The sequence below is a fragment of the Paludibacillus litoralis genome (assembly GCF_037646705.1).
Classification (GTDB): Bacteria; Pseudomonadota; Alphaproteobacteria; order Rhodobacterales; family Rhodobacteraceae; genus Pikeienuella; species Pikeienuella litoralis.
Genome location: NZ_JBBHER010000012.1, coordinates 1 through 57,207, shown reverse-complemented (window position 1 = coordinate 57,207; position 57,207 = coordinate 1). Strand labels below are relative to the sequence as shown.

Below are 57,207 nucleotides of genomic sequence, written 5' to 3'. Positions count from 1 at the left end.
TCGGGGTTATGCGCGTCCTCCGCTTGCGGGATGACGTTGAAATCACCGGCGATGACCGCAGTCTCCTCGTCCGCGACGAGTTCCGCGGCCCGGGCCCGAAGGCGTTCCATCCAGGCGAGCTTGTAGTCGTATTTCGGCCCCGGCGCCGGATTGCCGTTCGGCAGGTAGAGACAGCAGGCGCGGACCGCGCCGCTCTCGCCCGATATCGTCGCCTCGATCCAGCGCGCCTGCTCGTCGCTCTCGTCGCCGGGCAGGCCGCGCGCGACATCCTCGATCGGCCGCTTGGAGAGGATGGCGACGCCGTTGAAACCCTTCTGTCCGTGGGTCTCGACATTGTAGCCGAGATCCTCGATCGGCTCGCGCGGGAAGGCGTCGTCGACGCTCTTGATCTCCTGCAGCAGGGCGACATCGGGCGCGGCGTCCGCCAGCCACTCGAGAAGCGCCGGAAGCCGCGCCTTGACGCCGTTTATGTTGAATGTCGCGATCCGCATGGGGGGACACTAGGTCGCCGCGCGAGGGGCGGCAAGCGGGGTGTGAAGGCCGTCGGCGGAATTTCCCGAGGAGATGGGAAGATGGGCCGCCGCCGGCGCCGACCGGGAGGGGAGGGGCTTCACGCGCTGGACCCGAGCCGCGCACCCGCCGCGATCTCGCGGCCTGGTGGAGGACGTGTCCGGGCGTCCCGCTTCGGGCCGGCGCGGCGGATCAGTCTTCCGCGCCGCCGATGAGCGAGAGAAAGACGGCGCCGAACCGCTCCGCCTTCTGCGGGCCGACGCCCTTGATCCGTGCGAGCGCGTCAAGCGATTTGGGGCGCGCCTCGATGATCCGCGCCAGAACCGGCCGCGCGCAGCTCAGCGGCTTGTCCCGCCCCTCCGGCCCGCGCGCCAGCGCGACCTGCGCCTCGTGCAGCGCCTCGAAGAGCGCGCCGTCGCCATTCAGCGCGGCCCGGAGGCGCGCGGGGTGGGCCGGCGCCTCCTCCTCCTCCTGATTGATCGCGGCGAGAAACATCGCGCCGTAGCGCGCCAGCTTCTGCGCGCCGACGCCGTGGCAGGCGGCGAATTCATCGAGGTTGCGGGGCTTTCGGGTGGCCATGTCGATCAGCGACCTGTCGGAGAAGACGATATAGGCGGGGCCGCCCTGCTCATGCGCCAGTTTCGCGCGGAGCGTCCGAAGGCGCGAGAAAAGCGGCTCGTCCGAAGGCGCGACCAATGTCGCCGGGGCGGGCCGGTCGGAGCGCTTGCCTCGCGGGCGAAGGCCGTCCTCGCGAATCTCGATCCGTTGCTCGCCGCGAAGAACCGGGCGCGCCGCCTCCGTCAGCCGCCAGGCGCCATGGCGTTCGGGGTCGATCCTGACGAGGCCGAGCGCGTAGATCTGCCGCATCGTCCCGCGCCACCAGTTCTTCGACCATGCCGCGCCCTTGCCGAAGACCGCGAGTTGATCATGGCCGGCGCGGGCCGCTTTCTCGGTGACGTCGCCTCTAAGCACATCGATGATGTGATCCTGCCCATAGCGCTCATCAGTCCGGTAGATGGCCGAAAGCGCCATTTGCGCGGCTTCGGTGCCGTCGAAAAGCGCGGGCGGCTTGGCGCAGAGGTCGCAATTGCCGCAGGGCCCCGACTCCTCGCCGAAATAGGAGAGCAGGATCTGCCGGCGGCAGCGCGGCGCCTCCGCCAGCGCGAGAAGCGCGCCGAGGCGGGCGTGATCGGCGCGCTTGCGCTCGTCGGGGGCCGGGCTCTCGTCGATTCGCTGGCGCTGAAGGCGGATATCGTCGAGCCCGTAAAGGGTCAGCGTCTCCGCCGGCGCGCCGTCGCGGCCGGCGCGGCCGATCTCCTGATAATAGCTTTCCATGGATTTCGGCAGATCGGCGTGAACGACGAAGCGGATATCGGGTTTGTCGACGCCCATGCCGAAGGCGATGGTTGCGCACATGACGACGCCGTCTTCGCGCTGAAATCGATCCTGATGGTCCATCCGGACCTCGGGGGCGAGCCCGGCGTGATAGGGCAGGGCGGGCACCCCCGCCGCGCGGAGGGCCTCGGCCAGCACCTCCGTCTTGTTGCGCGAGGCGGCGTAGACGATGCCGGAGCGGCCCTTCCGCGCGGTCACGAACTCCATCATCTGCCGGCGCGGCCCATCCTTCGCCGCGAAGGCGAGGTGGATGTTCGGGCGGTCGAAGCCGCGAAGAAAGATGCGCGGCGGCGCGGCGAAGAGTTTCGCGGCGATCTCGCTCCGGGTCTCCTCGTCGGCGGTCGCGGTGAAGGCCGCGACCTGCGGCTCGCCGAGCGCGGCGCGGAGCGCGCCGATCTTCAGATAATCCGGGCGGAAATCATGCCCCCACTGGCTGACGCAATGCGCCTCGTCCACCGCGAGAAGCGCGACGCCCGCGCGGCGAAGAAGCGGCGTGGAGGCGGAAAGCCGCTCCGGCGCGAGATAGAGCAGCTTCAACGCGCCGCGGTCGATGGAGTCGAGAACGCGCGCGGTTTCCTCCTGATCGTTCGCGGAGGTGAGCGCGCCGGCCTCGACGCCGAGCTGGCGGAGCGCCTGAACCTGATCGCGCATCAGCGCGATGAGCGGCGAGACGACGAGCGTCAGCCCCGCGCGTCGGAGCGCCGGCAGCTGATAACAGAGCGATTTGCCGCCGCCCGTGGGCATGATCGCGAGCGTATCCTCGCCGGCGAGGATCGCCTCGATGATTTCCGCCTGACCGGGCCGGAACGCGTCGAAACCGAATGTGGATTTGAGAAGTTCGAGAGCCGCCTGCATGCTCGGGGTGTAGGCCGGGAGCCGCCGGGCGGCAAGATCGGGGCGGGCCGAATGCGCGAAAGGGCGACGCGTCGCGCCGCCCTTTCTGGTGAGATTTCACGCCGCGTGGCGGCGCCGAGCCATTCCGGCGTTGGCGATCTTCAGGACCACCAGCCGCGCCGTTTCGGCTTTTCGGTCTCCGCTGGCGCGTCGGCCTCGGGAGCTGCGGCCTCGGGGGCTGCGGCCTCCACCGGCGCAGTGTCGGCCAGAGCGGGCTCCGGCGCCGCGACGGGGGTCGGCTCCGGCGCGGCGGGCGTCGCCGCCGGCGCGTCTCCCTCGTCCGCGTCCGCGGCCGCGGTCGGCTCGGGCGCCGGCGCCGCGACCTTCGGCTTTCGGGTGCGCGGCTTCGGCTTCTTCTTCTTCTCCACCGGTTCCGCTGCGGGCTCCGCCGCCGCGACGGGTTCCTTTTCTTCCTTTTCTTCCTTTTCAGGTTCGGCGGCGGTCGTCTCCTCCACCGGCTTCCGTTTGCGCGGGACGGGTCGCTTGCGTTTCGGCTTCTGCGCGGGCTCCTCCGGCGTCTCGACGAGAGTCTCCTCCGCGTCCGATGGCGCGCGGGTGTCGATCACCTCGCCAAGCGCGGCGTTCTCGGCGCGCGCGGGTTCAGCCTCCGCGGCCGGCTCTGCGGCTGGCGCGCTTTCCGCCTCGGCGCCGGCGCCGTCCGTCTCGGCGGCGGTCTCCCGCCGCGCGTCGCCGGCGGGGGCGGCGTGCGACGCCTCGTCGCCGTTCCGCCGCCTCTTCCGCCCGCCGCGCTTTCCGCGCCGACGGCGTTTGCTCTCGCCTTCGCCTTCCGTATCGCTGGCGTTGCGGCCGTTCGCGTCCTTCTGCGGCGCGTCGCCCGCAGCAGGCTCTCCTTCGTCCTCCGTCGCCGGCTGTGCGCCGTTGAAGGCCGTCTCGGCGGTGATCGCGCGTGAGGTCTCCGCCTGATCCTGCGTCGGCTTGACCCCTTTCACCTTGTCCAGCCGGTAATCGGGGCTGATCATGGTCGGATCGCTCTCGATCAGGAGGTCGATCGAATATCGCGCCTCGATCTGCGCGATATGGGCGCGTTTCTGATTGATCAGGAAATTGGCGATCTCGACCGGGGCCGTGATCTTGATCTCCCGAACCTTGGAGTGGACGCCCTCCTCCTCGGCTTCGCGCAGGATGGCGAGCGCCACATTGTCGGCCGACCGGACGATCCCGGTGCCATGACAGTGGGAGCAGGGCGCGGTCGTCGCTTCGATCATGCCGGGGTGAAGCCGCTGGCGCGACATCTCCATCAGCCCGAAGGCGCTGATCCGGCCGATCTGGATCCGGGCCCGATCGTCCTTCAGTTGCTCCTTCATCCGCTTCTCGACCGCCCGGTTGTTCCGGTTTTCATCCATGTCGATGAAGTCGATGACGATCAGGCCGGCGAGGTCCCGCAGCCGAAGCTGGCGCGCAACTTCGTCGGCGGCCTCGAGATTGGTCTTGAGCGCGGTCTCTTCGATCGAATGTTCGCGGGTCGAGCGGCCGGAGTTGACGTCGATGGCGACGAGCGCCTCCGTCACGCCGATGACGAGATAGCCGCCGGATTTCAACTGCACGACCGGGTTGAACATCGCCGAGAGATGGCTCTCCACCTGGAATTTGGAGAAGAGCGGCGTCGGCTCGCGATGCGCCTGCACGTTCTTGGCGTGGCTCGGCAGCAGCATTTTCATATAGTCCTTGGCCTCGCGATAGGCGACTTCGCCTTCGACGAGGATCGTGTCGATGTCGCGCCCGTAGAGGTCGCGGATCGAGCGTTTGATCAGGCTGCCTTCCTCATAGATCAGCGCGGGCGCGATCGAGTTCATGGTGAACTCGCGGATCTGATCCCATTGCCGGAGCAGGAATTCGTAGTCGCGCTTGATCTCGGTCTTGGTGCGCTTGGCGCCCGCCGTGCGGATGATCAGGCCCATGCCTTTCGGCACCTCCATTTCGGAGGCGATCTGCTTCAGCTTCTGGCGGTCGGCCGCCTGGGTGATCTTCCGCGAAATGCCGCCGCCTCGCGCGGTGTTGGGCATCAGGACGCAATACCGCCCGGCCAGCGAGAGATATGTGGTCAGCGCGGCGCCCTTGTTGCCGCGCTCCTCCTTCACGACCTGGACCAGCATGATCTGCCGGACCTTGACCACCTCCTGAATCTTGTAGCGATGCGCGGAGAGGCGGCGGGGCCGGATTTCATCCTCGATCTTCTCGGCGCCGACCGATTCCACCTCCGCCTTGGCGCGGCGGCCGTCGCGATTGTCGTCGCCATTATCGTCGTTGTCGGCGGCGCCGGTCTTGGCGTCCTCGCGCTCGATCACGGTCTCGGACGTGCTTTCGCCGGCGTCCGCGCCCGCGTCCTCCGCGATCGACGTCGGCTCGTCGTCGTCGTCCGCGGCGTGGTCTTCGCGCTCCGCCGCGTCGGCGGCGGGAGCGCCGCCGGCCGCGTCCGCCTGCGCGGTTTCCGCCGGCGGCGAAGAGTCCGAGGGGTCCGCGTCGGGCTGCGCGTCGTTGGCCGCGTCCTCGGCGGCGGGTTCGGCGGCGGCGGTCGTCTCCGCGTCGTCGGGCGCGCCGGCGGCGGGCGCCGCCTCGTCATCCGTCTTTCTGCGGCGTGAGCGTGGCCGGGGCGTCCGGCGCGAGCGGGCCTTTTTCGGCTCCTTCGCGTCGCCGGCGTCTTCGTCGTTGGAGGAGGCGTCGGCCGCGGCCTCGGCCGCGATGATCGCCTCGCGGTCGGCGACCGGGATCTGGTAGTAATCCGGATGAATCTCGGAGAACGCGAGGAAGCCGTGCCGGTTTCCGCCATATTCGACGAAAGCCGCCTGCAACGAGGGTTCGACCCGCGTGACCTTGGCTAGATAGATATTTCCGGCGAGCTGCCGCTTGTTGATCGATTCGAAATCGAATTCGTCAATGCGGGCGCCGTCCATGACCACGACCCGAGTCTCCTCCGGGTGCGTGGCGTCGATAAGCATTTTTTTCGCCATTGAGCTTTCTGCGGCGGCGCGCGGCGCGCGTATGCGCCCGGCCGCGCCGACTTTCCTGTGAGTGAGAGAGACGACAGGATCGAAATCGTGGCCGCCGCCGAAACCGGCTGGGCGTGTCCACAACTTACAAATGTTTGTCTCTTCATGTTTTCAACCAGTTCGCGACATGAGAGCCGCGGGTGTGTTCGGGCGGCGCAGGGTGCGCCAGAGGGAGTGCCTGGTCAGCGCAACCGCCGGTTGCGGTTTTGGCCGATCCATTCGCCCCCAGCTGAAATTCAGCGAGGCGACGCGGAGCGGGCGCCGCGTATCGCGCAGCCCACTCAATGTCGCAGTGGACAATAATCATCGTTTTCGTGAAAGTCCAAAGGGAAATTCACCTGCCCATGTCGACGGGTGCTGAGCGGAGCATGAAATGCGGGGCCGGAGAGACACCGGATGGGGCGCGGCGTGGCGGCTGGCTCTCATGGCGATCATGGTCGCGTCGCCGCTTTTCGCCGCCGCCGATGGGAGGCCCGCGGTGGTCGGCTCGCCCGGTCCCGGACGGGTGGAGCGTGTCGAAATCGGGTTGGCGGAGCGCGCGCCGTTCAGCATCTTCACCCTGGAGCATCCGCGGCGCGTCGTTGTCGACTTCCCGGCGCTGGACAGGGTTTCGGCCCCGTCGCGCCCGGCGCCGGGGGCGCGGCTCATCAAGGCGGTGCGGCCCGGCGCGCGGGCGGCCGGGCGCGGCGCGCGGCTGGTCGTCGATCTGCTCCGCCCGGCGCGGGTCGCGCGCGCGTTCACCGTGGCGAGCGACGATGGCGCTGGTGACGAAGACGGGGCGGATAGCGAAGACGGGGCGCGATTCATTCTGACGCTTGAGCCGACCAGCGCGGCAGCCTTCGCCGCGCTCGCCGGCTGGCCGGAGGCCGCGCGCCCGGTGGCCTCGTTCATCTCTCCAAAGCCCGCCGCGCCCGGCGATCTTCTGGTCGTCGTCGATCCGGGGCATGGCGGCGCCGACCCCGGGGCGATCTCGCGCGGGGTCGCGGAGAAGGATCTGGTTCTGGATTACGCGCGCGCCCTGGCCGCGGCGGTTGTGGCGCATCCCGGATTCGACGCGGCGCTGACGCGGTGGGGCGATGAATACCTCACGCTGAAGGAGCGCGTGACGCTCGCGCGGCGGGCGGGCGCGGGCGTGTTCATCTCGCTCCATGCGGACGCGCTGGCGACAGGGGAGGCGACAGGCGCCTCGGTCTACGTCCTGAGCGAGCGGGCCTCCGACAGGGTGGCGGCGGCGCTCGCCGGGGCGCATGACCGCATGGAGGCGTTGGGGGGCGTCGCGCTCGATGAGGCTGCGCCTGACGTCGCGCAGGTGCTTATCGATTTCGCGCGGCGCCGGACCGACGTCCGCTCCCGGCGGCTGGCGGCGCGGCTGGTCGCGGGGCTTCGCGACGTGGCGCCGGTGCTGGAGGGGCGCGCCCTGCAATCGGCGGGGTTTCGCGTCCTGCAGGCGCCCGACATTCCATCCGCGTTGATCGAGCTTGGCTTCATGTCGAGCGCGGCCGACCGCGCGCGGCTGCTGTCGCCGGACGTACGGGACGCGGTCACCGCGGCGATCGCGGCGGCGATCGTCGACTGGGCCGCGGACGAGCGGCGCTGAGGCCGGGCCGCCGGCCCGGCGAGAGAGACGGGCGCTTCAGCGTCTCGGGGGGACAAGGACGGCGAGGCGCACGGGCGCGCGGGCGCTGGCTCAAGCCTCGTCCTGCGCCGCGTTCCGGCCCGGAAAATGGCAGGCGGCGAAGCGCCCGGCGCCATGGGAGCGGAGGGGGGGCTCCTCCTCGGCGCAGATCGCTTGCGCCTTCCAGCAGCGGGTGCGGAAGCGGCAGCCGGAGGGGGGCGCCATCGGGTTCGGGATATCGCCGGTGAGGACGATCCGCCTCCGCGCCCGCTCCCTCTCCGGCTCGGGAACCGGCGCCGCCGAGAGAAGCGCCTGCGTATAGGGGTGGAGCGGATCGGCGTAGAGCGCCGCGGCGTCGGCGATCTCGACGATTTTTCCGAGATACATCACCGCCACCCTGTCGGAGACATGCCGCACCACCGAAAGATCATGCGCGACGAAGAGGAAGGCGACGCCGAGCCGGGCCTGAAGCTCCTTCAGAAGGTTCAGCACCCCCGCCTGCACGGACACGTCCAGCGCGGAGACCGGCTCGTCCAGCACGATCAGGCGCGGATCGAGCGCGAGCGCGCGGGCGATGCCGACGCGCTGGCGCTGGCCGCCAGAGAGTTCGTGCGGATAGCGCTCGGCATGTTCGGGATCCAGCCGCACGAGATCCAGAAGCTCGGCCACCCGCCGCGCGCGCTTCGCCTCCGGCCAGCCGGCGAGGATCAGCGGCTCGCGGAGGATGCGCCCGACGCGCATCCGCGGATGAAGCGAGGCGAAAGGGTCCTGAAACACGATCTGAAGCCGCGCGCGGAGCGCCCGCAGCTCGCTCCGCGGCGCGGCCAGAAGATCCGCCCCTTCGAAGGCGATGTCGCCGGAGGTCGGCTCGATCAGCCGCATCACGCAGCGCCCGAGCGTGGATTTTCCGCAGCCGGATTCGCCGACGAGGCCAAGCGTCTCCCCCGGCATGATTTCGAAGGAGACGTCGGAGACGGCGCGGACGAAGGCCGTCGGGCGGCTGGTCACCAGGCTTCGCTGGACCGGAAAATCCTTCACGAGATTGTGAACCGTGAGAATGGGCGCAGCCTGCGTCCCGGCGCCTGGCGCGGCCTCGGGCGCATCGGGCGCGGCGCCGTCGACGATCACGCCCGAGCCGCCCGTCCCCTGAGCGACGGCGTGGCAAGCGGTGTCGAGCGCCCCCTCCGGCGCGAGGTCGGGGTCGATGCGCGCGCAGACCTCCATCGCGAGCGGGCAGCGTGGCCGGAAGGCGCAGCCCTCGGGCCGGCGGAGGAGCGAGGGCGGCGCCCCTTCGATGGATTGGAGCCGGCTTTCGCCGGCGAGCGGCTTCGGCACGGAGGAGAGCAGGCCGCGCGTATAGGGATGGCGGCAGGAGGCGAAGAGCGCGCCGACCGGGCCGCGCTCCACAACCCGGCCCGAATACATCACCGATACGGTGTCGGCGACGCCGGCGACGACGCCGAGATCATGGGTGATGAGCGCGAGGCCGACGCCAAGCTCGCGCCGAAGATCGGCCAGCACCTCCAGCACCTGCGCCTGAACCGTGACGTCGAGCGCCGTGGTCGGCTCGTCCGCGATCAGGAGATCGGGATCGTTCGCCACCGCCATCGCGATCATCACCCGCTGGCGCATGCCCCCCGAGAATTCATGCGGGAATTGCCGCACGCGCTGCTTCGCTTGCGGAATCGAGACGAGGTCGAGCAATTCTTCGGTCCGTCGCCGCGCGCCGTCGCCGCCGATCCCCGGATTGTGAAGGCGGAGCATCTCCTCGATCTGGGCGCCGACGCGCAGGACCGGATTGAGCGCCGTCAGCGGATCCTGAAAGATCATGGCGATCCGCCCGCCGCGAATCGCCCGCATCTCCCGCCCCGAAAGCCCGAGAATCTCCCGTCCCGCGAGGCGGACGCTCCCCGTCACCCGGGCGGAGGCGGGCAGAAGCCCCATCACCGCCAGCATCGAGAGGCTCTTGCCGGAGCCGGATTCGCCGACGACGCCGTGCACCTCGCCCTTGGCGATGGTGAAATCGACGCCGCGCACCGCCTCCAGCGGCGCGTCGGGGCCGGGGAAGGCGACGCGAAGGTCGCGCACCTCCAGAAGCGGCGGCTCGCTCTTCTCGCTCGTCATGCGCTTCTCGGGTCGAGCACGTCGCGCAAGCCGTCGCCGAGGAAGTTGAACCCGAGAACCACCGTCAGAATCGCGAGCCCCGGCCCGAGCGCGATCCACCACTGATAGAAATGGACCGCGCCGTCGGAGATCATCGCGCCCCATTCCGGCGTGGGCGGCAGCGCGCCGAGACCGATGAAGCTGAGCCCCGCCGCCAGAAGCACGACCTGCCCGAAATCCATCGTCGCGTTGATCAGGATCGGCGTCCAGCAGAGCGGAAGCACATGCAGCCCGAGCACCCGGAGCGGGCCGGCCCCGCCGGCGACGGCGGCCTCGACATGTTCGCGCTCCTTCACCTCCAGAACCTGCGCGCGCATCAGCCGCGCATAGATCGGCCACCAGACGATGACCATCGCGATCGCCGCGTTGCCGAGCCCCGGCCCGAGCGACGCGACCACCGCCATCGCCAGCAGGATCGGCGGGAAGGAGAGCGTGACGTCCACCGTCCGCATGATGACGCTGTCGACGAGCCCGCCGAAGAATCCGGCGAGCGCGCCGAGCGTGGAGCCGATCGCGACGGCGAAGGCGACGACGCCGACCGCGATCGGGATCGAATAGCGCGCGCCATGAAGGGTCCGGGTCAGCACGTCGCGGCCGAGCGTGTCGGTGCCGAGAAGATGCGCCGCGCTCGGCGGCCGGAGGCGCGGCCCGACCATGGCGAGCGGCTCGTAAGGCGCCCAGAGCGGCGCCGTCGCGGCGATGGCGAACCAGGCGAGAACGATGACGGCGCCGATGATCACCGGCGCGGTCATCCAGGCCGGGCGGCGCGGCAGGCGGAGCGTGGCGTCGGGCGCGGTCATCCTTCCCTCATCTCAGGCGATGCGGATGCGCGGATTGGCGAAGGCATAGGCGATGTCGGTCAGAAGATTGGACAGGAGAAAGGCGATGGCGCCGATCAGGGTGACGCCGACGATCGCCGGGTGATCCAGCGCGCGCGCGGATTCGACGGCGTAGGAGCCGATCCCCGGCCACGAGAACACGGTCTCCGTCAGCACCGCGCCGGTGATGAGATAGGCGAAGGAGAAGCCGATGATCGTCAACGCCGGAATCATCGCGTTGCGGAGCGCGTGGTTGACCAGGACCCGCGTCTCGCTCGCCCCCTTGGAGCGGGCGGTGAGGATATAATCCTGCGCCAGCACGTCGAGCATGCTGGCCCGGACCAGCCGGGAGATGATGCCCGTGACCGCCCAGCCGAGCACCAGGGCGGGCAGGATCAGGTGCGAGAGCGCCTCGCGGAACTGCGCCCAGTTCCCCGCCAGCAGCGCGTCGATCGTGAACATGCCGGTGACGAACGGCGGCGCCGCCTCCCGCGCGCCGAGCCGGCCCGCCCCCGGCAGCACGCCGAACTTGACCGAGAAGAGGTAGAGCAGGATCAGCCCGGACCAGAACACCGGCGTCGACGAGCCGATCAGCGCGAAGAGCCGCGCGGCGTGATCCTGCGGCCGATTGCGGTAATGCGCCGCCAGCACGCCGAAAAGGAGGCCGAATCCGGTTCCGACAATCATCGCCGCGATCACCAGCTCCAGCGTCGCCGGCAGGCGCTCGGCGATGTCGAGCCCGACCGACCGCTTGGTGCGGAACGAGACGCCGAAATCGCCCTGCGCCAGATTGGAGATATAGATGCCGTAGCGCTCCGGCAGGCTCTTGTCCAAGCCCCAGCGCGCCTTCACCGCCGCCACCACCTCGGGGTTGCCGAGCTGGCGTTCGTTGACCAGCGAGAGCAGCGGGTCGCCCTTGGTGAAGTTCGTCAGGATGAAGGCGATGGTCGCGACTCCAAGCAGGAGCACGGGCATCATCGCAAGGCGCCGGATCAGATAGCGGAGCATGGGCTCACCCGTCGCCACCCGGCCCCGAGCGGGGGCCGGATGCGGTGTTGGGAGAGAGTCCGGTCATCACTCGCGCCCGAGATCCTCGAGCACGATCTGGCAGCAGACGCTATAGGCGACGCCGGTCACGCCCTTGCGGTAGCCGAGCACCAGGCGCGGGTTGACCAGCGGAAAGATGATCCGGTCCTTGATCATCTCGAGGCCGAGCTCATGCGCGAGGCGCGTCACGTCGTCCGGGCCGGCGGCGCCGTATTCGGCCATCAGCTCCAGCTCGCGCTCGTTTTTCAGCCCCTCGGCCTTGTCGCCGCCGGCGCGCTGATACCAGCGCGCGTCCGGCGTCATGGTGAAGTAGCTGAAATACTGGCCGGAGCCGAAATAGTCCGGCGCGTAGAAGAGCGCGGTGAGCGGAATGCCCGAGGCGTTGACCTCCTCGCCCCAGACCGCGAACGTCACGGGCTGCAGGCTGACCTCGATGCCGACCCGCGCGAGATCCTGCTGGACCTTCTGCATCATCGTGTTGAGATCGACGCCGTAGAGATTGAAGTCCGGGTAGATGGCCTTGAGCGGGAACCCGTCCGGCACGCCCGCCTCCGCGAGGAGCGCCCGCGCCTTGTCGAGGTCTTCATGGGGCAGGGGCAGATCCTTGCTTCCGGGGAAGCCGTTCGGGATCGGGGACGCCTGCAGGTCGCCGTCGCCGCCGACCGCGTATTCCAGGATTCCCTCGTAATCCAGCGCATAGCCGAAGGCTTCGCGGATCTTCGGGGTGAGCGGCACCTCGTTGTCCTTCGCCCCCGGTGAAAGCGCGACATAGATCATGTTGTAGGACGGCACGAGATCGAAGACGACATCGGGGCTTCGCACCGATTGCGCGGTGATCGTGTCGACCTGCATGGCGATGTCGGCGCCGCCATTCTCCAGCATCTGCGCCTGGCCGACCGCGTCCTTGACGTCGCGGATGACCACGGGGAGCGGCGACTTGTCGCTCTTGTGATGCGGGTTGAGGGCGAGGCGCAACTCGTCGTCGGGGCGGTAGCTTTCGAGAACATAAGGCCCGCTTCCGGCGGAGTTCTGGAGGAACCATGGCTCCGCCCGGTCGGTCGTGGGGTCGCCGCTCGCGCCCGCCTTGATCGCGACATCGCTGTTGATCGCGACGACATAGGGCGCGCTGGCTTTCGCCATGAACTCCGAATCCGGCGCGTTGAGCCGGATCACCAGCGTGTGCGCGTCCGGCGTCTCGATCGTCTCGACCCCGCCGACGAAGAAGGACGGCCCCTCCTTCAGGTCGCGGAGCCGCTCGATGGTCCATTTCAGGTCCTTCGCCTCGACCGGGCTGCCGTCGCTGAAGACGGCGTCCGGATCGAGATGGAAGGTGAATTCCGTCTGGTCGTCGTTCACCTCCCAGCTTGTCGCGAGGCGCGGCTCGATGGCTCCGGTCTTCGGGTTCACCGAGATCATCGTCTCATAGACCGACGACATGTAGATCTGGCAGGAATCGCACCAGGCCCGCGCCGGATCCAGCGAATTGAAGTCGGTGTCCCGCGCGATGACGATGGTGTCCTCGCCCGCGGCGAGAGCCGGCGCCGGGGCGAAGACCGGCGCGGCGAGAGCGCCCAAAAGCGCCGCGGCGAGCGCGGCGCGGCTTGTCGTCGCCTTTGACGCGATCCGGTTGGTTCTTGTCATCTTGCATCTCCCCATTGGTTTTCCTGTCTTCAAGGTCAGGTTTTCGCAGCCTCTGCGATCAGCCCGCCGGCCGATTTCGCGATTCCATCCGCATCCAGCCCGTAATGCGCGTAGAGCGCGGCCGGCGGGCCGATGAGCGAGAACTCATCGCGCAGACCAAGCCGCCGGAACGGCAGACGCGGCTGATCGACCAGCACCTCGGCGACGGCGGAGCCGAGGCCGCCGATCACGTTATGCTCCTCCACGGTCAGGATCGCGCCCGTCTCGGCCGCGGCGGCGCGGACCTCGTCCTCGTCCAGCGGTTTCACCGTGTGCATATCGACGACGCGAACCGAGCGGCCCTTCTCGGCGAGCGCCTCCGCGGCGTCGAGCGAGGGTTTCACCTGGCTTCCGGTCGCGATGATGGTGAGGTCCGCGCCTTCGCGGAGGCGGATCGCCTTCCCAAAGGCGAAATCCGTCGGGACCTCCGGGTAGACCTCGGGGTCGCGCCCGCGCCCGAGGCGGATATACATCGCGCCGGGGTGATCGAGAGAGGCTCGCAGGATCGCCCGGAGGAGATTGGCGTCGGTGGCGCAAACCGTCGTGAGCCCGGAGATGCTCCGCATCATGGCGAGGTCTTCGGTCGCGTGATGGCTGGTGCCGTAGAACCCCATCGAGATGCCGGAATGGGTGCCGATCGCGCGGACCGGCATGTTCGGATAGGCGCAATCGGTCCGTATCTGCTCCGCCCCGAGGATGGAGCAGAAGGAGGCGAAGGTCGCGGCGAAGGGGATCAACCCGCAGGAGGCCATGCCCGCGGCTGCGGTCAGCATGTTCTTCTCGGCGATGCCGAAATTGAAGAACCGGTCAGGATGGCGCGCCTGAAACTCGACGGCGCGGTTCGCGCTGGCGAGATCGGCGGTGAGGACGGTGATGCGCGGATCCACGTCCGCCAGCGCGGCCAGTTCCTCTCCGAGGATGAAGGCCGGCGCGCGCGAGGCGGGCGTTCCCTTGACCGATCTGGAGTCCGAGAGCGCGATGTCGTCCGAGACGCCGCGGAAGATGTCGCTCTGGTCCTGAGTTTCGCTCTGGTCGCTCACGGCGCGCCTCCTTCGCTCTCCTGCGGCTGGATGCCGGCCTCCAGCTCCTCCATCACGGCGTCGTAATCCTTGCCGACGAGATTGCCGACATGCCAGTTGAGGCTGCCCTCCATCGCCTTCACGCCGCGCCCTTTCACCGTGTCGCAGATCAGCATCTGCGGCTTGCCGACCCCGGCCGGGGCGAGGGCGTCGAGATGGGCCATGATGGCGTCGAGATCATGCCCGTCGAAGCGCGAGACCTCCCAGCCGAAGCTGCGATACCGATCTTCGAGGGGTTCGATCGACATGGTCTCCTCGGTGTCGCCGTCGATGCCGAGCCGGTTGCGATCGACGATGCCGACAAGACCCTGAAGCTTGAAATGGCCGGCGGCCATGGCCGCCTCCCAGATTTGCCCTTCGTTCTGTTCGGCGTCGCCCATCATGCAGTAGACGCGGTAGGCGCGCCCGTTCACGCGCGCGGCCAGCGCCATGCCGACCGCGATCGACAGCCCATGCCCGAGCGAGCCGGAGCTGAAATCGACGCCGGCGATCTTCTTCATGTCCGGGTGATCGCCAAAGGGGCTGCCAAGGCGGGTGTAGTCGTCCAGAAGCTTCGGATCAAAGAAGCCGAGATCGGCCAGAACCGGGTAGAGCCCGATCGCGGCGTGCCCCTTGCTGAGCACGAACCGGTCCCGGTCGGGCCAGTCGGGCCGGGCGGGATCGATGCGGAGATGGCCGTAGTAGAGCGAGGAGAACAGCTCCGCCGCGGAGAAAGTGCTGGAATAATGCCCCGCCCCGGCGATCCGGGCGAGGCGCACCGTCTCCTTGCGGATGAACCTGGCGCGCTCGGCCAGTCTCTCTTTGGTGATGTTGTGCTTGGACCGGCTCCGGCTGACGGCGGGGGACTCGTTCATCGTTTTCTCCCTGCTGGTCATGCGCTTCGCCGCGCGGCCTCGGCGTAGCGCACCGGCGTGGACAGCTCGGGCCGCTTGTGCCAGGCCCAGTAGGTTTCTTCGATTTTCCGGAACATCGGACCGGGGCGCCCGTTCGCGTAGATCCGCCCGCCAAGCTCGACCACGGGCGAGACGCCGCCCGCCGTCGTGGCGGTGAAGACCTCGTCCGCGGCCTCCAGATCGGCGCGGGTCAGCCGCGCGAGGCGCGCCGGCACGCCCATCTCCGCTCCGATCTCCAGAACCGTCTTGCGCGTCACCCCTTCGAGCGCGCCGCGGTCAGGGGTCAACAACTCGCCATCCTTCCAGATGAAGAGGTTGAAGCCCGGCCCCTCGGTCACCACGCCGTCGCCGTCGAGCAGGATCGCGCTGTCGACGCCCGCAGCCTCCGCGGCGCGGAGCGCGGCGATGAAATCGCCCCACATGTAGTTCTTGATCGTCGGGTCGAACGACGCCGGCGGAATCCGCAGCGTCTCGGAGATCAGGAATTTCAGCCCGGTATCCTGTTTCTCCTCCGGAAACACCGAGACCCAGGGCAACGCATAGGCGAAGAACCGGTTCTTCAGCAGGCTCGGGCGGCTTCGCGGCATGCCGGGCCCGGGGACGCCGCGGGTCGCGAGCATCGCGACATAGGCGCGCTCCAGCCCGGCGCGCGCGACGCACCCGTCGAGGATGTCTCCGATGGCGGCGCTGTCATGGGGCAGGGTCATTCCCAACCTCTCGACGGAGCTCGCGAACCGCGCGAGATGATCTTTCAGCCGGAAGAAGGCGCCGTCCCAGACATGGACCACGTCATAGGTCACGTCCGATTTGCTGAACCCCCAGTCCAGAAGGGAGATCTTGGCCTCCGAGATCGGAACGAACTCCCCATCCACGAATGCGGCGCCGCTGCTGTACGCCTCGTTCAGTTCGACCATGATCCGACTCCTTTCCAAGCTGCCGGCGGCGCGAGTCGCCAGACTCGGCGCCAATGTGATCGCGCGGCTCTCTCCGCGCCGTCGGCCGGCGCGCTCCTGACGCCGCCGACCAGAATGTCCGCCTCCGGCCCCGCTCTCCGTGGCCCTCCGGCGGGTTTCCAAAGTGAACGCCGGGAGCGGGCCAGGCCGCGCCGCGGCGCGCCCCGTCAGCCGAACGCGTTCGCGACCGCGCCGAATGCGGCGTCCGTCGCGGTCAGCGCCTCGGCGATGTCGGTCTCGCGATGGGCCGTCGAGAGGAACATGTTGTGCCAGGGATGGAGGAAGACGCCGCGCCGCAGCGCTTCCAGGCAGAAAAGATCGCCCTTCGCGAAATTCACATCCGCGTCGAAAAGGATCAGCGGCATCTGCGCCGGCCCGGTCTGGCGGATCCGGACGCCATGGCGCGCCGCCTGCTCGTTCAGGCCGTCGCGGAAAAGCTGGCCGATCCGCTCCATATGCGCGAGTCCGTCGGTCTCCCGAAGTTTCGTGAGGGTCGCGAGGCTCGCCGCCATCGCGCCGGCTCCGCACCAGTAGGAGCCGGTGACGAACATGCGCTGCGCGGCGTCGCGGAACCGCTCCGTCGCGGTGAGCATCGAGATCGGATGCCCGTTGCCCATCGCCTTGCCGAAGGTGGAGATGTCGGGGCGCACGCCCAACGGCTCCCAGCTTCCGCCCATCGCGAGGCGGAAGCCCGCCCGCACATCGTCGATCATCAGCGCCGCGCCGGTCCGGTCGCAGAGCGCGCGCGCCGCCTCCGCGAACTCCCGTGTCGCAAGCTCCTGATCCCGCCGCGCGTCATGCCGGAGCGCGGTGCAGAGAATCGCTGCGAGGTCGTCTCCCGCCGCCTCGACCGCCTCGGTCAGCGAGGCGGGGTCGTTGTAGTCGTAATGGAGGATATGCGCGCGGTCCTCGTCCGTCACCCCGGCGAGCGACGGCGTGCACCATGGCGCGGAGCCGTGATACGAGCCGCGCGCGACGAGGATCTTGCGCCGCCCGGTCTCCGCGCGCGCCAGCGTCACGCCGGTCGTCGTCGCATCGCCGCCATTCTTGCAGAAGAGCGCCCAGTCCGCATGCGGAATCAGGTCGACCACAAGCTCGGCGAGATCGACCATCACCGGCGCCGGGCCGTTGAAAAGCTCGCCCCGCTCCATCTGCCGGGCGACGGCCGCATCGACATCCCGGTCGCGATGGCCGAGCACGATGGGCCCGTATCCGCACATGAAATCGATCAGCTCGTTTCCGTCCGTATCCCAGATACGGCAGCCTTCCCCGCGGGAGAAGAACTGCGGATAGCCCTCCGGCAGGCGCGAGACGCTCATGTGCCCCCAGAGCCCGCCGGGAACCACCCGTTTCGCGCGCGCCATGAGCGCCGCGTCGTTCTCGCCGGTGTTCGCCGCGCGCCGATCCAGCATGACATCCTCCCTGTCAGATCTCGACTGCATCACATCTGATATATCGGATCAACGGTAATCTTAGCCGGTTCCTCCGCCACGCGAGGAAAGTAGACCACCGCCGCGGGATCTTAGCAATCCCGAGGCTTTCGGAGGGCCGTTGAGGCCCGTGCGGATTTATGCGAAAACTCCATGAAAGGGCCTCAAATCATCCGGGCGGCGCCCTTATAAGGCCGCGTGACAGGCGCCGTGCGAATCCGGCGCGACAGCAGCGACAGGCGTCATGATCCGTTTCCTCGGTTTTCTCTTCAGCGCAGGCTCGATCGCCGCCATCGCCGGCGTCGCGATCGTCGGCGCGGTGCTCTGGATCTATGATCGGGATCTGCCCGATTACGACGAACTCAAGACCTATCAGCCGGCGACGCTGAGCCGCGTCTATTCCGGTGAAGGCGAGGTGATCGCCGAATTCGCCGCGGAGCGGCGCATCTTCACGCCGATCGACGAGATTCCGCCGCTGGTGAAGAACGCGTTCATCTCCGCCGAGGACAAGAACTTCTACGTCCATTCCGGCGTCGACGGGCTGGGGATCGTGAAGGCGATGCTCGACAATCTCCGCCGCATTCAGACGGGCGAGCGGCTGCGCGGCGCCTCGACCATCACCCAGCAGGTGATCAAGAATTTCCTGCTGTCCTCCGAAAGCCCGGTCGAGCGGAAGATCAAGGAATTCATTCTCTCCTCCCGGATCGAAAGCGCGCTTGGCAAGGAACAGATTCTCGAACTCTATCTGAACGACATCTTCCTCGGTCAGAACGCCTACGGCGTCACCGCCGCGGCGCGCCGGTATTTCGGCAAGACGCCGGAGGAGCTGAAACCGGAGGAGGCGGCCTATCTCGCGGCGTTGCCGAAGGCGCCGTCGAGCTACCATCCGGTCCGCCAGCGCGAGGGCGCGGTGCAGCGGCGCAATTACGTGCTCGAGGAGATGGCGCAGAACGGCTATCTCACCCGCAGCGAAGCCGAGGCGGCGAAAGCCACTCCGCTCGAAACGGTGATCGGCGGCGAGATCGAAAGCCATCTGCCGCCCATCCCGAACTACACGTATTTCACCGACGAGATCCGCCGCCAGCTGTCCGCGCGGTTGGGCCGGGAGGAGCTTTTCGGCGGCGGTCTGACGGTGCGCGCGACGCTCGACCCGGAGTTGCAGGCGATGGCGGCGCGCGCGCTTCGCGCCAAGCTGGAGAGCTGGGACAGGGAGAAGGACGGCTGGCGCGGCCCGCTCGCGACGCTGGATGAGGTGAGCGCCGCCGATGAGGCGGATTGGCGCGCGAAACTGGCGGCGACGCCCGCGCCCTCCGATATCGAGGGCTGGCGCAAGGCGGTGGTGCTGGAGGTCGGCGAGAAGAGCGCCCGAATCGGCATTGATGGCGTCGACGAGGATTCGGACGGTCATTACATCCCGTTCGACGATGTGAAGGACTGGGCGCGGCCGCGGCTGACGGGCGGCGGGCGCGGCGCGGCGCCGAAACGCCCGTCCGACGTTTTCGCGGTCGGCGACGTGATCCTCGTCAAGGCGATCCGAAAGGATGATGGCGCGCTGCAACGCTGGTCGCTGCGGCAGATCCCCGAGATCCAGGGGGCGTTCATGGCGATGGACCCGCATACCGGTCGGGTGTTGGCGCTGCAGGGCGGATTTTCCTATGAAGCGAGCGTGTTCGACCGCGCGACGCAGGCGGAGCGCCAACCCGGTTCGGCCTTCAAGCCGTTCGTCTACGCCGCCGCGCTCGACAACGGCTATTCGCCGGCGACGATCGTGCTCGACGCTCCGGTCGTCGTCCGGCTGGCCGGCGGCGACTGGAAGCCGAAGAACTACTCCAACAAGTTCTACGGGCCGTCGCCGCTCCGGCTCGGGCTGGAGATGTCGCGCAACCTGATGACCGTGCGTCTGGCGCAGGATGTCGGCATGGACATCGTCGCCGATTACGCCGAGCGCTTCGGCGTCTATGATCAGATGCCGGCGCATCTGAGCTATGCGCTCGGGGCGGGCGAGACGACGCTCTGGCGGATGGTCGCGGCTTACGGGATGTTCGCCAATGGCGGCCGGCGGGTGGAGCCGACGCTGGTGGACCGGGTGCAGAACCGGCGGGGCGAGACGATCTACCGTCATGACTCGCGCATCTGCGACGCCTGCGCCGCGCCGGATCCGGGCGCGGACGGGATCGAGCCGTGGCCGAAGCCGACCGCGAAGCGGATCATGGACCGGATCACCGCCTATCAGCTGGTCTCGATGATGGAGGGCGTCGCCTCGCGCGGCACGGCGGCGCGGCTTTCCGCGCTCGGCGTGCCGGTGGCGGGCAAGACCGGAACCACCAATGAGGCGAAGGACGCCTGGTTCGTCGGCTTCACGCCCGACCTCGTGGCCGGCTGTTTCATCGGCTATGACGATCCGCGCCCGATGGGCAGGGGCGGCACCGGCGGCGGCATGTGCGCGCCGGTCTTTCAGGCGTTCATGACGGAAGCGCTGAAGATTCGTCCCGCCGGCCGGTTCGAGACGCCTGAAGGCGTCGAGTTCGCGTATGTGGACCGCTACACCGGCGAGCGAGTGCCGGAGGGCGCCGGCGGCAGCGTCATCCGCGAAGTGTTCCGCGAGGGGCGGACGCCGGCCATGTACGAGACCGCGCCGATCGTGGGCGATCTGTCGTCATCCTTCTTTGGCGGCGGCGACCTGCCGATGACGCTCGGGGGGAATGCGGCGGAGATCGGCGATGGCGAGAGCGACGCCGCGGGAGATGCGGAATACGGCGCCGGGGCCGGAGCCGGCGGCGGCGGCGGCCCGCGTCCGCCGCGCAACCTGGACCGGGATCTGGAGAGCGGCGGCGTCTATTAGCGAGAGGCGCGAACGCGCCGCGCCGATCCTGTTCGCAGGGGCGGGGCGGGCGGCTCGCCTTTACCCGAGTTCGCCGGACGCGTAAGAACGGCGCTGATCCATTTCGTATCGTCAGGGCCAGAATATGCGCGCGGAAACGCAATCCACTGTCGAATCCATTGAAAAATCGCTGGCTCTCCTCCAGCAGCGCATCGGCTGGGACACGGCGGAGCGGCGGCTGGACGAGCTGAACGCCCGCGCCGAAGATCCGGACCTCTGGAGCGACCCGGCCAAGGCGCAGACGCTGATGCGCGAGCGTCAGGCGCTTTCGGACAAGATCGAATCCTGCCGCATGCTCGCGCGCGAGCTGGCGGAGAATGTCGAGTTGATCGAGCTGGGCGAAGCCGAGGGGGACGAAGAGGTCGTCGCGGAGGCCGAGGCCGCGCTTTCGAAACTGCGGAAAACGGCGGCGGACAAGGAGCTGGAGGCGCTTCTCGACGGCGAGGCGGACGGCAACGACACCTATCTCGAGATCAACTCCGGCGCCGGCGGAACCGAAAGCTGCGACTGGGCGGCGATGCTGGCGCGCATGTATGTGCGCTGGGCGGAGCGGCGCGGCTACAAGGTGGAGTTGATGTCGACCACCCCGGGCGAAGAGGCCGGGATCAAATCCGCGCTCTATCTCATCAAGGGCCAGAACGCCTATGGCTGGCTGAAGGCGGAAAGCGGCGTTCACCGGCTGGTGCGGATTTCACCGTTCGACAGCGCGGCGCGGCGGCACACCTCGTTTTCATCGGTCTGGATCTATCCGGTGGTGGACGATTCGATCGAGATCGAAGTGGCGCCGAACGATATCCGGATCGACACCTATCGGTCGTCCGGCGCTGGCGGGCAGCACGTCAACACCACCGATTCAGCGGTCCGGATCACGCACATGCCGACCGGAATCGTCGTCACCAGCTCCGAGAAATCGCAGCATCAAAACCGCGACATCGCGATGAAGGCGCTGAAGTCCCGGCTCTATGATCTGGAGATGAAGCGGCGCAATCAGGCGATCCACGACGCGCACGACGCCAAGGACGCCGCGGGGTGGGGGCATCAGATCCGCTCCTATGTGCTTCAGCCCTATCAGATGGTGAAGGATCTGCGGACCGGGGTCGAGACATCGGACAGCCAGGGCGTGCTCGACGGCGATCTCGACGCGTTCATGGCGGCGGCGCTGGCGCAGGACGTGACCGGCAAGACCCGCGCGGAGGCGGGCGCGGAGTAGGGCGCGGCCGCGAGGTTTCTCTCATGCGCCAGCCGGAGACGACGCGCGATCTAGCGCGCGGCCATCGCCACATCCCTCAGAACTCCGGCCTCCAGCTCGATCTCCGTCAGCCGATGCTTGACGATGTCGCCGATGCTGATCATGCCGGCCAGTCGGCCCCGGTCGACGACCGGAATATGCCGGATCCGCCGCGCCGTCATCTTCCGGGCGATGGCCGAGAGCTGGTCGTCGGGTGAGCAGGTGACGACGTCCGACGACATGATGTCGCTCACCTTCGCGCGATGCGCCTCCGCGCCGTCTTGCGCGAGACAGGCGACGATATCCCTTTCCGAAACGATGCCGAGCATTTTCTCGCCGTCGTCGCTGACGATCAGCGCGCCGACATCGGCGAGTCGAAGGCGATGCGCGAGAATGTCGACCGTCTCCCGCGGGCTCACGGTCATGACCTTGTCGCCTTTCGAGAGAAGAACTTCGCGTACTTTCATCTCAGGCCTCCTTGGGCGCCGCCGTGGGGCGGCCCTCGCGGGCCGTTTTCGCGGTGGGGCGGGCGGCGGCTCAGGCCTCCCCGCGCCGCGCAGTCTAGACTTTTACGCCGTCGCCCGCCATTCACGATCCCGGGGGGCGCCGAAGCCCGCGGCGCCCCCCGGCGGAATTTCTCTCATCTTGAACGGAGCGCCTTCATGATCCTCGCCGACAGTATCGCCCGCCTTCAGACCGAAAGCGCCTTCGAGGTGCTGGCCCGCGCCGCCGAACTGGAGCGGCGGGGGCGGAGCATCATCAATCTGGGCATCGGCCAGCCGGACTTCAAAACGCCGGAGCATGTGGTGGAGGCGGCGGTGAAGGCGCTTCGCGACGGCCATCACGGCTACACGCCGGCGAACGGGATTCTGCCGCTCCGGGAGGCGGTGGCGGCGGATGTCGCCGCGCGGCGCGGCGTCGAGATCAACCCGGACAACATCGTCATCATGCCGGGCGGAAAGCCCACGATGTTCTTCGCGGTCCTGCTCTTCGGCCAGCCGGGCGCGGAAATCATGTATCCGGATCCCGGATTCCCGATCTATCGGTCGATGATCGAATACACCGGCGCGAAAGCGGTCCCGATCGTCCTCCGCGAGGAGAACGGGTTCGCGTTTTCCGCCGAGGAGGTGCTGGCCGGGATCACGGACCGGACCCGGCTCATCATCGTCAACTCCCCCGGCAACCCGACCGGGGGCGCGACCCCGCGCGCGGAGATGGAGAAGCTGGTGAAGGGGCTGGCCGACCACCCCGAGGTCGCGCTGATGTCTGACGAGATTTACGCCCGGATGCTCTATGGCGGGCGCGAGCATGTCAGCTTTCTCGCCTGGCCGGAGATCCGTGACCGGCTGATCGTTCTCGATGGCTGGTCGAAGACCTATGCGATGACCGGCTGGCGGCTCGGCTGGTCCTATTGGCCGGACGCGCTTGTGGAGAAGGCGGTGCGGCTTTGCGTCAATTCGCACTCCTGCGTGAACGCGCCGACCCAGTTCGCCGGAATCGCCGCGCTTCAGGGCCCGCAGGACGCGGTCGACGAAATGATGCGCGCCTTCGATCAGCGCCGCCAGGTGATCGTCGCGCGGCTGAACGCGATCCCGGGCTTCACCTGCCTCGACCCGGCGGGGGCGTTCTACGCATTCCCCAATGTGAGCGGGACCGGGCTGGACGCCAGAACCCTGCAGAAGCGGTTCCTGGAGGAGGCCGGCGTCGCCACGGTGGCGGGGCCGAGCTTCGGCGTCCACGCGGACGATTACATCCGCTTCAGCTACGCCAATTCGGTGGAGAACATCGAGGAGGCGATGACCCGGATCGCCGGCTGTCTCTGACCGCCCCGCCCCGCCCGCCGCTCCGGCGGCGGGGCGCGTCCGAAAAAGCCGAGCGAGGAGCATCCCGCTTGGCGGCGCTCCCGAGCCGCGTTGAGCGCGCCTCTCGTCTGAAAGCCCGGTGCCATGAAGCCGGGTGACATGGGCCGGGCGAGGCGGCCCGCCGCGCACCCGGCCGCCTCGCCACTGCTCTTCAAGCGGCGCGAAACGCCGCGCGCCGGCCTTCGGCGCAGGGAAGGGGATCTTCTGGCGAAAGCGCTGGTCAGCCGCGAGGCGGCGGCGCTCCGCTCAGGTCAGGATTCGGAACGCGCGACCGGTTTCGGCTCGCGGCCTTCGCTTTTCAGCGGGTCTTCGGCGCGTTGCACCGAGCCCTCGAAATGAGCGCCGCTCTCGATCGCGATGGTCTTGTGGATGATGTCGCCCTCGACCCTGGCGGACGAGGTGAGGCGCACCTTGATGCCGCGCACCCGGCCCTTCACATGGCCGTGGACGACGATGTCGTCGGCCATGATCTCACCGGATATCACCGCCGTCTCGCCCACGGTGACGAGATGGGCGCGGATGTCGCCCTGGATCTGGCCCTCGACCTGAATGTCGCCGTCGGTGGTGAGATTGCCGGTGAGCTTGAGATCGGTGGAGATCACCGAGGGCGACGCCTTCGGCTTCGGCGCCGCTGCGGGCGTCGGCGCCGAGGCGGCGCTCCCGGCCGACGGGGTGGCGGCGGAGGCCGGTTTCGGAGAATCCGCCAGAGGAGCGGGCTTCGGTGCGGGTTCGGTGGTCTTGCTCTTAGAGAACATTTCTTGCGGCCTCGATATACTTCGCGGGGTTGACGGGGGCGCCGTCGATGCGGACTTCGTAGTGGACATGGTTCCCGGTGCTGCGTCCGGTGCTGCCCATATCGCCGACCCGATCGCCGCGCTCGACGTGAGCGCCGACCTTCACTCGGGTCTTGCTGAGGTGAGCGTACACGGTTTCGTAGCCGAACGCATGTTCAATTTCGACGACCTTTCCGTACCCGCGCCGCCAGCCGGCGAACGTGACCCGCCCCGGCGCCGTCGCCATGATCGGTTGCCCCCGGCGCCCGGCGAGGTCGAGGCCGGTGTGGCGCGCGCCGCGCCGGTTCAGCGGGTCGCGGCGATAGCCGAAGGTGGAGGTGAGGCGCGCGGCGCCGACCGGCCGGCCGAAAGGCATCTTCTCGGCGGCGATCCGCATCAGATTGACCCGTTCGAGATCCTCCATCAGCGCGGCGAGGCGCGGCGCGTCGGCCTCGCTCACGCTCAGCGCCTCGATCTCCTCCATCGGGATGAACGGGCCGCCGGCGCCGCCCTGTTCGCGCCGGACGGCGTTCAGAATCGCGTCCAGCTCCACGCCGCTCTTCTCGAACACGCCTTGAAGCGAGCCGAGGCTGAGCGTGGCGGCGTCCTCCAGTTGCGAGAGGAGCCGGTCCTGCTGGGCCGCGCGGTCGGAGATCTCGGCGCTCAACTCATCGATCTGGAGGGCGAGCGACTGCTTCGTCTGATCCGCGTCGTCGCGGGCGTCGGCGACATCGCCGAGCGTCGCGTTGAGCGCGGCGAGCATGTCGCCGCGGGCGTCGGATTCCGCGCTCTTTTCGGCCAGCGCCGTCTCGAGCGCGGCGACACGGTCGCCGGTCGCCTCGCAGAGCGTCAGCGCCGCGTCATGCTCCTCGGCGAGATCGGCGAATCGGCTCTCTTCGGCTTCAAGGCGCGAGGCGATCTCCCGCTCGCTCACCATCGCGTCCGTCAGCGCCGCATGCTGCTGCGAGAGGCGGGCGATCGACAGGCGCGCGGCGCTCTCGGCGGCGGCCTGCGCCTCGGCGGCGCGGGCGGCCTCCTCGGTCAGTCCGGCGATGCGGGATTCGTACACCGCTTCCGAGACGGCGAGCATCTCCGTCGCCGCGGATGCGCGAAGCGCCGTTTCCGCGAGCTTCACGCTGGCGAATCCGGTCCATCCGATGAAGCCGGCGACAAGCGCCGCCGCGCTCGCCTGCATGAGCGGCGACGCGCGCAGATAGCGTGTGGACACTTCTGACCGGAGAATCAGCCGCCTTTCGGGAAAGAGAGGAGTCAGGCGCCGGTTAACGCCTTCACTGAGCCTCTGAAGCATTCTGCCTCCGCCACTCTTTCGCCAGGTTCTGAGCGCGGGTCTCAGCCCGCTTCACAACAGTCACTACGCGATCGGCGCATCGCCTTCAAGATTTTCCCGCAGGGCGCGGCGCGGTCTCGACCAGCGGCCAGTAGAAGTCGGGCGGCAACCCGGCCTCGCCTCGTTTTTCGTCGTTGAATGGCGGCTTCGGTCCGGCGGGGAAGTAGCGGCGCACGAGCGCGTGAAAGGCCGGTTTCGGGTCGTCGCCGCGCCGGCCGCAGAGAAAATTGAACCATTTCGCGCCATAGGCGACATGCGCCACCTCTTCGGCGTAGATCGTCCGGAGCGCGGCGACGCTTTCCTCGTCGCCGGCGGCGCCGAACGCCTCGATCATGCCGGGGGTCACGTCCAGTCCGCGCGCCTCCAGCACCATCGGCACGATGGCGAGGCGCGCCATGATGTCATGGCTGGTCTGTTCCGCCGCGCGCCACATCCCGGCATGGGCGGGCAGCGCGCCGTAATGCGATCCCATCGCCTCCAGCCGGTCGGCGAGCAGAGTGAAATGCCTCGCTTCATCGTCGGCGGCGGAGACCCAGTCGTCGAAGAAGCCGGGGGGGAGGTCCTCGCTCGCGAACCTCGCCGCCATGTCCCAGTGCAGGTCGATGGCGTTCAGCTCGATATGCGCGATCGCGTGGAGAAGCGCGATTCGCCCCGCCTCGCCGCCGCGCCGGCGTTTCGGCATCTCCCGCGGGTCGAGAAGAACGGGCGCGCCCGGGCGTGCGGGGCGGTCGGGGAGCGCGCCCTCGCCTGGATCGCCCCCGCCGGCGGCGCGCGCCTCCCGCCAGCGCGCCGCGGCGGCCCGGGTCTTTCGCGCCTTCTCGCGGGCCGAGGGCTCCGTGAGCGCGTCGAGCGCGAGCGCGGTCAGCTCAACCCGGTCAGTCAAGCGCCCGGACCGCGTTCAGCACCTCGGCGACATGGCCCTTCACCTTCACCTTGGGCCAGACCTGGCGGACGATCCCCGCGCCGTCGATCAGGAATGTCGTTCGCTCGATCCCCATGAAGGTTCGCCCATACATGTTCTTTTCGACCCAGACGCCATAGGCCTCCGCCACGCCCCCATCTTCATCGGAGGCGAGCGTGACGCCGAGGCCATGTTTCGCGATAAACTTTTCGTGCGCCTGAACGCTGTCTTTCGAGATCCCGATGACGTCGGCGCCCGCGGCGCCGAACGCGGCGGCTTCGGCGGTGAAATCCAGCGCTTCGGCGGTGCAGCCGGGCGTGTCGTCCCTTGGATAGAAGTAAAGCACGGTTTTCCTGCCGTTCCGGGCCGAAAGCGAGACCGCGCCTCCTGGGGCCGTCAAGGTGAAATCGGGCGCCGCGTCGCCGGGCGCCGGCCTCTCGGTATTTGTCATCGCGCTCTCCTTCATGCGGCTCGGTTTCAAGGCTATGGTGGCGCCTGACCCGGTTCGGGAAAGACGGCGGCGCGCCGCGCCGCCCGGGACCATATGGAATTCACCCCTCGCCCGGCGTCAAGGGCGGGCGAGGCGACGGGAGGGCGCATGGCGCGGCGCGGAGAATGAGCGGCGGGAGTGAGGGCGCGCCGCGGCCGCGTCGGGCGGGCGCGCGCTACGCGCGGCGCGCGGCGGCGCTCCTTGGCGCGGTGCTGCTCGTGGCCGCTCTGGCGGCCGGCGGGCTGTATCTCAGGCTGATCTCGGGGCCTGTCGATCTCGGCGTGTTTCTGCCGATGATCGAGCGGGCGGCTTCGGAGCGTCTGCCCGGGGTCCGGCTTTCGGTCGGCGGCGCGCGGCTCGCGCTCTCCGACCGGGACGGGAGCGTGGCCGGGCTGACGATCTCCGATGCGGTTCTGATCGACGATGAGACCGGGCCTTTCGCCCGCGTGCCGGACATTTCGGTGGAGTTTCGGGTGTCCGACCTGATTTCCGGCCGCTTCCTTCCCGACGACCTGATCCTCACCGGGATCTCCGGGCGTCTGGAGCGGGCGCCTTCGGGCGCGTTCAGGTTCGGCTTCGGCGGCCTCTCGGACGCCGCCGCCGGCGATGGCGCGGACGCGTTCCGCCGCCTGCTGGAGGCGGCGGCCACGGATGAGCCGGGGGCGGAGGGCGCCGACGCGCTGGATCTCGAGCTTCTCGACACGCCAGGGCGCCGGCGGCTGCGGCTTCGCGACGCGTCGATCCTCTATATCGATCACGTCAGCGGGAACACCTACCGCGCGGACGGCGCGGATCTGTCGTTTCGGAGCGCTGGTGGCGGGGTCGCGGCGCGCATGAGGGCGACGCTGGACGGCGGCCGGCATGGCCGCGTCTCGGCGCTTCTGCGCGGGCGGCTCGCCCGGTCCGGCGAGATCCGGCTTTCAGCGGAATTCGAGAACGCCGCGCCCGTCGATATCGCCGGGCAGATCTCCGCGCTCGACTGGCTGGCGGCGGTGGACGCGCCGGTCGGCGGCGCGATCAACCTGACGATGGACCGCGAGGGGACGCTGCACACGCTCTCGGGGCGGATGGAGACCGGGGCGGGGCGGGTCGCGCTCGGCGGCGGCGCGGTCGAGCCGATGACCTCGGCCAGCCTCGGCTTCGATTACGAGCCGGAAACCGGCCGGTTCCAGATCGGGGAGATCGCGCTCGACGCAGACCGCGCCTCCCTCCGCGGCGCCGGTTTCGTTCAGGTCGATCGAGACGCCGACGGGGCGGCGGAGGCTGTCGTCGCGCAGCTCGATTTCACCGATATCGGCGTGACCGCGCCGGAGTTCCTGGACGCGCCGCTCGCCTACAGGGCGGGGCGGCTGACCGGGCGGATCACGCTTGAGCCGCTGCTGGTCGAGATCGGCGAGTTGCGGCTCGACCGCGAGCGGATGCGGCTCGCGCTCACCGGGCGGCTCTGGCCGGAGCCGGGGGAGGGATGGCGCGCGGACGTCGCGGTCGACGGCGGCGATTTCACGCTGGACGAGATGATGGCGCACTGGCCCCGGCAGGCGGCGCCGGGGGCGCGCGACTGGATGCGGGCGAACATGGACGCGGCGCATGTGGTCGACGCCAACGCGGTGGTCCGGCTGGGAGGCGCGGAAGAGGAGCTGAAGATCGACTTCACCTTCAACGAGGCGGCCGGGAGCTATCTGCGGCCGATGCCGCCGATCCGCGGCGGTTCCGGGTCCGGGCAGGTCGATCTGAAGCGGTTCTCGCTGTCGCTCGACGCCGGGCGGGTGACGCCGGAGGGAGGCGGCCCTCTCGATCTCGCCGGGTCCACCTTCGTGATCGCCGATCTCGATCATCCGCAGACGCCGGGCGCGGCGACCATCCGGGCCTCGGGCGCCATCGCCGACGCGCTGGCGCTGATCGACAGCGAGCCGCTGGCGCTGACCTCCGCGCTGGGCGTCCCGCTTGGCGAGGTGGCCGGAACCGCGAAGATCGAGGCGGTCGCGACGCTGCCGCTCCTGAAGGATCTTCTGCTCGAGCAGGTGGAGGTGGAGGTGAGCGCGGCGCTGTCCGATGTCGGGCTGCTCGCGCCGCAGCTCGAACAGCCGGTGACGGCGGCGGCGCTGTCGTTGAGGGCGGACACCCAGGGATTCGAACTTGCGGGAGACGCCGAGGTGGCGTCGATCCCGGCGCGCGTCGAATGGCGGGAGACATTCTCTCCGTCGGAGCGCTCGATCACCGCTCAGGCGGTGATGACGCCGGAGCAGCTGCGGGCGCTCGGCGTCGAGCAGAGCTGGTTCACCGACGGTCGGCTGTCGGTCGACGCGACGCTGTCGCCCGGCGCGGACCGAACCCGATTCAACATCAGCGCCGGGCTGAAGGACGGCGCGTTCTCGATCCCGGAGATCGACTGGCGGAAGACGGTGGGCGCGGAGGGCGCGCTGACGGCCGCCGGGGCGCTGGCGGGGCGGCGGCTGACGCTCGATTCGTTCTCGCTGAGGACAGGGGCGCTGGTCGCGGTCGGCGCCGCCCGGACAGATGCGGACGGGGTGTTGGACTCGGTGTCGCTCAGCGATTTTCAGTATCGCGGCGCGGTCGATCTGGCGGTTGAGGCGGCGCGCGAAGGCGCGTTCTGGAAAGCCTCGGTGGAGGGGCCGCTGCTCGACCTCGCCGGGCTCGACGATCTGGTCGACGGGATGATCGCCGATGACGGCGCCGCGGATGAAGGCTCCGCCGCTCCGCCGTTCCGGATCGACATGAAGATCGGCGTTCTGAAGGTGATGGAGGACCGCGCGTTCAATGACGTCGCCGGGTTCCTGCGGCGGACCGGGCGGGGCGAGGTGATCGCGGAGGCGGACGCGCGGCTGGATGAGGGCGCGCCGGTGCAGGCGAACCTGAAACGCGGCCCGGACGGCGGCCGCATGCGGGTTCGGATCGACGACGCCGGGCGGTTCCTGCGCGACGCGAAGGTGTTCGACGACGGATCGGGCGGCGTTCTGATTCTCCGCGCCGACATCGCCCCAGGCGATGGCTTTCGCCTCGACGGCGAGATTCTCGTCCGCGACATCGTCATCCACAAGGACGCCAAGCTGGAGCAACTGCTCGACGGGGCGGAGCTGTCCGAACTGAGGGAAAAGATGCGGGACGACGGGATCGTGTTCGACGACATCCTCGCGCCGTTCGAATACGCCGACGGCGTGGTCACGCTGAAGGACGCGGTGGCGAAAGGCCCGTCGATCGGGGTGAATCTATCCGGGGAGTACGAGATCGACGCCGACCGCCTGCGGATGAACGGCGTCTTCACGCCGCTCTACCGCCTGAACAGCGCCGCGGGCCGAATCCCGCTGATCGGCAAGATACTGACGGGCGGCGATGGGCAAGGGGTCTTCGCGTTCACCTTCTCGGTGCGGGGCCCGGTGGAGGCGCCGCGCGTCTCCGTCAATCCGCTGTCCGTGCTGGCGCCGGGCGTTCTCCGGCGAATCTTCGACGGCGCGAAGGAAGTGGAGGGCGGCGCCCAGGAAGAGGCTCCGGATCCGCGGCGCTGAGCCGGCTCAGGCCCGCACGGCGAGCGCGTGGCGCTTCTTCCCGGCGGAGAGCTTCAGCGGCCCGTTGTCGAAATCGGCGGCGCCGAAGAGCCGGCCCGCGTCGGTCAACGGCTCGTCGTTCACGCGCGCGCCGCCCTCGGCGATCAGCCGCTTGGCCTCCTTGCCGCTGGCGGCGAGCCCGGCGCGGACGAAAAGCTGGGTCGCGCTGACGCCGGCGGCGAGATCAGCCGCGTCAAGGGCGAGGCGCGGCAGATCGGCGCCGGCGCCCCCGGCTTCAAATGTCTCGGCCGCCGTCGCGGCGGCGCTGGCCGCCGCATCCGCGCCGTGGGCGAGCGTGGTGGCGTGGTCCGCCAGAATTTTCTTCGCCTCGTTCAACTCCGCGCCTTCGAGCGCTTCGAGCCGGGCGATCTCGTCCAGCGGCAGCTCGGTGAACAGCTTCAGGAATCTGCCGACGTCGGCGTCCGCCGTGTTGCGCCAGAACTGCCAGAAATCATAGGCGGGCAGCATCTCTTCATTCAGCCAGACCGCGCCGCCGGCGGTCTTGCCCATCTTGGTCCCGTCCGCCTTGGTCAGCAGCGGGCTGGTGAGGCCGAAGACCTCCTCCCCGTTGATCCGCCGCGCAAGCTCGACGCCGTTGACGATATTGCCCCATTGATCCGAGCCGCCCATCTGGAGCCGGACGCCCATGCGCCGATTCATCTCCATGAAGTCGTAGGCCTGGAGCAACATGTAGTTGAATTCGAGAAAGGTCAGCGGCTGCTCCCGGTCGAGGCGCAGGCGAACGGAATCGAATGTCAGCATCCGGTTGATCGTGAAGTGCCGCCCGTAATCGCGCAGGAACTCGACATAGTTGAGCTTGTCGAGCCAATCCGCGTTGTTCGGCATGATGGCGTCGGTCGCGCCGTCGCCATAATCGAGATAATGCGAGAAGATCTTCCGGATGCCGGCCATGTTCTCCGCGATCTTCGCGTCGGTCAGCATCTGGCGGGTCTCATCCTTGCCGGACGGGTCTCCGATCCGGGTGGTGCCGCCGCCCATCAGCGTCACCGGCTTGCCGCCGGTCTTCTGCAGCCAGCGCAGCATCATGATGTTCACGAGATGCCCGACATGGAGCGACGCCCCGGTGCAGTCGTAACCGACGTAACCGGGAAGGACGCCCTTCGTCAGCGCCTCGTCGAGCCCCTGATAGTTGGTGCAGTCCTGAATGAATCCACGCGCGATGAGCGTATGAAGAAAGTCGGAGCGGGGCGTGAAGGTCATGAGCGGTCTCGGCTGGGGCGGTCTCGGCTGGCGGGGCGGGTCTCGCCGCTCTATACCGAAGCGGGCTGGAAAGGGAAGGGCATGGCGAAGCCGATATGGACGCTGGGGCTGATGTCGGGCACGTCGATGGACGGTGTCGACGCCGCCCTTCTTCTGACCGATGGCGAGGAGATCTCCGCCTTCGGCCCGAGCGACTATCTGCGCTATCGGCGCGGGGACGTCGATGCGCTGGAGACCGTGATGCGCGATTGGCGCGCGTATCGCCCGCCCGGCGGCGCGGCGGAGGCGGCGACGCTCGCCGCGGCGGAAAGAGAGGTTCTCTTCCTCCATGCGGCGGCGGCGGCGAAGCTTCTCGCCGGAGCGCCGGATCATCCCGCCCCCGAACTGATCGGGTTTCACGGACAGACCATCGCCCATGCGCCGGAGGAGGGCTGGACCTGGCAACTCGGCGACGGCGCGGCGCTGGCGCGAATCCTGAACCGCTCCGTGGTCTGGGACTTTCGCAGCGCGGATGTCGCGGCGGGCGGCGAAGGCGCGCCGCTGGCGCCGTTCTACCATTTCGCGCTCGCCCGGCGCCTCGGGGGGGGCGCGCCGGTCGCGTTCCTGAATATCGGCGGCGTCGCCAACGTCACCTGGGTCGATCCGTCGAAGGGCGCGCCGGACGCGCCCGGCGCGCTTCTGGCTTTCGACACCGGGCCGGGCAATGCGCTCGTCAACGACTGGATGGCGCGAAAGACGGGCGCGTCGATGGATCGGGGCGGGGCCGCCGCGGCCGCCGGCGCCGCCGATCGGGCGCGTCTCCGGTCGGACGCCACCCGCGCGTTTCTGGAGCGAAGGCCGCCGAAATCTCTGGACCGGAACCAATTCAAGGATGCGCTCGAGGCGATGGCGGGGCTTTCCGTCAATGACGGCGCGGCGACGCTGACGGCGCTCACAGTCGATTGCGTCGCGGCGAGCGTGCGGCACATGCCCGCGCCGCCCGGCCGGTGGCTGATCTGCGGCGGCGGGCGCCGGAATCCCGTGATGATGCGGATGCTGTCCACGGCGCTGGATCAGCCGGTGGACCCGGTGGAGGCGGTCGGGCTGGATGGCGACATGCTCGAGGCGCAGGCGTTCGCCTATCTCGCGGTGCGCGCCTTGCGGGGCCTGCCGAACTCCGCCTCCGGCACGACGGGGGCGAAGGCTCCGGTGGTCGGCGGGGCGCTCGCGCGCCCCTGAGCCGGTTATTCCTCCTGGGCCGCCTTCAGCTCCGCGGTGCGCTGGGCGACATAGGACTCCACGACGGAGACCATCTCGTCCATTCCGGTTTCAAAGAAATGGTTGGCGCCCGGAATGGTGCGGTGCGTGATGGTGATGCCGCGCTGCGCCTGAAGTTTCTCCACCAGTTTCATGGTGTCCTCGGGCGGCGCGATCCGGTCGTTCTCGCCGTTGATGACCAGCCCCGAAGACGGGCAGGGCGCGAGGAAGGTGAAATCATACATGTTCGCCGGCGGCGCGACCGAGATGAAGCCTGAAGCCTCCGGCCGCCGCATCAGAAGCTGCATGCCGATCCAGGCGCCGAAAGAGAATCCGGCGATGAAGGTGATCTTGGCGTCGGGCTTCAGGCTCTGAAGATGATCGAGCGCCGCCGCCGCGTCGGAAAGCTCGCCTATGCCCTGGTCGAATTCGCCCTGGGACCGGCCCACGCCGCGAAAGTTGAACCGGAGCACGGAATAGCCCTGCCGGTGGAAAATATAGTGGAGATTGTACACCACCTTGTTGTTCATCGTTCCGCCAAACTGCGGATGCGGATGCAAAATCAAGGCGATAGGCGCGTTACGCTCCTTTTGCGGGTGGTAGCGGCCTTCGAGGCGTCCATCAGGGCCGGGGAAAATAATTTCGGGCATCTACCATCCTGTCCAAATGCGGCGGGGGAATCGTTGACTAATGCGCTCAGGCAATTTAGAACTGTTCCAAATCTCAACGCGACCCCTTGAACGCGAGCTTGGTGAATTAGGGGGTTCGGCTGCGCAAGGTCAATAATTTGCGCTCATTAGCCGCAGGTAAGGAGGCCGGGACATGAAGCTCAGCACGAAAGGTCGCTATGCGGTCACCGCGCTCGCGGATATCGCGTTGCAAGGCGAGGAGGCGCTTGTCAGCCTGGGCGATATCGCCGCCCGGCAGAATATCTCGCTGGCTTATCTCGAACAGCTTTTCGTCAAGCTCCGAAAGGCCGGAATCGTTCACAGCGTGCGCGGACCCGGCGGCGGCTACCGGTTGACGAAAGGCGCGGAGGGGACGCGGATCTCCGATGTGATGGCGGCGGTGGACGAACGCCTGAGCGCGATGGCCTGCGAAGGCACGCCGGGGCGGGGGTGCGGCGGCGCCGACGGGCGCGGGTGCGGCGCCGCCGACGCCGCGTGCCTGACCCATAATCTTTGGGAGCAGCTTTCCTCGCATGTCTATGTCTTCCTGAACCAGACCACGCTCGCCGACGTCGTCGGCGACCGGATCGAGCCATGCCCCGCGGTTCCGAACTTCTCCATGGCTCTGAATGTGGAGGAGACGACGGCGTGAGGCGCCCCCGCTCCTATCTCGACTGGAACGCGTCGGCGCCGCTGCGCCCGGAGGCGCGCGCCGCGATGGCGGCGGCGATGGACGTCGTCGGCAATCCGTCCTCGGTCCATGCCGAAGGGCGCGCCGCGCGCGGGGTGATGGAGGCGGCGCGCCGCGACGTCGCGGCGCTGGTCGGCTGCGACGCCGACCAGGTGATCTTCACGTCCGGCGCGACGGAGGCCGCGGCGTTGGCGGCGGCGAACCTGCCTGGTCTGGTCGGGGGCGGGATCGAGCATGACTGCGTCGCCGCGCATCTCTCGGCGATCCTTCCGGTCGACGCGAACGGCGCGCTGGCCGACATGGCGCGGCCCGGGCCTCTCGCCCTGCAGGCGGCGAATTCGGAAACGGGCGTGATCCAGAAGGGCGCGGGCGCGCTCGTCGACGCGGTTCAGGCCGTCGGCCGGACCGGCTGGCGCTTCGATGCGTCGGCGATGCGCTATGCGATCATATCGGCGCACAAGATCGGCGGGCCGAAAGGGATCGGCGCGCTGATCGCGGCGACGCCGCCGGCGGCGGCGCTTCTGAAGGGCGGCGGGCAGGAGCGCGGCTCCCGCGCCGGCACCGAGAATCTCATCGGCGTCGCCGGGTTTGGCGCGGCGGCGGCGGCGGCGAAGCGGGAATACGAATCCGGCGCGTGGGCGGCGGTGGAGACGCTCCGGGATCGCCTGGAGGAAATCCTGGATGCGGCGGCGCCGAACCTGGCCGTCATCGGGAAGGGCGCGCCGCGCCTGCCGAACACCAGTTGCATCGCCTGCCCCGGCTGGCGGGGCGAGACGCAGGTCATGGCGATGGATCTCGCGGGCTTCGCGGTCAGCGCCGGATCGGCGTGTTCTTCCGGCAAGGTCGCGCGGGCGAGCCGCGCGCTGCTGGCGATGGGACATGACGATGTGACGGCGTCCTGCGCGATCCGCGTCTCGATCGGCCCAAACACGACAGAGGCGGAGGTCATGGCCTTCGCGGATACATGGATCGCCGCATTCGCGCGGCGCCGGACAAAGGAAGGCGGCCTGAAGGCCGCAAGGAGGTATCATGCCGCTTGAAGATATGCGTGTGAAAGAAGGCGTCGACGGCGACACGGTGGAGGCTGTCCGCACCGTTGGCGAGAGTTACAAATACGGGTTCTCCTCCGATATCGAGACCGAATTCGCGCCGATGGGCCTTTCCGAGGACATCGTGCGGCTGATTTCCAAGCGGAATGAAGAGCCCGAGTGGATGACGGAATGGCGGCTCGCCGCCTATCGGCGCTGGCTGGAGATGGAGGAGCCCGACTGGGCGATGGTCTCCTATCCGAAGATCGATTTTCAGGCGCAGTACTATTACGCGCGCCCGGCCTCCATGATCGAGAAGCGCCCGCAATCGCTGGACGACGTCGATCCGGCGCTGCTGGCGACATACGCCAAGCTGGGCATCCCGCTGACCGAGCAGGCGATCCTCGCCGGCGTCGAGGGCGCCGAAGAGCAGGTCGGCAAGGAGCGGCGGGTCGCGGTCGACGCGGTGTTCGACAGCGTCTCGCTCGGCACCACGTTCAAGGAGGAGCTGGCCAAGGCGGGCGTGATCTTCTGCCCGATCTCCGAGGCGATCAGAGAGCATCCCGAACTGGTGAGGAAATATCTCGGGACGGTCGTTCCTCCCACGGACAATTACTACGCCACGCTGAACTCGGCGGTCTTCTCCGACGGCTCGTTCGTCTATGTGCCCGAGGGCGTGCAATGCCCGATGGAGCTTTCGACCTATTTCCGGATCAACGCCGAGAACACCGGCCAGTTCGAGCGGACGCTGATCATCGCCGACAAGGGCGCCAAGGTCAGCTATCTTGAGGGCTGCACCGCGCCGAAGCGCGACACGGCGCAGCTTCATGCGGCGGTGGTCGAGCTGGTTCTGCTCGAGGATGCGGACGTCAAGTACTCGACCGTCCAGAACTGGTTTCCGGGCGACGAGGAAGGCCGCGGCGGCATCTTCAACTTCGTGACCAAACGCGCGGATTGCAGGGGCGATCGCTCCAAGGTCATGTGGACGCAGGTGGAGACCGGCGCCGCCGTGACATGGAAATACCCGTCCTGCATCCTTCGGGGCGACGGGTCCCAGGGCGAATTCTACTCGGTCGCCATCGCCAACAACTACCAGCAGGCGGACACCGGCACCAAGATGGTGCATCTGGGCAAGAACACGCGCTCGCGCATCGTCTCGAAGGGGATCAGCGCGAAACGGGCGCAGAACACCTATCGCGGCCTCGTCTCGATCCATCCGAAGGCGAAATCGAGTCGCAACTTCACGCAGTGCGACAGTCTTCTCATTGGCGGGCGCTGCGGCGCGCATACGGTGCCGTATATCGAATGTGGCAACAAATCCAGCAGGGTGGAGCATGAGGCGACGACCTCCAAGGTCGACGACGATCAGCTTTTCTACTGCCGTCAGCGTGGGATGGACGAAGAGGAGGCCGTCGCGCTCGTCGTCAATGGCTTCTGCAAGGAGGTCTTGCAGGCGCTGCCGATGGAGTTCGCGATGGAGGCGCAGAGGCTGGTTGCGATCAGCCTGGAGGGATCCGTGGGATGATGGCGGCGTCCTGAAGCCGGTGCGGCGGAAGGCCGGGCCGTCGCCGCGCGCGGCTGACGGATCTGGGCCGGCGGGAAGAGGCGCGGCGCCTGAACGATCGGGCCTCGTCGCCCGGACTCTTTGATGAAGTGATGACGTGAGGAATGTCTGACTCCGCGCCGCCCGGGGCTCCGCCCATCGGCGCGGGCGCGGAATTCGGGAATGGGCGGCAGGACGCCCGGGAAGGACGGATATGCTGGAAATAAAGAATCTGCACGCGGATCTCGCCGAGGAGAAGAAGACGATCCTCAAGGGCGTCGACCTGGAGGTCGGCGCCGGCGAAGTGCATGCGGTCATGGGGCCGAACGGCTCGGGAAAATCCACGCTCGCCTATGTGCTGGCGGGCAAGAACGGCTATGTCGTGACCGAGGGGAGCGCGACGCTGCAGGGCGCGGATCTGCTGTCGCTGGCGCCGGAAGAGCGGGCGTCCGCGGGGCTGTTCCTCGCGTTCCAGTATCCGGTGGAGATCCCGGGCGTCGGCAACATGACCTTCCTCAGAACCGCGGTGAACGCGCAGCGCAAGGCGCGGGGCGAGCCGGAGCTGAACGCCGGCGCGTTCCTCAAGCTGGTGCGCGCCAAGGCCAAGGAGCTCAAGATCGACGCCGAGATGCTGAAGCGTCCGGTCAATGTCGGCTTCTCCGGCGGTGAGAAGAAGCGCAACGAGGTCATGCAGATGGCGCTGCTCGAGCCCAAGATGTGCATCCTCGACGAGACCGATTCCGGCCTTGACGTCGATGCGATGAAGCTGGTGGCGGATGGCGTCAACGCGCTTCGCGACGCCGGGCGTTCGTTTCTCGTCATCACGCATTATCAACGGCTTTTGAACCATATCCGCCCGGATGTCGTCCACATCATGGCCGAGGGCCGGATGATCCGGAGGGGCGGGCCGGAACTGGCGCTCGAGGTCGAGTCGAACGGCTACGCCGATCTGCTGGCGAAGGTGGCGTAATGGCGGCGTTAAGGAAAAAGACGGCCGAGATGAAGGCCGAACTGGCGGCCAGCCTTCTCGCCCGGCGCCCGGCGCCGGCGAAAGGCGCGGCCTGGGCCGAAAGCGCGCGGCAGGCCGCGAGCGCGCGGCTTCTCGCCATGGGCGGGCCGTTCCGGCGCGACGAATACTGGCGCCGGACCGATCCGGCGCCGCTGGTCGAAGGCGCGCCCCATGCGGCGGCCGAGGCCCCGGAGAAGACGCCGGTTTTCGATGAGATCGACGCGTTGCGGCTGGTCTTCGTCGATGGCGTGTTCCGGCCGGACCTCTCCGATGAGCCGTCCCTCGAAGGGGTGAAGATCCAGCCGCTCGAGGCCGCGCTCTCCGCGGACATCCATTGGGCGAAAGGGCTTTTCGGAGCGCTGGAGGCGGCGGGCCAGGATCCTGTGGCGCGCCCGCTCGCCGCGCTCAACACCGCGCGGGCGGAATCCGGATTCGTGATCCGCGTCACGGGCAAGCCGGCGCGGCCGATCCATTTCCGCTATCTCCATGAAAGCGCGACGTCCGAGGCGATGATCCGCCATCTCGCGCGCTTCGAGGCTGGCGCCGAGGCGACGATCCTCGAGAGCGGCGCGATGGGGGCCCGGGCCAACCAGGCCATGGAGATCGACGTCGCCGCCGACGCCGTGTGCCATCATGTCCGCGCCCAGGGCCGCGACCATGACCGCATCGCCGCCACGCATCTCTTCGCCCGTCTGGCGGAGCGCAGCCTTTTCAAGAGCTTCACGCTGACGGTGAACGGCCGCCTCACGCGGAACGAGTCCGTGATCACCTTCACCGGCGACGACGCCTGCGGCCATATCGCCGGCGCCGCGATCGGCGCCGAGGGCTTTCGCCATGACGATACGGTGTTCATCACGCATGACGCCGTGAACTGCGAAAGCAGGCAGGTGTTCAAGCAGGTCTTGAAAGCCGGCGCGAAGGGCGTCTTTCAGGGCAAGATCCTCGTGAAGGCCGGCGCGCAGAAGACGGATGGCTATCAGATCAGCCAGGGCCTCCTTCTGGACGATGGCGCGGAATTCAACGCGAAGCCCGAGCTCGAGATCTACGCCGACGACGTCGTCTGTTCGCATGGCTCCACCTGCGGCGCGGTGGATGAGGACGTTCTGTTCTATCTGCGCTCGCGCGGGGTGCCGGAGGACGCCGCGGAGTCGCTGATGGTTCTGGCGTTCGTCGACGAAGCCGTGGCGGAGATCGGAGACGAAGCCGTCGCCGATGTGATCCGCGCGCGGATCGCCGGCTGGCTCGACCACCGTGTCCGCGCAACCTGAGCCGGCGGCGCGGGGGCTGACCGGCCGGATCGCCGCGACATGGGCGCGGCCGGCCGCGTCTTGGCGCTCGGAATGGCGGGAGGGCGCGGGAGAGCCGCGGCTTCTCGCCTATGCGTTCGGCGCCTGCGCGTTCCTCACCCTCGGCGAGATGGCGGCGGAGGCGGTCCGCCCGGTCGTGGCGATCGGAGAGATGCGCGAGGCCTGGTTCGCGGCGCGGTTTTTCGCGGGGCTGTCCTTCTTCCCGCTCGCGCTCTATGCGTCGGCGGCGCTGATGCGGATCGTCGCGCGGGCCGCCGGAGGGCGCGGCGGCTGGCGCGAAACCCGGCTGGCGTTGTTCTGGTCCGGCCTCGCGTCGGGGCCTTTCGCGGCGATCGTCCTTGTCGTCGGGGCCGCGGCCGGCCTTGGCGGGCTCGCGCATATGGCGGCGGGGCTCATGTGGGTTGCGCTGCTCGCGCCGATGCTGGCGGCGGCGCACGGATTTCGGCCGGCGCGGGTGTTTGGCGTCTTTCTGGCGCTCGCGGCGGGCGCGTTTCTTCTTCAGGCGGTGGGATGAGGTGAATGACGCAGGCTCGGGAAGGCCGGTCGCCGGGCTGGCGCCTGTTTCCAGGTTCCGCCGCGACAGGGTCGCGGACTCGGCGCGCATTGGGTACAAGCTCGGCGTCATGGCTCTCAATCAATACGCAGGTGTCTGATGCTTGAATTTCTGATCGACGCGGTGATGCAGAGCTATCGCGCGCCGCGAAAAGCCGTTCGCCGCGTTCTTGATGTCGTGGATGGGTATGAAGGCGTCGCGCTTCTGTTCGGCCTCGCCTTCTCGGTGAACACGTTTCTCGTCATCCTGGTTTCGCTTCTGGCGGGCCGCGGCGGCGTCGGAGTGAGCTTCGTCTTCTCGGACCTTCTTTTCAGCGTCGTCGCCTATAGCATTGCGGTAGCGCTGATATATCGGGTCGGACGGGCGCTTGGCGGGAAAGGCTCGCTCCGCGAGATCGCCACCGTGGTCGCGTGGCACAGCCTGGTGACGGTGATCTTCTCGCCGCTCGTCGCAGTGGCCACATTGCCGAATCTCAGCTCCGGCGCGGCGGCGGGGCTGGCGTTGGCGCAGCTCGCGATGGTTGGCGTCGTGCTCTGGCTTCTCGCGAATTTCATCGCCGAGGCGCACCGGTTCAAAAGCGTTCTTCGAGTCGCCGGCGGCCTGTTCGGCGGCGTTTTTCTGATCGGGTTCGTTCTTTCTCTCCTGCTTCCGGGGCTTATGACGACAGCATGACCAATTCCACACAGCCTTATGACGTTGCTGAAATTCGCAAGGATTTTCCGATTCTCTCCCGGACCGTCCATGGCGGGCCGCTGGTTTACCTCGACAACGGCGCCTCGGCGCAAAAGCCGCAGGCGATGATCGACGCGGTGACGCGCGCCTATACCGACGAATACGCCAATGTTCATCGTGGATTGCATTTCCTCTCCAATCTCGCGACCGACAATTATGAAGCGGTGCGCGGCAAGATCGCCCGTTTTCTGAACGCGCCGCATGAGCATGGGGTGATTTTCACGACCGGCTCGACCTTCGGGCTCAATCTGGTCTCGTCGAGCTGGGCCGCGCCCCGGATCGAGGCCGGGGATGAGATCATCCTGACCGTGCTGGAGCATCACGCCAACATCATCCCCTGGCATTTCCTTCGGGAGCGGCAGGGCGCGGTGCTGAAATGGATCGGGTTGGAGCCTGACGGCTCCGTCGATCCGCAAAAGGTGATCGACGCCATCGGTCCCCGCACGAAACTGATCGCCATCACGCAGATGTCGAACGTCACGGGCGCGGTGATCGATGTGAAGACGGTTGCGGCGGGGGCGCATGCGAAGGGCGTCCCGGTCTGTGTCGACGGGAGCCAGGCGGCGGTGCACATGCCCGTGGATCTGCAGGATCTCGGCGTCGATTTCTACGCGATCACCGGCCACAAGCTTTATGGCCCTTCCGCGTCCGGCGCGCTTTGGGTGGCGCCGGAGCGGATGGCGGAGATGCGGCCCTTCCTGGGCGGGGGGGACATGATCCGGGAGGTGCGGCAGGAATGCGTGAGCTATGCCGACCCGCCCTTCAAGTTCGAGGCGGGAACGCCCGGAATCGTGCAGATGATCGGGCTCGGCGCCGCGCTCGACTACATGACCGGGCTCGGAATGGAGGCGATCGCCGCGCATGAGGCGGACCTGCGCGATTACGCGGCGGAGCGGCTTGGCGCGCTCAACTGGCTGACCGTGCATGGCGACCAGAAGGAAAAGGGCGCGATCTTCTCGTTCACGATGGAGGGGCCGGGGCATCCGCATGACATCGCCACCATCATCGATCAGAGGGGCGTCGCGGTGCGCGCCGGCCATCACTGCGCGCAGCCGCTGATGGACGCGCTCGGCGTCACCGCGACCTGCCGCGCCAGCTTCGCGCTCTACAACACCCGCGAGGAGGTGGATGCGCTGATCGACGCGCTCGGCGTTTGCCGCGAGATTCTGGGCTGAGGCGCGCTACTCGGCCGGGCTCAGCCGCATCACGCCGAGCGCGCCGGCGCGGATGTCGTCTTCAGCCATCGACATCGGGATGTATTCCCCGACGCGCCACAACTCTGCCAGATCGTCGTAATGGCGCGAGAGAAGATGGCCGGATTCCCCTGTCGAGATGATGTAGACCGACCGGTCCAGATCGGCGAAATCATAGACCGCCCGAAACCCGGCCGCGTGCACGTTCTGATACGGCTCCGGCCCGCGGCCGCGGGTTTGGGCGCGTTGCAGCGTATAGTCGCCGCCCGAGGTTTCGTGCTCGATATTCACGAAAAGGCCGAACGGCCAGCGAAGGCCGAGCGGCGTGGCCAGGTGGCGGGCGCGGTGCGCTTCGCCCCAGCGCCACGCGCTGATGTCGCTTCCATACGCGGCGGCCAGTTCATCCAGCGCGTCGTCGAGCGCGAGCTTGGAGATCTCGGCGCAGGTCTCGACCCGCGCGGTCTTGTCGACGTCGCACCAGCGCCCGGCGCCGTCGACGTCATAGAACACCCGCTCGATGAAGAGCGGGCGCGCCCCCTCGATCTCCGGCAGGCTCTCGCCAAGCTCGTCGCCGGCGATCCGCCGGGTCAGCGCGCGCATCCAGGCGACGAAGATCAGGGGCTCGGCGGCGTGCTCGCTCATTTCGCCGTTCCAGGCGCCGAGCATTTTCAGCGCCGCCTCGCGCCGGTCGCCGCGCGCGTCGCCCGCGCCTTCGTCCCGCGTCCACCAGAGATCCGACGCGACCAGCGGCAGCACCGCCCGCGCCATCTCGGAGACGGTGTCGTTCTGCAATTCGATGAAGCTTTCGGCGGTGTGAAACTCGCGCGCGTTGAGCTTCTGCTCGATCCGGCGGATCCGGTAGGGGGCCTCCCAGTCGAACGAGAGATGGTCGGGGAAGACGGCGTTGGTGGAGCGATTGTTGGCGTTGGCGACGACGCCGGAGCGCGGCCGGATCGAGCGCGGCCCCGAGCCGGGCTCGGAGAGGCCGAGCCAGTCGTTCTCCTCGATCCAGCCGAGCGACGGCAGGCGGCCCTGGCTCCGGCTGTCGGCCCGGCGCTTCGGCGCCCGGCCGGCGACGAAGATGCCGACGCCGTCCTTGTCGGCGACGGCGATGTTCTGCCCGGGCGCGAGCACCTTCTCGCCGGCGGCCGTGGCGTCCTCGATCCGGTCCGCGCGCATCATCGCCAACGCCGCTTCGAGAGAGCGGTCCTCGGCGCTGAGCGCCGTCCAGGCGAGCGCGGCGACATGGCCCGGCGGCGTGACCGCGCCGAGATCGTAAAGATCCGGGGGCGGCACCGGGCCGTGCCGGGTCCAGCGGAGGGTCGCCTCCACCGGCTCGCCGCCCTTCACCCTGATCGTCTCGACGCGGGTGTTGAACCGCGCCCACCCGTTCGGGGTGAGATATTCATCGGGATTGTCCGGGTTCAGCTTCTCGATATACACATCCTGGTCGTCGATGCCCGCCGTCGTCAGCCCCCAGGCGAGGGAACGGTTCCGCCCGACGAACACGGCGGGCACGCCGGCGAGCGTGCCGCCGATCACGCCCCGCCCCGGAAATTCGACATGCATCAACATCCAGACGCTGGGCGCCGAGAGCCAGAGATGCGGATCGTTGGCGAGGAGCGGCGCGCCTGACGCGGTCCGGCGCCCGTCCACCGCCCAGACATTGGAGGCGCCGGCGAAGCGCGCGCGCGGAAAGAAGATCTGCTCCAGGGATCTGACCGTATCGTCGACCTCGGCGCGCCTGCTCGTCGTCGGCATGTCCAGACCGGGAAACGCGGAGGCGAAGGCCGGGAGCGCCAGCATTCCGGGGTCGGGATAGAGGGGGAAAAGATCTTCGAGCTGTTCGGGCGTGAGTCGGCGGAGCAACTTCGCGCGCTTGGTCTCCATTTCGGCGGCGTTGGTCAGGCGCAGCGCCATCACCTTCAGAATCGCAAGGCTGTCCGCCGGGGTCCAGGGCGCGAGCGACTCGTTGAAGAGAAAGAACTCCGGCGCGCCCCGCCCCAGCGCCTCCTCGTTGACGACGCCGATCCAGGCGTTGACGCCGGCGGCGTAGGCCTCGAGCGCGGCGATCGTCTCCGGCGTCTGAAAGCGAAGCGACGCGCGCGCGAGATTATGCAGATCGAGGGCGCGAAGCCGCCGGTCGAGCGGGAGCGCGGCGGGGCCGAAAAGCTCCGCCAGCCGGCCCTGCGCGCCCCGCCGCGACAGCTCCATCTGCCAGAGCCGCTCCTGCGCGTGAATCAGCCCCATGGCGAAATAGGCGTCCGCGTCGGTCTTGGCGTAGATATGCGGAACCGCGTTCGCGTCGCGGACGATCTCCACGTCGCGCTCGATCCCGGCCAGGGTTCGCGCGCCGTCATAGACCGGCTGCGACCGGGAGATCAGGTAGTAGCCGAACGCCGCCGCGACCAACGCGACTGCGACGAGCCCGCCAGCGAGCCAGAGCAACACTCTGAACAGGGTCCGCATTTCGTCACGCTCCGAATCCCACCGCCCTTGACCGGCGGAGGCCGGGCGGCGACTGTGCGGCCACTTTAGCTGCGAAACAGGAGAGTGAAAACATGGCCAAAACCGCATTTATCGGCCTCGGAGTGATGGGCTTCCCGATGGCGGGGCATCTGGCGAAGGCCGGGCATGATGTGGTGGTCTACAACCGGAACAGCGAAAAAGCGGACAATTGGGTGAAAGCCCATGGCGGCGCGGCCGCCAGGACGCCGGCGGCGGCGGCCGAAGGCGCGGAGTTCGTTTTCGCTTGCGTCGGGAATGACGACGATGTGCGCGCAATCACCACCGGGCCGGACGGCGCGTTCGGCGCGATGGCGAAGAACGCGGTGTTCGTCGATCACACGACAGCCTCGGCCACCGTCGCGCGGGAGCTTGACGAAGCCGCGCGCGCGAGAGGGTTCAGTTTCATCGACGCGCCGGTCTCCGGCGGGCAGGCGGGGGCGGAGAATGGCGTCCTCACCATCATGTGCGGCGGCGCGGAGGAGGATTTCGACCGCGTCGCGCCGCTGATGGACGCCTATGCGCGCTCGCGCAGGCTGCTCGGGCCGTCGGGCGCGGGACAGTTGACGAAGATGGTGAACCAGATCGCCATCGCCGGGCTTCTTCAGGGGCTGGCCGAAGCGGTGAATTTCGCCATCAAGGCCGGGCTCTCCGTGCCGGACGTGGTCGATGTCATCTCCAAGGGCGCGGCGGGATCGTGGCAGATGGAGAGCCGCGGCGTCACCATGAGCGAGGACAAGTTCGATTTCGGCTTCGCGGTCGACTGGATGCGCAAGGATCTCGGGATCTGTCTCGACGAGGCGAAATCGAACGGCGCGCGGCTTCCGGTCACCGCGCTCGTCGATCAGTTCTATGGCGATGTGCAGGACATGGGCGGCGGACGCTGGGACACGTCCAGCCTGATGCGCAGGCTGACGCGGTTCTAGGCGCCGCGGCCCGTGGGGCGCCGCCGCGGCGCCCCATGCCCCGATCGCCGCGTCAGCGCTTGATCTTCGTGTATTTGGCGCCTTTGAGGCTGGCGCCCGCCAGGAGGCCGTCCTGCGCGAATATGATGGCGATGACAGGCTTCTTCGCCGTCGTCGAATCGAGATTGAGCGAAATGCCGTCGCCGGGGACGGTGAACTCCGCGTCGGCGCCAAGCTCCCAGCCGCTGGCGTTCTGAAAGCCGGTAAGCGCCTTTTCGGTCATGAAGAAGATCGCGTGGGAGGTTTTCTGCACGCCGATCTGGTACCCGATCGAAGCCGAGGCGACGCTGTAATACCCGACCGTCTCCCCGGCGACGCGGAGCGCGCCCTCCCCATAAGAGCCGCCGACGATCAATCCGCCCTTGATGACGTCAGGCATGATCAGGACGCCCCGGGCGCGCGCCGCCAACTCCTTCGAGCCTTGCACGGTGGCGTAGAGGGTTTCGAGCGCGGTATCGACATTGGCCTCGATTTCGGCCGCCGTCTCCGCCGTTGCGGCGGGGGCGAGCGCGGCGACGGCGGCGGCTGCGAGCAGCGTGCGGCGTGTCAGTCGGATCATTCGGACGGCTCCTTGGCGCAGGTTCTGTCGCGTCAGTCTAGCTTTGAAATCCCGATCCAGCGAGGATGAAATGGCGCCGCCGGAAAGCGGCCGGACCTCGCCCGACCGGGATGGCGTCCGGCGGCCCGCGCTTCACGCCGGCGTGCAGATCAGCGTCATGCCGTCGGCGCCGACGACCCTCAACGCGTCGCCGGCCTTCGCCTCGCCTTCGCTCAGCCGCGCGGCCCAGCGGACGCCGTCTATCAAGAGGACGCCCTCGCCGTGTTCGAACGCGCTCAGCGCCTTCGCGGTGCGCCCGATCATCTGCGCCGCGCGCCGGTTCAGCCGGGCGCCCCCGCCCGCCGGCCGGCGCCGCGACAGCATGACTCGCCCCGCGACGGTGAAAAGCACCGCCAGGACCGCGAAAATGGCGAGCTGAACCCCGCCGCCCAGCTCCGGCGCCAGCCAGAGCGCGCCGCCGACAGCCAGCGCGGCGAGCGCCGGCCAGATCAGGAAATAGGAAAAGGTCAGCATCTCCGCGACGCCGATCGCGACGCTGAGCGCGACCCACCACCACGGCGACGCGCCGTCCAGAAGCGCGAAGATATCCGGCTCCGCCATGCGTCAGCCCGGTTTCTTGACGGATTGAGCGAGATCCGCGATGCCGGCGATCGAGCCGATCAGCCCGGTCGCCTCCAGCGGGATCATCACCGTCTTGGCGTTCGGCGCGCTCGCGATGTCGCGAAGGGCTTCGGTGTATTTCTGCGCGACGAAGTAGTTGATCGCCTGCACGTCGCCCTCCGCGATGGCTTTCGAGACCATCTCGGTCGCCTTCGCTTCGGCTTCCGCGGAGCGCTCGCGCGCTTCGGCGTCGAGGAAAGCGGCTTCGCGCCGGCCCTCGGCTTCGCGGACCTGGCTTTCGCGCACGCCCTCGGCCTTCAGGATCGCGGCCTGTTTCAGGCCTTCGGCCTCCAGAATCTCCGCCCGCTTCTCGCGCTCGGCCTTCATCTGCTTCGCCATCGCCTCGGTGATGTCGACAGGAGGCGCAAGGTCCTTGATCTCGACCCGCAGCACCTTGACGCCCCAAGGCGTGGAGGCCTGGTCGATCACGTCGAGCAGCTTGCTGTTGATCATGTCGCGGTTGGAGAGCACCTCGTCGAGCTCCATGGCGCCGAGCACGGTGCGGATATTGGTCTGGCTGAGATTGGAGAGCGCGCTTTCGAGGTCGCGGACCTCGTAGGAGGCTTTCGCGGCGTCGACCACCTGATAGAAGGCGATGGCGTCGGCGCGGACCATGACGTTGTCGCGGGTGATGACCTCCTGGCCGTCCACGTCGAGCACGGTCTCCATCATGTTCACCTTGCGGCCCACCTGATCGACGAGAGGGATGATGAAGTGAAGCCCGGGTTTCATCGAGGTGGTGAAGCGGCCGAAGCGCTCCACCGTCCATTCCTCGCCCTGCGGCACGGAGCGCACGCTCCGGCTGATCGCGATCAGCGCGAAAACGACCAGCGCGATTACGAAAACGTTGGCGCTCAGAAAATCCATGGCAACTTCCTTTGTCGACATCGTCCTCAGGAGCTATCTGACACAATAGATCGCATAAGGCGATTTCGAAAACCACGAACCGGAAAAGGATCGATCATCATGCGGACGCCAGGGATAGCCGTCGCCCTTCTGTTCATCGCTCTCGCCGCGCCGCCGACGCTGGCCGACGCGACGCTCACGGTGCGCGGCGAAGGGCGGGCGAGCGCCGCGCCCGATCTCGCCGTGGTGCGAATCGGCGTGGAGACGCGCGCGCCGGACGCGGAGGCGGCGCTCGAAGCCAACTCCCGGGAGGCGGCGGCGCTGATCGCGGAGGCGAAGGCGCGCGGCGTCGCGGACGCCGACATCCAGACATCGGGGCTCAGCCTCCATCCGGTTTATGACGATCAAAGGCCGCGAACCGGCGACGCGCCGCGGTTGAGCGGATTCCAGGCCGCCAATGAGGTGACCGTCCGCCTCCGCGCCATCGGCGATGTCGGGACCACGCTCGGCGCTCTGGTCGGCGCCGGCGCGAATCGCCTGAACGGGATCGAGTTCGGCCTCGCCGACGATCGGGCGCTGACGGACGCGGCCCGCCGCGGCGCGGTGGCGGACGCGGTCCGGAAGGCGACGCTCTACGCCGAGGCGGCGGGGGTCCGGCTCGGCGAGATCCGCACCATCGAGGAAGAGGGGGCGGGGCCGCAGCCCCGGTTCGCGATGCGGGCGATGGCCGACAGGAGCGAGGGCGCGCCGGTCGAGACGGGGGAGACCGTCGTCACCGCGTCGGTGCGCGTGGTGTGGGAGATCGGCGACGACGACTGAGGCGCGCCGCCGGGTTCATTCCCGCTTCGCGCCGCCGACAGGCGGCGCCTGATAGTTCGGCGACGCCGGCGTGGTGGTGGCGACCCGCATGAAGGGCTCGCGCGGGGCGTCGGGATCGCGGGGCTCGAACTCCGGCGCCGGATCCGGGGCCGGAGCGCGCCGGGGGGCGGCTTCGCGGCGGAACACCAGCACCGCGCGCCATGTGGTGGTCGCGCGGGAGAAGAATCCGCCGCCTTCCTCGACGGGCAGGGCGTCGGTCCGAAGATACTCCCACCCCGCCGCGGCCTCGGCTGCGATGATCTCATCCATGGCGCGGGCGAGCGCCGCATCCGGGCCCTTCACGCCGCGCGCCTTGCGCACCCGGCGGGGCGCGGCGACGGTCTTGTAGGTGTAGCTGGCCATATCGAGTCCTCCGTCCGGCGCGAGGCGCCGCTATCATCCTGCCTTGCGCCGGTTCTGGCGAAAACTGCGGACGAATGGAAGTCGGCGCGCGGCGAAAACGGCCCTCTCGGGCGAGAGGCGGCCGCGCTCCGCGCCGGGAGCGCGGCGACCGGAGAGCGGAGGCGCCCCGGCCGGGAGAGCGGCGAATCGCGCCGCGGCCGCTCAGCCGAGGCCGAAGGCGGCCATCGCCGCGCCTTCCGCATGCTCCAGCAGGAGAAACGCGCCGACGCCCGCGACCGCTGCGCCGGCGAGGCGCGCGCGGCCCGCCGACCAGGCCGCGAGCATCCCGAATCCGGCCGCCAGCGCCCATTGCAGCGCGCCGAGCCCGGCGAGGTAGCCGAGGGTGACCGGAAGCGCGGCGGCGGCTTCGACCCCGCCGAGCGCCGCGCCGAAGGCGGCGCCGTGAATGAGCCCGGCGACGGCGAAGAGCGAGAGCGCGAGGGCCGCGGAGAAATCGCGCCCGCGCGCCAGCAGCAGGCCGAGGACGAGAAGCGTGACCGCGATCAGCGGCTCGATGAAGGGCGGCTCCGCGCCCTGCGCGACCAGAAGGACGCCTGCGGCCATGGGAAGGACGAAGGCCAGCGGCCCCGTCAGCGCCCGGCCGGAAAGCCGCGCCGCCAGCCCGACCGCGGCGATGAAGAAAAGGTGATCGAAGCCGAGCACCGGATGGGCGACCCCGGAGAACAATCCGTCGGCGAACGTCGCCATCGGCGCGCCGCCCAGCGGATGATGGGCGAAGGCCGGGCCGGCGCCGAGAAGCGTGGCGACAATGAAGGCGGTGGTGCGGATCATCTGCAGTCTCCCTCTTGGTGGTCGGGCATGTTCGGCGGCGCTGGCGGCGCCGTCAAGCGCGAGACGCGCGGTTACTCCTCGAAGCCGATGAGGTCGGCGAATGCCTCCAGCGGCGCGCGGTCGGTCCGGAGCGCGTTGATCGGCGCGGTCTCGTCCATCCAGCCGATGGCGACGCCGCAAAAGAGCATGAGATTTTCGGGGGCGTTCGTATGCGCGCCGACCAGGTCGCGCCACATCGCCCAGGCTTCCTGCGGGCAGGTGTGGAGCCCTTCCTCGCGCGCGGCGAGCATCAGACTCTGGAGGAACATGCCGACGTCGGCCCATTGCGGCGGGCCCATGGTGCGGTCGAGATAGAGGAAAAGCCCGACGGGCGCGTCGAAGAATCGGAAATTCCGCGAAAACTGCGCGATCCGGCCGGCCCGGTCCTCGCGCGCCACGCCGATGGTCGCATACATGTCTTCGCCGCATTTCCGGCGGCGGGCGTTGTACGGCTCGATCAGCGGCGTGGGGTATATGGAATATTCGGGGGGATGCCCCATCCGATGGGTTTTCGCGGCCTCGGCGACCTCGGCCCTGAGCGCCGAGAGGGGGGCGCCGGTGAGAACATAGACGCGCCACGGCTGAAGATTGCCGCCCGAAGGCGCTTGCGCCGCCAGCGTCAGGATCCGCCGGATCGTGGATTCATCCGGCGCGTCAGGCAGGAACGCCCGGCAGGCGATTCGGGAGCGGAGCGCGTCGGAGACGGTCATCCCGGTCTTTTCGACCCGGTGACCGTCGAGGCGCAGATTCTCACGGCGCGTCTCGGCGTCCTCGGCCGCTTTCACGGATTTGGAGCGGCCGTGGCGCGCGGCGTTGGCGTCCGCGTCGGCGCGCGCCGACGCGCGGGCCTTCTCCTTTCGCGCGGCGCGAAGATTGATCGGTTTGTCGCTCATCGGACCCTTTCTAGGACGCAAGCGGATCAACCGCCAGTGGGAGGGCGGGAACGGCGGCCCGGCCTCCATCGCTCCGCCACCCCCGGATTCGCGCCGGCGGGGCGGGCGCGCCCGGCCAACCGGATCCACGGAGCGCCGATTTGCGGACATGGCGTTTTGCGGACATGGCGTATAGCGTTTGACACAGCGCGGCGGGCGGCGTTCTTTGCCCGCGACACGAGAAAACAACCGGAGTTCGCAACGTGCCACTCACGACCCTGGACCGCACCGGCTTCAACCAGACCGACGCTGACGGAATCGCCGACCTGGATCTCTCGCGATTTTTCGCCGCCGGCGAAGGCGCGGCGCCGATGGTGGAGAACATCGCGATCGTCTCCGACAATCCGAACCGGGAGGTTCTGTTCTCGATGGCGCCGGGCGACGCGAGCGGGGCCCGGATCTCGGTGGACTTTTCGCAGTTCGACGATCTCGGCGCCGGCGAGGCCGAGCAGCTCGACATCACGTTCGACGTTGTGGACGCGGGCGAGCGGGTCGCGGCGCTCGCGCCGCTGGTCGTCGACGGGGGCAACGACGCGCCGGAGGCCGAAGACGCGCTCTTCGCCGCCGCGGCGGGCGCGGAGCTGAGCGGGGCGTTCAGCGCGACCGACCCGGAGGGCGACGATCTGACGTTCTCCATCGCCGGCGCCGCGCCGGAGGGATTCAGCCTCTCCGGGGACGGGCGCTTTCTCTTCACGCCGGAGACGGCGGGCCGGGCCGATCTGAACGTCCTCGTCGAGGACGGGAATGGCGGCGAGACCATGTTCGCCGCAGCTTTCGACGTGTCCTCCGCGGCGGAGGCCGACGGAGGCGCGGCGCCTCTCGCGGCGGCGCCGTTCGCAATGGCGGAAGAGCCGGAAGAGCTGGATGAGCCTCCCGTAGGCGAGATATTCCTCGGCACCGACGGCCGCGACCGGATCGAGGGCGGCGACGGGCCGGACGAGATCTACGGCTTCGCAGGCAACGACGACCTGAGCGGCGAGGACGGGGCCGACCTGATCGTCGCCGGGTCGGGCGAAGACACCCTGCGCGGCAACGCCGGCGCCGACACCCTGAAAGGCGGCGCCGACGACGACCTGATTCTCGGTCAGCGCGGGCACGACGATCTCGCGGGCGGCAAGGGGGACGACACGCTGGTCGGCGCCAAGGGCGACGACAACCTGGTCGGCGCCAAGGGACACGATCTTCTGATCGGCGGTTTCGGGCGCGACAATCTCGTCGGCGGCCAGGGCGCGGACCGGCTGGTCGGCGGCAATGGCACGGACGTGTTGGAGGGCGGCGCGGGGAACGATTTCCTGATCGGCGGGCGCGGCTCCGACCGGTTCGTCTTCACCGACAATTTCGGGGGAGACGTGATCGCGGACTTCAACGTCTCCCTGCCGCTGGAGGTTATGGATTTCACCGGGCATTCCGGGGTCTCGGGGATCGGCGACCTGTCGATCAGCCAGATGGGCGCCAACACGATCATCTTCGACGGGATGGGCGGGCGGATCGGGCTGGTGAACGTCGACATGGCGGATATCGACGCCGACGACTTCCTGTTCTGAGCGCTCAGAACCCCGCCGCCTCCGCGTCGAGGCAGGTCCGGTCCATGGCCTGAAGAAGGGCGCAGGCCGGGCCGATGGCGGGCAGCTCGTAGCGATGGAAATAGCGGGCGGCGGTCAGCTTGCCTTCGAGAAAGGCGCGCGCCTCGGGGTTCGTCTCGCCGCCGAGCGCGGCCTCCGCCGCCAGCGCCTGCCTCACCCAGAGCCACGCGACGACGATATGGCCGAGCATGTCGAGATAGATGGTGGCGTTGGCGAGATGGGCCGCGGGCCCGGCGGCCGGCGCCGCGGCGGCCATGCTCGCGGTGGTCTCCATCGCCTGCGCGGCGGCGCGCCGAAGATCCGCGGCGAGCTCCTCGAGCGCGGGGCGCCGGGCGGCCTCGGCCGCGGTTTTCTCGATCTCGGCGGCGAGCCGGCGAAGCCCCGCGCCCCCCGCCTGCGGGATTTTCCGGCCCAGAAGATCGAGCGCCTGCACGCCGCGCGTCCCCTCGTGAATGTGGTTCAGCCGGTTGTCGCGATAGAGCCGCTCGACGGGATAGTCGCGGGTGTAGCCGGCGCCGCCGAACACCTGAATCGCGATCTCGTTGGCGCGCAGGCCATATTCGGAGGGCCATGACTTCACGATCGGGGTGAGCAGGTCGAGAAGCTCGGCCGCGCCCTCGTCGCCGAGCCGGGCCTCGTCCACCAGCGACGCGCCGTAGAGCGTGAGCGCCAGCGCGCCTTCGACATAGGATTTCATCTGGAGAAGCATGCGCTTCACGTCGGCGTGCTCGATGATCGGGACGGGCGGGCTCAAAGGGTCCCGGTTTTCGGGCGCGCGGCCCTGCCGGCGCTCCTTCGCGTAGGCGAGCGCGTGCAGATAGCCGGTGTAGCCGAGGCAGGCGGCGCCGAGGCCGACCCCGATCCGGGCCTCGTTCATCATGTGGAACATGTAGGAGAGGCCCTTGTGCGCGTCGCCCATCAGCCAGCCGACGGCGCCGTCCTCATCGCCGAAATTCAACGCGCAGTTCGTCGTGCCGCGAAAGCCCATCTTGTGGTTGAGGCCGATCAGGCGGATGTCGTTCCGGCGCCCGTCGGGGAGGATCTTCGGCACGATGAAGAGCGAGATCCCCTTCACCCCCGCCGGGCCGCCGGGAATCTTGGCGAGGACCATGTGGACGATGTTCTCGGAGAGCTCGTGCTCGCCGCCGGAGATCCACATCTTCGAGCCGTGGAGCCGGTAGGTCCCGTCCGGCTGGGGCGCCGCACGGGTGCGGATATCGGCGAGGCCGGAGCCCGCCTGCGGCTCGGACAGGCACATGGTGCCGGTCCAGCGCCCTTCGAGGAGCGGCGGCAGATATTCGGCGATCTGCGCCTCCGAGCCATGCGCGGCGAGCATCGCGCCGACGCCGGCCGAGAGCATGACATAGCCGTTGAGCGAGACATTGGCGGCGTTGAACCAGGCGGCGATGGCCTGGGCGATGGTGAAGGGCAGCCCCATGCCGCCTCGCTCCGCGGCGAAGCCCGCGGTCTGGAACCCGGCGGCCCAATAGGCGTCGAGCGCGGCCTTCGCCTCGGGAAGGATGCGCACGCGCCCATTATCGAACTCAGGCTCCTCCGCGTCCAGCCGCGCGGCGAGCGGCTCCCACTCCCGCGTGGCGATCTCTTCGGCGAGGGCGAGGATCTGATCGTAATCGTCCCGGCTCTGCCCGGCGTGGGCCGGATGATCGGCGAACCGCTCCACCCCGATCACGTCATAGAGCAGAAAGGCGAGGTCGCGGGGGCGAAGAATGGCGGACATGGGGCGGGCTCCAGGTTTGATTTTGCGCGAAGCTGGCAGCGTGAGGCGGGGGAGGCAAGGGGGGCCGCGCGGCGCGCGCGGGCGGGATGCGGCGTCCGGGCTGGGCTGGGGCGGCGATGTCGGATATCAAAGGCCCCGATATCGGCGCTCCGGCGGCCGCGCGGGCCGTACATTCCCAAGCGAGGCGCGCCTTCCGCGCCTTCGATTCACGCGGCGGCCCGCCGATCCGCTATTGACATGATTCCCCCCCGCCCATAGAAGCCGCACATCCCGCCCGGGCCAAGTCGCCGGGGTGGAGCAAAATGCCCAGTTTGGCGTCCAAGATCCGGGTTTCGGCCTCGATCCTCTGATTTCCGCCAGGGACGGCCGCAAGGCCGGTCTTTGGCGTTTCGCACGTTTCAACATCAGTTGGAGCGCAAGACACGAAGCAACTATGGGGTGTGGCCCGATGCCCACGATCCAGCAACTGATCCGGAAGCCCCGGCGCCCGAGCCCGGTGCGCAAGAAGGCGATGCATCTCGAGGGATGTCCTCAGAAGCGCGGCGTTTGCACGCGCGTCTACACGACGACGCCGAAGAAGCCGAACTCGGCGCTTCGGAAGGTCGCGAAGGTGCGCCTGACCAACGGCTACGAGGTGATCTCGTATATTCCGGGCGAGGGGCATAACCTTCAGGAGCATTCCGTGGTGTTGATCCGCGGCGGCCGCGTGAAGGACCTTCCGGGCGTTCGTTATCATATCCTCCGCGGCGTGCTCGACACCCAGGGCGTGCCGTCCCGTAGGCAGCGCCGGTCGAAATACGGCGCCAAGCGGCCGAAATAAGGAGAGCGCGCGATGTCTCGTCGTCATTCCGCGGAAAAGCGTGAAATTCTGCCCGACGCCAAATACGGCGATCGGATTCTGACCAAGTTCATGAACAACCTGATGTTCGACGGCAAGAAGTCCGTCGCGGAAGGGATCGTTTATGGCGCGCTCACCCGCGTGGAAGACAAGATGAAGAAGGCGCCGATCGAGGTGTTCCACGAGGCGCTGGACAACATCAAGCCTTCGGTCGAGGTGCGCTCGCGCCGCGTCGGCGGCGCGACCTACCAGGTGCCGGTCGAAGTGCGCCCCGAGCGCCGTGAGGCGCTGGCGATCCGCTGGCTCATCTCGTCGAGCCGGTCGCGGAACGAGCATACGATGGAAGAGCGGCTCGCGGGCGAGCTCATGGACGCTGTGAACGGCCGGGGTTCGGCGGTGAAGAAGCGCGAAGACACCCACAAGATGGCCGACGCCAACAAGGCGTTCAGCCACTACCGCTGGTAACAGGAAAGCAGGACAGAGATCATGGCCCGCGATTATCCTCTCGAGCGCTACCGCAACTTCGGAATCATGGCGCATATCGACGCCGGGAAGACGACGTGCACGGAGCGTATTCTTTTCTACACCGGCAAGTCCCACAAGCTCGGCGAGACGCATGACGGCGCCGCGACGATGGACTGGATGGCGCAGGAGCAGGAGCGCGGCATCACGATCACGTCCGCCGCGACGACCACCTTCTGGGAGCGGACTTCGACCGGAACCGAGGCGGAGACGCCGAAGCACCGGTTCAACATCATCGACACGCCCGGCCACGTCGACTTCACCATCGAGGTGGAGCGCTCGCTCGCCGTGCTCGACGGCGCGGTCTGCGTGCTGGACGCCAACGCCGGCGTCGAACCGCAGACGGAGACCGTCTGGCGGCAGGCGGACCGGTACCATGTGCCGCGCATCGTCTTCGTCAACAAGATGGACAAGGTCGGCGCCGATTTCTTCAACTGCGTGCGGATGATCAAGGACCGGACCGGCGCGCAGCCGCTGCCGATCCAGTGCCCGATCGGCTCCGAGACCGAGCTTGAGGGCGTGGTCGATCTGGTGACCATGGAGGAATGGGTCTGGCGCGGCGAGGATCTCGGCGCGTCCTGGGACCGCCTGCCGATCCGCGACGAGCTCAAGGACAAGTGCGCCGAGATGCGCGCCGAGATGCTCGAGCGCGCGGTCGAGCTCGAGGACGAGGTGATGGAGGCCTATCTCGAAGGCCAGGAGCCGGACGTCGCGACTCTCCGCCGGCTGATCCGCAAGGGCACGCTGGACATGACCTTCGTGCCGGTGCTCGCCGGATCCGCATTCAAGAACAAGGGGATGCAGCCGCTGCTTAACGCGGTGGTCGATTATCTCCCGAGCCCGCTCGATGTGAAGCCCTACATGGGCTTCGCGCCGGGCGACGAGACCGAGACGCGGAACCTCCCGCGGCACGCCGACGACAGCGAGCCGTTCTCCGGCCTCGCCTTCAAGATCATGAACGATCCGTTCGTCGGCACGCTGACGTTCACGCGGGTCTATTCGGGCGTCATCACCAAGGGCGCGCAGATCCTGAACGCGACCAAGGGCAAGCGCGAGCGGGTCGGCCGGATGATGCTGATGCACTCCAACAGCCGCTCCGAGATCGAAGAGGCCTTCGCCGGCGACATTCTCGCGCTCGCCGGGTTGAAGGACACGACGACGGGCGACACGCTCTGCGACATCGCCCAGCCGGTCGTGCTCGAGACGATGACCTTCCCGGACCCGGTGATCGAGATCGCGATCGAGCCGAAGACCAAGGCCGATCAGGAGAAGATGAGCCAGGGGCTTCAGCGGCTCGCCGCGGAGGATCCGTCCTTCCAGGTGTCGACCGATCTCGAATCCGGCCAGACGATCATGAAGGGGATGGGCGAGCTTCACCTCGACATTCTCGTCGACCGGCTGAAGCGGGAGTTCAAGGTCGAGGCCAATGTCGGCGCGCCGCAGGTCGCGTATCGCGAGACGGTGAGCCACGAGGCCGAGATCGACTACACCCACAAGAAGCAGTCCGGCGGCTCCGGCCAGTTCGCGCGCGTCAAGATGGTGATCAAGCCGACCGAGGCGGGCGAGGGATACTCGTTCGAGTCGAAGATCGTCGGCGGCGCGATCCCGAAGGAGTATATCCCGGGCGTCGAAAAGGGCATCAAGTCGGTGATGGATTCCGGGCCGCTCGCGGGCTTCCCGGTGATCGACTTCAAGGTCGAGCTTCTCGACGGCGCGTTCCACGACGTGGACTCGAGCGTTCTCGCCTTCGAGATCGCGGGCCGGGCGGCGATGCGCGAGGGCCTGAGAAAGGCCGGAGCGAAGCTGCTGGAGCCGATCATGAAGGTCGAGGTCGTGACGCCGGAGGAGTTCACCGGCAACGTCATCGGCGATCTCACCTCCCGGCGCGGTCAGGTGCAGGGGCAGGAGACGCGCGGCGGCAACGCGATCGTCGTCGACGCCTTCGTGCCGCTCGCGAACATGTTCAAATATGTGGACACGCTCCGCTCGATGTCTCAGGGCCGGGCGCAGTTTACGATGCAGTTCGACCACTACGAGCCTGTTCCGCAGGCGATCAGCCAGGAAATCCAGGCGAAATACGCCTGATCGTGAAATAGACGGTCAGGCTCCGCCTGCCGCATACTGATGGAGGGTCATCATGGCGAAAACGAAATTTGAGCGGACGAAGCCGCATTGCAACATCGGGACGATCGGCCATGTCGACCATGGCAAGACGACGTTGACGGCTGCGATCACGAAGCAGTTTGGCGAGTTCAA

General features: G+C 68.4%; 47 protein-coding genes (1 of these 47 only partly in view). 21 read left to right on the top strand and 26 right to left on the bottom strand.

Annotated elements, in window-relative coordinates; all coding sequences use genetic code 11:
- The 3 genes from xth to WG921_RS17370 form a co-directional block, all read right to left on the bottom strand.
- Positions 1–491, bottom strand: partial view of an exodeoxyribonuclease III gene (gene xth / locus WG921_RS17380; RefSeq protein ID WP_340110528.1) — the 5' portion only. It extends 292 nt beyond the left edge of the window; 491 of the gene's 783 nt are visible here — the first part of the coding sequence; it begins with the start codon at positions 489–491; its stop codon lies beyond the left edge, outside the window.
- A 211-nt stretch (positions 492–702) separates the two neighbouring features.
- Positions 703–2,760 carry a DNA helicase RecQ gene (recQ, locus tag WG921_RS17375; protein ID WP_340110527.1) on the bottom strand — a complete coding sequence of 686 codons (2,058 nt, stop codon included), beginning with the start codon at positions 2,758–2,760 and terminating at the stop codon, positions 703–705.
- A gap of 140 nt (positions 2,761–2,900) precedes the next feature.
- Entirely contained in the window at positions 2,901–5,768 is a 2,868-nt protein-coding gene (locus WG921_RS17370) for a ribonuclease E/G (protein WP_340110526.1), read from the bottom strand.
- A 412-nt stretch (positions 5,769–6,180) separates the two neighbouring features.
- Here WG921_RS17370 and WG921_RS17365 point away from each other — a divergent pair, with 412 nt between their 5' ends.
- The gene (locus WG921_RS17365; protein WP_340110525.1) at positions 6,181–7,404 is read left to right on the top strand and encodes an N-acetylmuramoyl-L-alanine amidase family protein; all 1,224 of its coding nucleotides are present in this window, start codon (positions 6,181–6,183) and stop codon (positions 7,402–7,404) included.
- A gap of 90 nt (positions 7,405–7,494) precedes the next feature.
- Here WG921_RS17365 and WG921_RS17360 read toward each other — a convergent pair whose 3' ends face one another.
- The 8 genes from WG921_RS17360 to WG921_RS17325 all read right to left on the bottom strand — a co-directional run bounded on the left by WG921_RS17360 (position 7,495) and on the right by WG921_RS17325 (position 17,467).
- A complete protein-coding gene (locus WG921_RS17360) occupies positions 7,495–9,546 on the bottom strand; it encodes an ABC transporter ATP-binding protein (protein WP_340110524.1) in 2,052 nt (683 codons plus the stop codon).
- Positions 9,543–10,385 carry an ABC transporter permease gene (locus WG921_RS17355; RefSeq protein WP_340110523.1) on the bottom strand — a complete coding sequence of 281 codons (843 nt, stop codon included), beginning with the start codon at positions 10,383–10,385 and terminating at the stop codon, positions 9,543–9,545. The genes WG921_RS17360 and WG921_RS17355 overlap by 4 nt, the downstream gene beginning before the upstream one ends.
- A gap of 12 nt (positions 10,386–10,397) precedes the next feature.
- Positions 10,398–11,411, bottom strand: coding sequence for an ABC transporter permease (locus WG921_RS17350; protein ID WP_340110522.1), 1,014 nt, complete (start codon positions 11,409–11,411; stop codon positions 10,398–10,400).
- A 66-nt stretch (positions 11,412–11,477) separates the two neighbouring features.
- Positions 11,478–13,091 carry an ABC transporter substrate-binding protein gene (locus tag WG921_RS17345; RefSeq protein WP_340110521.1) on the bottom strand — a complete coding sequence of 538 codons (1,614 nt, stop codon included), beginning with the start codon at positions 13,089–13,091 and terminating at the stop codon, positions 11,478–11,480.
- Between the two features lie 35 nt (positions 13,092–13,126).
- Entirely contained in the window at positions 13,127–14,170 is a 1,044-nt protein-coding gene (locus WG921_RS17340) for a transketolase family protein (protein WP_340110520.1), read from the bottom strand.
- Positions 14,167–15,063, bottom strand: a complete 897-nt coding sequence (locus WG921_RS17335) for a transketolase (protein ID WP_340110519.1) — start codon at positions 15,061–15,063, stop codon at positions 14,167–14,169. Before WG921_RS17335 ends, WG921_RS17340 begins: the two co-directional genes overlap by 4 nt.
- Positions 15,064–15,080: 17 nt before the next feature.
- Positions 15,081–16,016 (bottom strand): aminotransferase class IV, encoded by a 936-nt coding sequence (locus WG921_RS17330; RefSeq protein ID WP_340110518.1) that lies wholly within the window; start codon positions 16,014–16,016, stop codon positions 15,081–15,083.
- Between the two features lie 206 nt (positions 16,017–16,222).
- Complete coding sequence (locus WG921_RS17325; protein WP_340110517.1) at positions 16,223–17,467, bottom strand: aminotransferase class III-fold pyridoxal phosphate-dependent enzyme; 1,245 nt, start codon at positions 17,465–17,467, stop codon at positions 16,223–16,225.
- Positions 17,468–17,729: 262 nt separating this feature from the next.
- On the opposite strand from WG921_RS17325, the gene WG921_RS17320 reads away from it, so the two are divergent.
- A complete protein-coding gene (locus WG921_RS17320) occupies positions 17,730–20,327 on the top strand; it encodes a penicillin-binding protein 1A (protein WP_340110516.1) in 2,598 nt (865 codons plus the stop codon).
- Between the two features lie 124 nt (positions 20,328–20,451).
- Positions 20,452–21,576, top strand: a complete 1,125-nt coding sequence (prfB, locus tag WG921_RS17315) for a peptide chain release factor 2 (RefSeq protein ID WP_340110515.1) — start codon at positions 20,452–20,454, stop codon at positions 21,574–21,576.
- 50 nt (positions 21,577–21,626) lie between these two features.
- Here the strand turns inward: prfB and WG921_RS17310 are convergent, their stop codons facing one another.
- On the bottom strand, positions 21,627–22,061 hold the full coding sequence (locus WG921_RS17310; protein ID WP_340110514.1) for a CBS domain-containing protein: 435 nt from the start codon (positions 22,059–22,061) through the stop codon (positions 21,627–21,629).
- 195 nt (positions 22,062–22,256) lie between these two features.
- Between WG921_RS17310 and WG921_RS17305 the strand changes: the two genes are divergently transcribed.
- Complete coding sequence (locus WG921_RS17305; RefSeq protein WP_340110513.1) at positions 22,257–23,417, top strand: pyridoxal phosphate-dependent aminotransferase; 1,161 nt, start codon at positions 22,257–22,259, stop codon at positions 23,415–23,417.
- A 290-nt stretch (positions 23,418–23,707) separates the two neighbouring features.
- Here WG921_RS17305 and WG921_RS17300 read toward each other — a convergent pair whose 3' ends face one another.
- The 4 genes from WG921_RS17300 to WG921_RS17285 form a co-directional block, all read right to left on the bottom strand.
- Positions 23,708–24,211 carry a bactofilin family protein gene (locus WG921_RS17300; RefSeq protein WP_340110512.1) on the bottom strand — a complete coding sequence of 168 codons (504 nt, stop codon included), beginning with the start codon at positions 24,209–24,211 and terminating at the stop codon, positions 23,708–23,710.
- The gene (locus WG921_RS17295) at positions 24,201–25,538 is read right to left on the bottom strand and encodes a DUF5930 domain-containing protein (protein WP_340110511.1); all 1,338 of its coding nucleotides are present in this window, start codon (positions 25,536–25,538) and stop codon (positions 24,201–24,203) included. Before WG921_RS17295 ends, WG921_RS17300 begins: the two co-directional genes overlap by 11 nt.
- Before the next feature lie 85 nt (positions 25,539–25,623).
- Positions 25,624–26,460 carry a ferritin-like domain-containing protein gene (locus tag WG921_RS17290; RefSeq protein ID WP_340110510.1) on the bottom strand — a complete coding sequence of 279 codons (837 nt, stop codon included), beginning with the start codon at positions 26,458–26,460 and terminating at the stop codon, positions 25,624–25,626.
- Positions 26,453–26,929: a peroxiredoxin gene (locus tag WG921_RS17285; RefSeq protein WP_340110509.1), complete on the bottom strand. Its 477-nt coding sequence runs from the start codon at positions 26,927–26,929 to the stop codon at positions 26,453–26,455. The genes WG921_RS17290 and WG921_RS17285 overlap by 8 nt, the downstream gene beginning before the upstream one ends.
- A 164-nt stretch (positions 26,930–27,093) precedes the next feature.
- Here WG921_RS17285 and WG921_RS17280 point away from each other — a divergent pair, with 164 nt between their 5' ends.
- The gene (locus WG921_RS17280; RefSeq protein WP_340110508.1) at positions 27,094–30,492 is read left to right on the top strand and encodes an AsmA-like C-terminal region-containing protein; all 3,399 of its coding nucleotides are present in this window, start codon (positions 27,094–27,096) and stop codon (positions 30,490–30,492) included.
- A gap of 6 nt (positions 30,493–30,498) precedes the next feature.
- Here WG921_RS17280 and tyrS read toward each other — a convergent pair whose 3' ends face one another.
- Complete coding sequence (gene tyrS, locus WG921_RS17275; RefSeq protein WP_340110507.1) at positions 30,499–31,752, bottom strand: tyrosine--tRNA ligase; 1,254 nt, start codon at positions 31,750–31,752, stop codon at positions 30,499–30,501.
- 81 nt (positions 31,753–31,833) lie between these two features.
- Here tyrS and WG921_RS17270 point away from each other — a divergent pair, with 81 nt between their 5' ends.
- Positions 31,834–32,970 (top strand): anhydro-N-acetylmuramic acid kinase, encoded by a 1,137-nt coding sequence (locus tag WG921_RS17270; RefSeq protein WP_340110506.1) that lies wholly within the window; start codon positions 31,834–31,836, stop codon positions 32,968–32,970.
- Between the two features lie 5 nt (positions 32,971–32,975).
- On the opposite strand, the gene WG921_RS17265 is transcribed toward WG921_RS17270, so the two are convergent.
- The gene (locus tag WG921_RS17265) at positions 32,976–33,638 is read right to left on the bottom strand and encodes an alpha/beta hydrolase (RefSeq protein ID WP_340110505.1); all 663 of its coding nucleotides are present in this window, start codon (positions 33,636–33,638) and stop codon (positions 32,976–32,978) included.
- A gap of 172 nt (positions 33,639–33,810) precedes the next feature.
- Here WG921_RS17265 and WG921_RS17260 point away from each other — a divergent pair, with 172 nt between their 5' ends.
- From WG921_RS17260 to WG921_RS17225, 8 genes are all read left to right on the top strand, one after another.
- The gene (locus tag WG921_RS17260) at positions 33,811–34,308 is read left to right on the top strand and encodes an Rrf2 family transcriptional regulator (protein ID WP_340110504.1); all 498 of its coding nucleotides are present in this window, start codon (positions 33,811–33,813) and stop codon (positions 34,306–34,308) included.
- Positions 34,305–35,387 carry a cysteine desulfurase family protein gene (locus WG921_RS17255; RefSeq protein WP_340110503.1) on the top strand — a complete coding sequence of 361 codons (1,083 nt, stop codon included), beginning with the start codon at positions 34,305–34,307 and terminating at the stop codon, positions 35,385–35,387. Before WG921_RS17260 ends, WG921_RS17255 begins: the two co-directional genes overlap by 4 nt.
- Positions 35,377–36,900, top strand: a complete 1,524-nt coding sequence (gene sufB, locus WG921_RS17250) for a Fe-S cluster assembly protein SufB (protein ID WP_413788604.1) — start codon at positions 35,377–35,379, stop codon at positions 36,898–36,900. Before WG921_RS17255 ends, sufB begins: the two co-directional genes overlap by 11 nt.
- Before the next feature lie 232 nt (positions 36,901–37,132).
- Complete coding sequence (gene sufC, locus WG921_RS17245) at positions 37,133–37,888, top strand: Fe-S cluster assembly ATPase SufC (RefSeq protein WP_340110502.1); 756 nt, start codon at positions 37,133–37,135, stop codon at positions 37,886–37,888.
- Positions 37,889–37,917: 29 nt separating this feature from the next.
- Entirely contained in the window at positions 37,918–39,195 is a 1,278-nt protein-coding gene (locus WG921_RS17240) for a SufB/SufD family protein (RefSeq protein WP_340110501.1), read from the top strand.
- A complete protein-coding gene (locus WG921_RS17235; protein WP_340110500.1) occupies positions 39,179–39,748 on the top strand; it encodes a hypothetical protein in 570 nt (189 codons plus the stop codon). The genes WG921_RS17240 and WG921_RS17235 overlap by 17 nt, the downstream gene beginning before the upstream one ends.
- Before the next feature lie 138 nt (positions 39,749–39,886).
- Positions 39,887–40,459 (top strand): YIP1 family protein, encoded by a 573-nt coding sequence (locus WG921_RS17230; RefSeq protein WP_340110499.1) that lies wholly within the window; start codon positions 39,887–39,889, stop codon positions 40,457–40,459.
- Positions 40,456–41,694: a cysteine desulfurase gene (locus WG921_RS17225; RefSeq protein ID WP_340110498.1), complete on the top strand. Its 1,239-nt coding sequence runs from the start codon at positions 40,456–40,458 to the stop codon at positions 41,692–41,694. The genes WG921_RS17230 and WG921_RS17225 overlap by 4 nt, the downstream gene beginning before the upstream one ends.
- 6 nt (positions 41,695–41,700) lie before the next feature.
- Here WG921_RS17225 and WG921_RS17220 read toward each other — a convergent pair whose 3' ends face one another.
- Positions 41,701–44,181 (bottom strand): penicillin acylase family protein, encoded by a 2,481-nt coding sequence (locus tag WG921_RS17220; protein WP_340110497.1) that lies wholly within the window; start codon positions 44,179–44,181, stop codon positions 41,701–41,703.
- Between the two features lie 92 nt (positions 44,182–44,273).
- On the opposite strand from WG921_RS17220, the gene WG921_RS17215 reads away from it, so the two are divergent.
- The gene (locus WG921_RS17215) at positions 44,274–45,143 is read left to right on the top strand and encodes an NAD(P)-dependent oxidoreductase (protein WP_340110496.1); all 870 of its coding nucleotides are present in this window, start codon (positions 44,274–44,276) and stop codon (positions 45,141–45,143) included.
- A gap of 52 nt (positions 45,144–45,195) precedes the next feature.
- On the opposite strand, the gene WG921_RS17210 is transcribed toward WG921_RS17215, so the two are convergent.
- From WG921_RS17210 to WG921_RS17200, 3 genes are all read right to left on the bottom strand, one after another.
- Complete coding sequence (locus WG921_RS17210) at positions 45,196–45,741, bottom strand: lipid-binding SYLF domain-containing protein (RefSeq protein WP_340110495.1); 546 nt, start codon at positions 45,739–45,741, stop codon at positions 45,196–45,198.
- Positions 45,742–45,873: 132 nt separating this feature from the next.
- Entirely contained in the window at positions 45,874–46,341 is a 468-nt protein-coding gene (locus WG921_RS17205; RefSeq protein ID WP_340110494.1) for an NfeD family protein, read from the bottom strand.
- A 3-nt stretch (positions 46,342–46,344) separates the two neighbouring features.
- Positions 46,345–47,268, bottom strand: coding sequence for an SPFH domain-containing protein (locus WG921_RS17200; RefSeq protein WP_340110493.1), 924 nt, complete (start codon positions 47,266–47,268; stop codon positions 46,345–46,347).
- Positions 47,269–47,367: 99 nt separating this feature from the next.
- Between WG921_RS17200 and WG921_RS17195 the strand changes: the two genes are divergently transcribed.
- Entirely contained in the window at positions 47,368–48,066 is a 699-nt protein-coding gene (locus tag WG921_RS17195; RefSeq protein ID WP_340110492.1) for an SIMPL domain-containing protein, read from the top strand.
- A gap of 15 nt (positions 48,067–48,081) precedes the next feature.
- Here WG921_RS17195 and WG921_RS17190 read toward each other — a convergent pair whose 3' ends face one another.
- The 3 genes from WG921_RS17190 to WG921_RS17180 all read right to left on the bottom strand — a co-directional run bounded on the left by WG921_RS17190 (position 48,082) and on the right by WG921_RS17180 (position 50,231).
- Positions 48,082–48,468, bottom strand: a complete 387-nt coding sequence (locus tag WG921_RS17190) for a hypothetical protein (protein ID WP_340110491.1) — start codon at positions 48,466–48,468, stop codon at positions 48,082–48,084.
- Between the two features lie 201 nt (positions 48,469–48,669).
- Positions 48,670–49,299, bottom strand: a complete 630-nt coding sequence (locus WG921_RS17185; RefSeq protein WP_340110490.1) for a HupE/UreJ family protein — start codon at positions 49,297–49,299, stop codon at positions 48,670–48,672.
- A gap of 71 nt (positions 49,300–49,370) precedes the next feature.
- On the bottom strand, positions 49,371–50,231 hold the full coding sequence (locus WG921_RS17180) for a DUF4169 family protein (protein ID WP_340110489.1): 861 nt from the start codon (positions 50,229–50,231) through the stop codon (positions 49,371–49,373).
- Between the two features lie 242 nt (positions 50,232–50,473).
- Between WG921_RS17180 and WG921_RS17175 the strand changes: the two genes are divergently transcribed.
- A complete protein-coding gene (locus WG921_RS17175; protein ID WP_340110488.1) occupies positions 50,474–51,814 on the top strand; it encodes a calcium-binding protein in 1,341 nt (446 codons plus the stop codon).
- A 4-nt stretch (positions 51,815–51,818) separates the two neighbouring features.
- Here WG921_RS17175 and WG921_RS17170 read toward each other — a convergent pair whose 3' ends face one another.
- A complete protein-coding gene (locus WG921_RS17170) occupies positions 51,819–53,591 on the bottom strand; it encodes an acyl-CoA dehydrogenase (protein ID WP_340110487.1) in 1,773 nt (590 codons plus the stop codon).
- A gap of 448 nt (positions 53,592–54,039) precedes the next feature.
- On the opposite strand from WG921_RS17170, the gene rpsL reads away from it, so the two are divergent.
- The 4 genes from rpsL to WG921_RS17150 form a co-directional block, all read left to right on the top strand.
- A complete protein-coding gene (gene rpsL / locus WG921_RS17165) occupies positions 54,040–54,411 on the top strand; it encodes a 30S ribosomal protein S12 (RefSeq protein ID WP_340110486.1) in 372 nt (123 codons plus the stop codon).
- 12 nt (positions 54,412–54,423) lie between these two features.
- Positions 54,424–54,894, top strand: coding sequence for a 30S ribosomal protein S7 (gene rpsG, locus WG921_RS17160; RefSeq protein WP_340110485.1), 471 nt, complete (start codon positions 54,424–54,426; stop codon positions 54,892–54,894).
- Between the two features lie 21 nt (positions 54,895–54,915).
- The gene (fusA, locus tag WG921_RS17155; RefSeq protein ID WP_340110484.1) at positions 54,916–57,036 is read left to right on the top strand and encodes an elongation factor G; all 2,121 of its coding nucleotides are present in this window, start codon (positions 54,916–54,918) and stop codon (positions 57,034–57,036) included.
- 52 nt (positions 57,037–57,088) lie between these two features.
- Positions 57,089–57,207, top strand: a 119-nt coding sequence (locus WG921_RS17150) for a GTP-binding protein (protein ID WP_340110536.1), incomplete at its 3' end; no start/stop codon positions are given.

Excerpts from the sequence above, each read along its gene's own strand:
- recQ (WP_340110527.1), bottom strand. The coding sequence starts at position 2,760 with ATGCAGGCGGCTCTCGAACTTCTCAAATCCACATTCGGTTTCGACGCG.
- WG921_RS17370 (WP_340110526.1), bottom strand. The coding sequence starts at position 5,768 with ATGGCGAAAAAAATGCTTATCGACGCCACGCACCCGGAGGAGACTCGG.
- WG921_RS17365 (WP_340110525.1), top strand. The coding sequence starts at position 6,181 with ATGCGGGGCCGGAGAGACACCGGATGGGGCGCGGCGTGGCGGCTGGCT.
- WG921_RS17360 (WP_340110524.1), bottom strand. The coding sequence starts at position 9,546 with ATGACGAGCGAGAAGAGCGAGCCGCCGCTTCTGGAGGTGCGCGACCTT.
- WG921_RS17355 (WP_340110523.1), bottom strand. The coding sequence starts at position 10,385 with ATGACCGCGCCCGACGCCACGCTCCGCCTGCCGCGCCGCCCGGCCTGG.
- WG921_RS17350 (WP_340110522.1), bottom strand. The coding sequence starts at position 11,411 with ATGCTCCGCTATCTGATCCGGCGCCTTGCGATGATGCCCGTGCTCCTG.
- WG921_RS17345 (WP_340110521.1), bottom strand. The coding sequence starts at position 13,091 with ATGACAAGAACCAACCGGATCGCGTCAAAGGCGACGACAAGCCGCGCC.
- WG921_RS17335 (WP_340110519.1), bottom strand. The coding sequence starts at position 15,063 with ATGAACGAGTCCCCCGCCGTCAGCCGGAGCCGGTCCAAGCACAACATC.
- WG921_RS17330 (WP_340110518.1), bottom strand. The coding sequence starts at position 16,016 with ATGGTCGAACTGAACGAGGCGTACAGCAGCGGCGCCGCATTCGTGGAT.
- WG921_RS17325 (WP_340110517.1), bottom strand. The coding sequence starts at position 17,467 with ATGCTGGATCGGCGCGCGGCGAACACCGGCGAGAACGACGCGGCGCTC.
- WG921_RS17320 (WP_340110516.1), top strand. The coding sequence starts at position 17,730 with ATGATCCGTTTCCTCGGTTTTCTCTTCAGCGCAGGCTCGATCGCCGCC.
- prfB (WP_340110515.1), top strand. The coding sequence starts at position 20,452 with ATGCGCGCGGAAACGCAATCCACTGTCGAATCCATTGAAAAATCGCTG.
- WG921_RS17310 (WP_340110514.1), bottom strand. The coding sequence starts at position 22,061 with ATGAAAGTACGCGAAGTTCTTCTCTCGAAAGGCGACAAGGTCATGACC.
- WG921_RS17305 (WP_340110513.1), top strand. The coding sequence starts at position 22,257 with ATGATCCTCGCCGACAGTATCGCCCGCCTTCAGACCGAAAGCGCCTTC.
- WG921_RS17300 (WP_340110512.1), bottom strand. The coding sequence starts at position 24,211 with ATGTTCTCTAAGAGCAAGACCACCGAACCCGCACCGAAGCCCGCTCCT.
- WG921_RS17295 (WP_340110511.1), bottom strand. The coding sequence starts at position 25,538 with ATGCTTCAGAGGCTCAGTGAAGGCGTTAACCGGCGCCTGACTCCTCTC.
- WG921_RS17285 (WP_340110509.1), bottom strand. The coding sequence starts at position 26,929 with ATGACAAATACCGAGAGGCCGGCGCCCGGCGACGCGGCGCCCGATTTC.
- WG921_RS17280 (WP_340110508.1), top strand. The coding sequence starts at position 27,094 with ATGAGCGGCGGGAGTGAGGGCGCGCCGCGGCCGCGTCGGGCGGGCGCG.
- tyrS (WP_340110507.1), bottom strand. The coding sequence starts at position 31,752 with ATGACCTTCACGCCCCGCTCCGACTTTCTTCATACGCTCATCGCGCGT.
- WG921_RS17270 (WP_340110506.1), top strand. The coding sequence starts at position 31,834 with ATGGCGAAGCCGATATGGACGCTGGGGCTGATGTCGGGCACGTCGATG.
- WG921_RS17265 (WP_340110505.1), bottom strand. The coding sequence starts at position 33,638 with ATGCCCGAAATTATTTTCCCCGGCCCTGATGGACGCCTCGAAGGCCGC.
- WG921_RS17260 (WP_340110504.1), top strand. The coding sequence starts at position 33,811 with ATGAAGCTCAGCACGAAAGGTCGCTATGCGGTCACCGCGCTCGCGGAT.
- sufB (WP_413788604.1), top strand. The coding sequence starts at position 35,377 with ATGCCGCTTGAAGATATGCGTGTGAAAGAAGGCGTCGACGGCGACACG.
- sufC (WP_340110502.1), top strand. The coding sequence starts at position 37,133 with ATGCTGGAAATAAAGAATCTGCACGCGGATCTCGCCGAGGAGAAGAAG.
- WG921_RS17240 (WP_340110501.1), top strand. The coding sequence starts at position 37,918 with ATGAAGGCCGAACTGGCGGCCAGCCTTCTCGCCCGGCGCCCGGCGCCG.
- WG921_RS17230 (WP_340110499.1), top strand. The coding sequence starts at position 39,887 with ATGCTTGAATTTCTGATCGACGCGGTGATGCAGAGCTATCGCGCGCCG.
- WG921_RS17225 (WP_340110498.1), top strand. The coding sequence starts at position 40,456 with ATGACCAATTCCACACAGCCTTATGACGTTGCTGAAATTCGCAAGGAT.
- WG921_RS17220 (WP_340110497.1), bottom strand. The coding sequence starts at position 44,181 with ATGCGGACCCTGTTCAGAGTGTTGCTCTGGCTCGCTGGCGGGCTCGTC.
- WG921_RS17215 (WP_340110496.1), top strand. The coding sequence starts at position 44,274 with ATGGCCAAAACCGCATTTATCGGCCTCGGAGTGATGGGCTTCCCGATG.
- WG921_RS17210 (WP_340110495.1), bottom strand. The coding sequence starts at position 45,741 with ATGATCCGACTGACACGCCGCACGCTGCTCGCAGCCGCCGCCGTCGCC.
- WG921_RS17205 (WP_340110494.1), bottom strand. The coding sequence starts at position 46,341 with ATGGCGGAGCCGGATATCTTCGCGCTTCTGGACGGCGCGTCGCCGTGG.
- WG921_RS17200 (WP_340110493.1), bottom strand. The coding sequence starts at position 47,268 with ATGGATTTTCTGAGCGCCAACGTTTTCGTAATCGCGCTGGTCGTTTTC.
- WG921_RS17195 (WP_340110492.1), top strand. The coding sequence starts at position 47,368 with ATGCGGACGCCAGGGATAGCCGTCGCCCTTCTGTTCATCGCTCTCGCC.
- WG921_RS17190 (WP_340110491.1), bottom strand. The coding sequence starts at position 48,468 with ATGGCCAGCTACACCTACAAGACCGTCGCCGCGCCCCGCCGGGTGCGC.
- WG921_RS17185 (WP_340110490.1), bottom strand. The coding sequence starts at position 49,299 with ATGATCCGCACCACCGCCTTCATTGTCGCCACGCTTCTCGGCGCCGGC.
- WG921_RS17180 (WP_340110489.1), bottom strand. The coding sequence starts at position 50,231 with ATGAGCGACAAACCGATCAATCTTCGCGCCGCGCGAAAGGAGAAGGCC.
- WG921_RS17170 (WP_340110487.1), bottom strand. The coding sequence starts at position 53,591 with ATGTCCGCCATTCTTCGCCCCCGCGACCTCGCCTTTCTGCTCTATGAC.
- rpsL (WP_340110486.1), top strand. The coding sequence starts at position 54,040 with ATGCCCACGATCCAGCAACTGATCCGGAAGCCCCGGCGCCCGAGCCCG.
- rpsG (WP_340110485.1), top strand. The coding sequence starts at position 54,424 with ATGTCTCGTCGTCATTCCGCGGAAAAGCGTGAAATTCTGCCCGACGCC.
- fusA (WP_340110484.1), top strand. The coding sequence starts at position 54,916 with ATGGCCCGCGATTATCCTCTCGAGCGCTACCGCAACTTCGGAATCATG.